Source organism: Herbaspirillum sp. SJZ099, from assembly GCF_007828355.1.
Lineage (GTDB): Bacteria > Pseudomonadota > Gammaproteobacteria > Burkholderiales > Burkholderiaceae_D > Herbaspirillum.
This window is the reverse complement of sequence record NZ_VIUO01000004.1, coordinates 403,429-461,099: the sequence shown is the minus strand read 5'-3', so window position 1 is coordinate 461,099 and position 57,671 is coordinate 403,429. Positions and strand designations below refer to the sequence as shown.

The window sequence follows — 57,671 nt, the reverse complement described above, 5'->3', positions numbered from 1 at the left end:
GCGACTCCGACGGCACCCAGCACACCCTGGTGCTCGACAGCCTGAGCACGCCGTTCGGCGATGCCGCCGCGCTGCTGCACCTGAACGGCCGCGCGCCGTTCGCCATCAGCGGCGGGCTGGAGCTGTCCGGCCAGTACCAGAACGCCAGCTTGCAGGAGAAATACCAGCTGGCGGCGCAACTGTCGGGCTCGCTGCAGGATCTGGGCATCGCGCTCAAAGCCAGCGGCGACAGGCTCAACGGCACCGCCGATGTGCAAGCCACGCCGTTCGCCCCGGTGCCGCTCAAAAGCGCCAAGGTCGACCTGCAGCACATCAACCCGCAAGCCTTCAGCGCCGGCGCCCCGCAGGCCGACCTGCGCGTGCGCGCCGACCTGGCGCCGGTGGCCGGCACCAACGGCGATGCCTTGCGCGTGGCCGGCAAGATCGCCATCGACAACGCCAGGCCCGGCAGCCTCGACCAGCAATTGCTGCCGCTGCTCTCGGCCAGCGCCGATGTCGACCTCGACCTGCAGCGCCAGAAAATTGCCTCGCTCGAACTGCGCCTGCCCAGGAACGCGCGCATCGCCGGCGGCGGCGAATTCCGCCCCGGCAGCGATGCCGCCGGCCAGCAGCAAGAGATGGGCGGCAGCTTCAACTTCCGCATCAGCGCACTGGACCTGAACCAGATCCACCGCCAGCTCAAACCCACGCAACTGGCCGGTCCGCTGGACGTGACGCTGGCGCCGGGTGCCCAGCAGATCAAGCTGGCGCTGGACGACCGCGAGCTCAAACTGCGCGTGGACAGCACCATCCGCCCGGAAGAAGTGGAGCTGCACCAGGCCCAGCTGGCCGCCGGCAAGTCGCGCGTGGAAGCGGCCGGCACGCTCAAGACGGCAGGCGCGATGGATTACGCCATCAAAGGCAGGCTGGTGGATTTCGACCCGACCGCCTGGTTGCATGCGGTCGCCCCCGCACCGGCCGCCGGCGGCAAGAAAAAGCCCGGCGCCAGTGCCGCCTCCAAACCGGTGCAGGCCCGGATCAACATGGACTTCAACGCCAGCGGCGCCATCTCGCCGGAATTGAAGCTCAAGCTGGCCTTCGGCATCCGTGACAGCAGCTACGGCGACTTGCCCATGAGCGGCCAGGGCGACATCAGCGTGGCCGGCATGCGGCTGCTGCCGAGCAAGGCCAACCTGCTGGTGGCCGGCAATACGCTGGACCTCAACGGCAGCTTCGGCGCCGGCAAGGATGCCCTGACGCTCAAGGTCGACGCCCCGCACCTGGAGCGCCTGGGTTATGGCCTGTCCGGCCTGCTGCGCCTGGACGGCCAGCTCACCGGCACCCAGCAACGCCCCAACCTGCACGCTACCTATCAGGCCGAAAAACTGGCGTTCGGGCCGCACCACCTGGCACGGCTGGCCGGCGAAACCGACCTGCGCACCGATCTCGCCGCCGGCATCGCCTCGCCCAACAACAAACTGGCCTTGCGGGTGCAAGGCGAAGGCTATCGCGGCCCGCAGGCGGAATTGTCCAGGCTGGACCTGAACCTGGACGGCACCTGGGGCAACCATACGCTGACCCTGCATGGCGCCGGCAAGGTGCTGGACCAGCCCCTGGACCTGGACTTTGCCGCACACGGCAAGGTGACGGAAAAGACCCGCGGCAAATACGGCTGGGCCGGCAGCATCGACAAGCTGCAGAACAAGGGTTTCCCGCAAGTCGCCCTGGCCAGTCCGCTGGCGCTGGAAGCCTCGGCCGATGCGCTCGAGGCCGGTGCTACCCGGCTGGAAATCGACCGCATGGCGCTCGACCTCAAGCGGCTCTCATGGCGCCAGGGCCGCATCGCCTCGGCCGGCCAGGTACGCGCGCTGGATCTCGGCCGCCTGCTGCAGATCGTGCAGGAATTCACCGGCACGCCGCCGCCGGTCAAGACAGACCTTGTGCTCGACAGCGACTGGGACTTTGCGCTGGCCGAGAGCGCCAGCGGCTATTTCCAGCTGGCGCGCAAATCGGGCGACATGCGCGTGACCGCCAGCAACGGCAAAGCCGCGCTCGGCCTGTCGGAGCTGCGCCTGCGCGCCGACCTGCAGGGGCAACAAGTGCGCGTGGACGGCCGGGTGGACGCCGCGCGGGTGGGCACCATCGACCTGGGCGGCACGCTGGGCCTGCAGCGCATCGACGGCCTGCTGGCGCTGGCCGATGCCTCGCCGCTGAACCTCAAGGCGAAGTTGGAAGTGCCGGAACTCAAGCGCACGGGCGACCTGATCGGCCCGCAGGTAAGCCTCAACGGCAAGCTCGGCGCCGAGTTCAACGCCGGCGGCACACTCGGCCAGCCGAAACTGTCGGGCGCCATCAATGGCGACAACCTGGCGGTGACGCACTTCGACCAGGGCATACAGCTCAAGGACGGCATCGTGCGCATCGTCATGGACAACAACGTGATCGACCTGCGCCAGATCGAATTCCACGGCGGCAAGGGAACGCTGCGCGCCCAGGGCAAGGTGCAACTGGGCGCGGAGAATCCCGACCTGAACGCCACCATCACCGCCGACCGGCTGGAACTGTTCGCCAGCCCGGACCGCCAGCTCATGCTGTCGGGCCAGGGCAAGATCGCCAACATCAACGAGCAGTTGCACATCGACGGCAAGTTCATCGTCGACCGTGCCTTGTTCGACCTGCCCAAGAGCAACGCGCCCACGCTGGGCGATGATGTGGTGATCGTGCGCCGCGACGGCAAGACCAAGGCCGGCGCCAACGCCAGCTCGCAGCAGAAGCTGGAAGCCGCCACCGAGAAGCCGGCCGGCAAGTTCGCGCCGGTGATGAATATCGCGGTCGACCTCGGCCACGACTTCCGCTTCCGCGGCACCGGCGCCGACCTGCTGCTGCGCGGCGACATGAACGTGCGCAGCGAACCGCTCTCGCCGCTGCGCGCCACCGGCACCATCAACGTGGCCGAAGGCACCTATGAAGCCTTCGGCACCAAGCTCAACATCGAGCGCGGCATCATCAACTTCCAGGGGCCGATCAGCAATCCCAACATCAACATCCTTGCCATGCGCCGCAACCAGGATGTCGAAGCCGGCGTATCGGTGACCGGCACCGCCAACCGGCCGCGCGTGCAACTGGTGTCCGAACCCAATGTGCCCGACGATGAAAAGCTGTCGTGGATGATGTTCGGCCACGGCACCGACAGCTCCAGCATCGGCCAGCGCAGCGCCAGCAGCCAGGCGCTGGCGCTGGTGGGCAATCTCGGCGGCAAGCGTATAGCCAAGGACTTCGGCCTGGACCAGTTCTCCATCGGCGCCAGCGAATCGGGCCTCACCGACGACCAGGTGGTCAACCTGGGCAAGGCCATCACCGAGAAGATCACGCTGGGCTACGAGCAGAGCCTGCAAGGCGCGGCCAGCATCGCCAAAGCCACCTGGCAACTGTCGCGCCGCTGGTCGGTGGTGGTGCGGGCGGGGACGATCACTGGCTTGAACGTGCTGTTCAACCTGCGTTACGACTGAATCAGCCATTTATTTGTAACTACAAATAATGCTTGCATCGCATATTTTATGTAGCTGCAATTAATATGGAAATTGCATTCGATTCGGCCAAAAATGCCATTAACCTCGAAAAGCACGGCATCTCGCTCGCTGATGCCGCCCAAATCGAATGGGACTCGGCATTCGTCACACTGGACAATCGGCGCGATTACGGCGAACAGCGTGAAGTCGCTATCGCCTACCTCCGGATGCGGCTCTATGTCGTTGTTTATATAGACCGTGAAACACCCGGCGCATCATCAGCTTACGCAAGGCGAACAAAAGGGAGATTCAACACTATGCCAAAACTTAAACCCGGAACGATTCTGCCGGATCAAAAAGAAGATGCCGCCATTACGGCTGCTGCGCTGTCCGATCCCGATGCCCAGCCGTTGACCGACGAGCAGCTTGCCAACCTGAAGCCGGCGCGCGGTCGCGGCCGTCCCGCCGGAAGCGGTACCAAAGTACAAGTGACGATGCGCTTCGACGAAGATATCGTGGAAGCCTTCAAACGGGATGGCGATGGATGGCAAAGCCGTATGAATGGCGCATTACGCCAGTGGCTGGTCGAACATCCACAACGTTGAGGCGCCAAGCCGGCACTTAAAGCGCTCTTTTTTCATCCTTCAACTGCCGTTCTTCATATCAACGGTGTCAGCTACAGCTACAACCACCCCGCCCTGCGCAACCTGCGCCACAGCAACGAACAGCAGGTAACGATACCGGCCAGCACCAGTGGAAAGCTCCACTGCCAGCTCAGGCCCGGCATGTTGGCGAAATTCATGCCGTACAGGCTGAACACCATGGTCGGAATGGCCAGGATCGCGCCCCAGCCGGCCAGGGTCTGCACGATTTCGTTCTGGTGGATGGTGATCTGGGCCAGGTTGATCTGGACCGCGGACTCCACCATTTCGCGCAAGCGGTCGCCGGTGTCGATGAAGCGCACCACGTGGTCGTAGATGTCGCGGAAATAGGCCTTGCCGTCCTTGGTGATCAGGCCTTCATGGAACCGCAGCAACTGGGTGCACACGTCCAGCAGCGGCGAGGCCGCCGAGCGCAGGCGGATCAGCTGCCGCTTGAGCTGGTACAGCTCCTGCAGGTAAGCCTTGCCGGTCTTGGCCGAAGGATCGAACAACTGGGCCTCGTACTGGCTGAACCTGGCTTCCAGGTTATCCATGATGGGGCGATAGTTATCGACCACGAAGTCCATGATCGAATACAGCACGAAACTGGGGCCGCGCATCAGGCGCTCGGGCAGCATCTCGCAATGCTCGCGCACCTTGGCATAGCTGCGCGATGCCCCGTGGCGCACCGTGATCACGAAGCGCGGGCCGGTCATGATGTGGGTCTCGCCGAACTGCACCTCGTCGCCGGAGAGCTGGGCGGTATGCAGCACCACGAACAGCGTGTCGCCGTATTCCTCGATCTTGGGGCGCTGGTGCGCGGCGTAGGCGTCTTCCACCGCCAGCTCGTGCAGGCAGAACTCCTCCTTGATCTTGTTCATCAGCTCAACATTGGGTTCGAGCAATCCGAGCCAGACAAAGGTGCCCTCCTCTTCCAACACATCGCTGATGTCGTCGAGGGCGATCTCGCGCAGTTTCTTGCCCTTCTTGTAGACCGTGCAGTTGACGATCATGTCGGCGTCGATCATGTCCTGGCTCCTGTTTTCATCGTTATCGCCCCGCAGGGTGCCACGTATTCATCCTGATGCGCAATGCCTGCGGCAACCCCGGCCTCAGCCGGCCTTGGCGCGGCCCGGCAGGCGTTGCCGCAACATCTGCGCCATCAGCACGCCCGCCAGCGTGATGCCGCCGCCGATGGCATGGTAGCCGTGCAACTCCTCGCCCAATGCCAGCATCGCGATGGCGACGGTGAAAACGGGCATCAGGTTGACAAACACGGAGCAATGGCTGGCGCCCAGATGGTTCACGCCCTTCATCCACAGGAACTGCGAAACGATGGAAGCGGCGATGCCGGCATACAGCAGAAGCGGCAAGTTATCGGCAGTCACCGGCGAGTGGTGGCCGAAGACGAAACCGGGAAACAGCAGCAGCACCGCCATCAGCACCTGCATGTACAGCAATTGCCAGGTACGCAGCGGCAAGGCCCAGCGGCGCAGCATCACGCCGTACAAACCGTAAGAGATGGTGGCCAGCAGCATCAGCAGGTCGCCCATGACCACGCCCTGGTCGAACAGCGCCAGCGGATGGCCGCGGCCGATCAGCACCGCCAGGCCGAACAGCGACAAGACGCCGCCGCTCACCGTGCCCACAGTAGGCGGCTCCGACAGCAGCTGGATGCTCAGCAACAAGGTCAGCAGCGGCATCAGCGAAGCGATGATGCCCATGCTGGTGGCCGAGGAAGTGGCGGCGGCGAAATACGCCAGGCTCTGGAACAGCACCATCCCCAGCAGCGCCAGCACCAGGATCTTGCCCAAGTGCGGCTTGATCTGCGCGCGCGCATGCCAGGTCGACCTGGCCAGGAACGGCGACATCAGCGCGGCGGCCAGCACCCAGCGGTAAAAGGAAATGTCTTCCGGTGCGATCACGCCGGCCGACATCTTGCTGATGACGGTATTGCCCGCCCAGATCAAGACGGCTCCCAGCGGGAACCAGACATATTTAAGTTGCATGGACACTTTCTAAAACGAACGGCTCAAGCCGACTTGGTGTTTGCCCGGCCCGACATTTCCGATCCGGCATTGGGCGACAGGCGGCGCAGCATCAGGATCGACAGCGACGCCACCGCGCCCACCACCAGGAAGGCCGGCCAGAAATCGGCGGCCACCAGCGTGGCGTGGCCCTGTACGTCATTGGAAACCTGCAGCGCGAAACCGGCCAGCACCACGCCCATGCCGATCGACAGCTGTTGCGCCACGCTGGCCATGCTGGTGGCCTGGCTCAGGCGCGGGCTATCGACATCGGCATAAGAGATCGCATTCAGGCTGGTGAATTGCAGCGAGCGGAAGCAACCGCCGATGAGCAGCACCAGCATCATCACGACATAAGGCGTTTGCGGCGTGAACAAGGCAATCGCCCACAGGCTGAGGATGCCCAGCGAACCGTTCACCACCAGCACGGTGCGAAAGCCATAGCGCTGCAAGAAACGCGACGCGACGGTCTTCATGAACATGGCGCCGGCCGCCGCCGCGCAAGTCAGCAGCCCCGAATGGAAAGGCGTATAGCCGAAGCCGAGCTGCAACATCAGCGGCAGCAAGAAGGGAATCGCGCCGATGCCGATGCGGTAGAGCGAGCCGCCGAACACCCCCGCCTGCAGGGTCGGGATCTTCAGCAACGTCAGGTCGATCAGCGGCGCGGCGGCGCGGCGCGCGTGCCACACATAAGCGATCAGGAACAAGATGCCCAATACCACGCAGGCCAGCGAGACTTCACCCGAGACCAGATGGCGGCCGGCAGTAGACAGCCCCAGCATCAGCAACGAGCAGCCCAGCGCCGACAGCACGAAGCCGGGCCAGTCCAGCGGCGGCACCTGCTCGGCCTTGAGGTCGGGGATGAAGCGCGCGGCCAGGTACAGGCCGAGGATGCTGATGGGGATGTTGATGAAGAAAATCCAGCGCCAGTGGAAGTATGTCGTGATGAAGCCGCCCAGGGGCGGCCCCAGCACCGGCCCGAACAGCGCCGGAATGGTCAGGTAGGACAAGGCCTTGACCAGGTTGGCCTTTTCCACGCTGCGCAGGATCACGAGGCGCCCCACCGGCACCATCATGGCGCCGCCGATACCCTGGAAAAAGCGCGCCGCGACGAACTGCGGCAATGTGGACGACACGCCGCACAGGATGGAACCCAGCATGAAGACGCAAATCGCCGAGCGAAAAATGGTGCGCGAACCGAAACGGTCGGCCATCCAGCCGGAGATCGGGATGAACACCGCCAGGCTCACCAGGTAGGAAGTCAGGGCCAGCTTCAGCGAGATCGGATCGACCGCCATGTCCAGCGCCAGCGCGGGCAGCGATGTGGAGATCACGGTGGAATCCATCTGCTCCATGAACAGCGCGCAGGCGACGATCAGGGGCACAACGAAAGTACGAGGGATGGCCATCGGCGATATTGGCAATTTGACATGAAGTGGCCCGGCAGCGGCTCGCCGGGCAAGTTGGCAAGTATACCTTTTACGCTATGATGCTGCCGGACGCCGCCTCCATGCGCGGCGTGCCTGCCTGCTCCATCCGATTGCGCCTATGACCGCCTGCCCCGCCTGTTTCGCCCTGCTCGACGACCACCTGGCCACCCCGGCCGAGCCGCGCTCGCGCCTGTACACCGGCCACCTGCGTACGCTGGCCTGCGCCGACGCCGCCGGCTTCCCGGCGCTGCTGGCGCAGATGGAACAAGCGCTGGCCGCCGGGCAACATGCGCTGGCCCTGTGGGATTACGAACTGGGCGCCGCCATGCAGGGGCTGCCGCACAAGCATGCCGGCGGCCCTCTGGCCAAAGTGATGCTGTTCCAACGCTGCGATCGCCTCAGCGCCGCCGAAACCGACCAATGGCTGGCGCAACAAGAGCAAATTGCACCGGCCGGCATCGCCAACGTGGCCGCCAGCGTCAGCGAAACCGAATTCAGCGCCGCCATCGCCCGCATCCACGACTACATCGCCGCCGGCCACACCTACCAGGTCAACTACACCTATCGCCTGCGCTTCGATGCCTACGGCGACCCGCTGGCACTCTACCGCAAGCTGCGCGCACGCCAGCCGGTGCCGTATGGCGCGCTGGTATGTTGCGAAGACGGCAGCGCCGTGCTGTCGTTCTCGCCGGAACTGTTCGTCGCCCATGCCGGCGGCATGCTCAAGGCCAAACCGATGAAAGGCACGGCGCCGGCCGCGCCCGCCGCCGATGCGGATGCCGACGCCATCAATGCGCGCCGCGCGCTGGCGCTGGCCGGCGACGAAAAGAACCGCGCCGAAAACCTGATGATCGTCGACCTGCTGCGCAACGACCTGGGCCGCATCGCCGCGCCCGGCTCGGTGCAGGTGCCGCACCTGTTCGACGTGCGGCGCTACGGCCAAGTGCTGCAGATGACCTCGACCATCCGCGCCCGCCTGCGCACGGACATCACGCTGGCCGGCGCCATCGCCGCGCTCTATCCTTGCGGCTCGATCACCGGCGCGCCCAAGCGCCGCACCATGGAAATCATCGACGAACTGGAAAGCACGCCGCGCGGGCTCTATACCGGCGCCATCGGCTGGTTCGACGCGCCGCGCGCCGGCGGGCATGCGGTCGGCGACTTTTGCCTGTCGGTGCCGATCCGCACGCTGCAACTGCAAGCGCCGAAAGGCGGCCTGCGCCGCGGCGTGCTGGGTGTGGGCGCCGGCATCGTCCATGACAGCGATGCCGCCTCCGAATACGCCGAATGCCAGTTGAAGGCCCGCTTTTTGACCGGCCTCGGCCATGCATTCAGCCTGTTCGAAACCATGCACGCCACGCGCGAGGGATGCCGGCATCTCGACCTGCACCTGCAACGCCTACGCACCTCCGCGGCAGCCTTCGGCTTCAACTTCGACGAAGCGGCAATCCATGCCGCGCTGGCAAAGGCCTGCGCCTGGTTCGACAGCGCGGCGGCATACCGCCTGCGGCTGGCGCTAGACGCGCAAGGCGGCATCACCATCCAGCACGCGGCGCTGGCGCCGCTGGACGAATGCGTGAAAATTTTCCTTGCCCCGCATGCCACCGATAGCAGCGATTTCTTCCTGCGCCACAAGAACACCCACCGCGCCACCTACGATGCGGCGTGGAAAGACGCCGAACAACGCGGCGGCTTCGACATGCTGTTCTTCAATGAAAAGGACGATCTGACGGAGGGCGGCCGCAGCAACGTGTTCGTCAAACTGGATGGGCGCTGGGTGACGCCGCCGCTGGAAGCGGGCTTGCTGCCGGGGGTGATGCGTTCGGTGCTGCTGGCCGATCCGGCGTGGGATGCCGTCGAACGCCCGGTCAGCCGCGGGGAGTTGATGCGGGCCGAGGCAATCGTGGTGTGCAATGCGCTGCGCGGGGCGGTCAAGGCAACGCTTGAGCTTTAGCCTCAACGCAGCGCCGCGTTCTCCTTCAATCCCTTCGCCTTGGCCTCGCTCTGCTCCGCCAGCGGCGCCAGATCGGCCAGGCTGTTTTCATCCCAGCCTCCGCCCAGGGCGGTGGCGAGCAATACGCTGGCCGCCATGCGGCGGTTCAGGATATCCAGCGCGGAGCGCTCGGCCGACAATGCCGTGGCCTGTGCGGTGATCACGTTCACATAGCTGACGGTGCCGGCCTTGTACTGGTTGAGGACCAGCGTCACCGCCTGGCGGGCCGATTGTACGGCTTCGTCCTGCACCGCCGCCTCTTGCTCAAGAATGCGCAGCGCGGCCAGGTTGTCTTCGACGGCCTGGAAGGCGGTCAGCACGGTCTGCTTGTATTGCGCCACCGTGCCGTCATACGCAGCGATGGCCTGGTCGGTGGCGGAGCGGCGCGCACCGCCGTCGAAGATGCTCTGCGCCAGTTGCGGGCCGAGCGACCATACGCGCCCCGGCAGCGAGAACCAGTCGGCGAAGCTGGAGCTTTGGTAACCGCCCGAAGCCGACAGCGTCAGGCTGGGGAAATACGCCGCCTTGGCCACGCCGATATTGGCATTGGCCGCGGCCACGCGCCGCTCGGCGGCCGCCACGTCGGGGCGGCGCTCCAGCAGCATCGACGGCACGCCCTGCGGGATCGGCGGCGCCACCGCCGTCAGCGGCGCCTTGGGCAACGAGAAGGTCGATGGCGTCTTGCCGACCAGCAGTGCAATGGCGTGCTCCAGCTGGGCGCGCGACACGCCGTTGTCCAGCGCCTGCGCCTGGGCCGACTTCAACTGGCTCTGCGCCTGGATCACGTCCGACTTGGCGGCCACGCCGGCGGCATACTGGTTGAGCGTGAGCTGGTAAGAGCGCTGGTAAGCCTCGACGGTATCGTCCAACAGTTTTTGCTGGGCATCCAGCACGCGCAATTGCAGGTAATTCTGCGCCAATGCCGCCTGGGCCGACAGGCGCGCCGCGGCCAGATCGGCCGCGCTGGCCTGGGCGCTGGCCTGGCTGGCTTCGACATCGCGCCGCAGCTTGCCCCAGATATCGGCCTCCCACGAGGCATTGAGCGCGAAGGCATACGAATTGCGCACACCGGCGCTGCCGGACGAAGAGGAGGACGAGGACGAACTGCCGGAACGCGAACGCGTGGCCGAGGCCGACGCGTCCAGCGTGGGCGAATAGGCGGCGCGCGAACTCTGCACCAATGCCAGGGCGCTGCGGAAATTGGCCTCGGCCAGCGCCAGATTCTGGTTGGAGATATCGACCTGCGCCACCAGCGCGTTGAGTTGCGCATCGCCGAACATTTCCCACCACTTGCCGTCGGCCGTCAGCTCGCGCGGCTGGGCCGGCTTCCAGTTCTGGCCTTCCTTGAAGACGGCCGGCGCCTCGTCCATTTGCGGACGCACATAGTCGGGGCCGACCGAGCAGGCAGCCAGCGAGAAGGAAGCGGCCAGCGCCAGCAGCAGCGGCTTGATGGCCGGAGGCAGTTGGCGGGCGGCGTTGCGTTGTTGCGGTTTCATGCGTTTCTCCATGGCGGCAGCGTTCATGCCGCCGAGGTTTCGGTCTGGTTCTTGTTGCGGCCGAAGCGGCGCTGGCCCCAGGCGCGCAGGCGTTCCATGTACAGGTAGACCACCGGCGTGGTGTAGAGCGTGAGCAACTGGCTCACCACCAGGCCGCCGACGATGGATATGCCCAGAGGCTGGCGCAGCTCGGCGCCGTCGCCATGGCCGATGGCCAATGGGATCGCGCCCAGGAGCGCGGCCATGGTGGTCATCATGATCGGCCGGAAGCGCAGCTTGCAGGCCTCGAAGATGGCATCGCGCGGGGACATGCCGCGGTTGCGTTCGGCATCCAGCGCGAAGTCGATCATCATGATGGCGTTCTTCTTGACGATGCCGATCAACAGGATCACGCCGATCAGCGCGATCAGGCTGAAATCTGTGCCGGTAAACATCAACGCCAGCAAGGCGCCCACGCCGGCCGACGGCAAGGTGGAGAGAATGGTGATCGGGTGGATCAGGCTTTCATACAGGATGCCCAGCACGATATACACCGCCAGCAAGGCCGTCAGGATCAGGATGGGCTGGCTCGACATCGAGGACTGGAAGGCATTGGCGGTGCCGGAGAAAGCCCCATGCACATCGGTCGGCACGCCCAGCGTGGCCATGGCGCGCTCGATGGCCTCGGTGGCCTGCGACAGCGAGACGCCCTCGGCCAGGTTGAACGACAGCGTGGAAGCGACGAACTGCCCTTCATGGTTGACCGCCAGCGCCGTGTTGGTCGGCGCGAAACTGGCGAACGCCGCCAGCGGGATCTGGGTGGACGCCGCGGTCGAGATGGTCTGCGCCAGGCCGGTATTGGCGTTGAGCTTGCCCGAAGCCGACAGCGCCGGCGGCGTCGACAGGATCGAGGTGGTCGGCGACAGGTTGCTCGATCCGGCCAGGCTGACGTAGGTGTTCTTCAGGATTTCTGGGCTTTGCCAGTATTGCGGCGCCGCCTCCATCACCACGTGGTACTGGTTCATGCCGCTGTAGATGGTCGAGATCTGGCGCTGGCCGAACAGGTCCGACAGCGTCGAGTCGATCAGTTGCGGCGTCACGCCGGCGCGCATGGCGGTTTCGCGGTCGATGGTCAGCGTGGTCTGCAATCCCTTGTCCTGCTGGTCGGTGCTGACGTCCTCCAGCTCCTTCAGGTTGGAAAAGGCCAGACGGATCTTGGGCTCCCAGATGCGCAGCAGGTTGAGGTCGTCGGACTTCAGGGTGTATTCGTACTGCGAATCGCTCTGGCGCGCGCCGACGCGGATATCCTGCACCGGCACCAGGAACAGGCTGGCGCCGGCCACGTGGGCCAGCTTCATGCGCAGCCGCCCGATCACGCGGTCGGCCGAGATCTTGCGCTCGGACAGCGGTTTCAGGGTCACGAACATATTGCCGCCGTTGCGCCGCTGGCCGCCGGTGAAGGCCACCACGTCGGCCACGGCCGGGTCTTCCTTGACGATCTCGATGAACTCGTTCAGCTTGACCTTCATCGCCTGGAAGGAAATCGCCTGGTCGCCGCGGATGCCGCCCACCAGGCGGCCGGTATCTTGCTGCGGGAAAAAGCCTTTGGGAATGGCCTTGTAGAGATAGACGTTCAGGGCGATGGTGGCCAGCAAAATCAGCATCATCAGGGGCGCCGCGCGCAGCGCCCAGGCCAGCGAGCGCTCATAGCCCAGCAGCATGTCGTTGAAGATATGCTCGGTCTGGCTGGCGATCTTCTGCAGCAGCGGATGGCGCCGCCGGCGCCGTTCTTCGTCCTGCCGCGGGTCGTGACGCAACAGCGCCGCGCACATCATCGGCGTGGTGGTCAGCGACACCACCAGCGACACCAGGATGGCCACCGACAGCGTGATGGCGAACTCGCGGAACAGGCGGCCGACGATGCCCTCCATCAGCAGGATGGGAATGAACACGGCGATCAGCGAGATGCTCATCGACAGCACCGTGAAGCCGACTTCCCTCGCCCCCAGCATGGCGGCCCTGACCGGCTTCATGCCGGCCTCGATGTGGCGCGAAATGTTTTCCAGCACCACGATGGCGTCGTCCACCACGAAGCCGGTGGCAATCGTCAGCGCCATCAGCGACAGGTTGTCCAGGCTGAAACCGGCCAGGTACATGATGCCGAAGGTGCCGATCAGCGACACCGGAACGGCGACGGCCGGGATCAGCGTGGCGCGCACATTGCGCAGGAACAGGAACACCACCATGATCACCAGCGCCACCGACAGCATCAGGGTGAACTCGGTCTCCTTGAGCGAGGCGCGGATGGTGGGCGTGCGGTCCATCACCACCTTCATGTCGATGGCGGCGGGAATCGATGCCTGCAATTGCGGCAGCAGTTCCTTGACGCTGTCGACGGTGTCGATGATGTTGGCGCCGGGCTGGCGGTTGACGATCACCAGCACCGACGGCTTGCCGTTGGCGGAGCCGGCGTTGCGCACGTCAGCCACCGAGTCGCGCACCTCGGCCACGTCGCGCACGCGCACCGGCGTGCCGTTGCGGTAGGACACGATCAGCGGCGCATATTCGGCGGCGGTCTTGGCCTGGTCGTTGGCGTAGATCTGCCAGTTGCGTGCGCCATCTTCCAGGATGCCCTTGGGCCGGTTGGCATTGGTGGCGGCCACCGCGGTGCGCACGTCGGCGCTGCCGATGCCGTACTTGTTCAACGCCGTCGGGTTCAGCTCGATACGCACCGCCGGCTGCGAGCTGCCGCCCACGCTGACCTGCCCCACTCCGCGCACCTGCGACAATTTCTGCGCCACGATGCTGTCGGCGGCGTCGTACATCTGGCCCTGGGTCAGGGTGTCCGAGGTCAGCGCCAGGATCATGATCGGGGCGTCGGCCGGATTCACCTTGCGGTAGGTCGGATTGCTCGGCATGCCGGTGGGCAACAGGTTGCGCGCCGCGTTGAGCGCCGCCTGCACGTCGCGCGCGGCGCCGTCGATGTCGCGGCTGAGGTCGAACTGCAGCGTGATGCGGGTCGAGTTCTGCGAACTGGTCGAGGTCATCTCGGTCACGCCCGCGATCGAGCCCATGGCCCGTTCCAGCGGCGTGGCCACGGTGGCGGCCATGGTTTCCGGGCTGGCGCCGGGCATCGAGGCCGAGATCGAGATGGTCGGGTAATCCACCTGCGGCAGCGGCGACACCGGCAGCAGGCGGAACGCCACCATGCCCGACAGCGCGACGCCGATCGTCAGCAAGGTAGTGGCGATGGGCCGCCGGATGAAAGGGAGCGAGATGTTCATGGTGCCCCGGATCTACACGGCCGGCGGCAGCGATGGCGCCTTGCCGTCATGGTCGTCGTCATGGCCCGGCTCCTGCTGGCCGAAGCGCTTGCGCAGGCGGCGCGCCAGGCGGTCGAACGCGAGGTAGATCACCGGTGTGGTGAACAGCGTGAGCACCTGCGACACCAGCAAGCCGCCGACCATGGTGATGCCCAGCGGCTGGCGCAGCTCGGAGCCGACGCCGGTGCCCAGCATCAGCGGCAGCGCGCCCAGCAAGGCCGCCATGGTGGTCATCAGGATCGGCCGGAAACGCAGCAGGCAGGCCTGGTAGATCGCCTCGCGCGGGCTCTTGCCTTCATGCCGCTCGGCCTCCAGCGCGAAGTCGATCATCATGATGGCGTTTTTCTTGACGATGCCGATCAGCAGGATGATGCCGATGATGCCGATGATGCCCAGGTCGGTGCGGGAAATCATCAGCGACAGCAGCGCGCCCACCCCGGCCGACGGCAGCGTCGAGAGGATGGTGATCGGGTGGATGTAGCTTTCATACAGCACGCCCAGCACGATGTACATGGTCACCACCGCCGCCAGGATCAGCCACAGCGTATTGGACAATGAGGCCTGGAACGCCAGCGCCGCGCCCTGGAAATTGGTCACGGTGGAATCCGGCATGCCGATTTCGGCCTCGGCCGCCTTGATGGCCTTGACCGCCTCGCCCAGCGAGGCGCCCGGCGCCAGGTTGAACGAAATGGTCGCGGCCGGGAACTGGCCGATATGGTTGACCACCAGCGGCGCGGTGCGCTCCGTGACGGTGGCGATCGACGACAGCGGCACCTGGTTGCCGCTGGAGGTCACCAGGTAGATGCTGCCCAGCGCCGACGGGCCGAGCTGGAACTCCGGCTTGACCTCCATCACCACGCGGTACTGGTTCGATTGCGTGTAGATGGTGGAAATGAGACGCTGGCCGAACGCGTTGTACAGGGCATTGTCGATGGCGGCGGTGGTGATGCCCAGCCGCGACGCCGCGTCGCGGTCGATCTCGACATAGGCTTGCAAACCCTTGTCCTGCAAGTTGGTGGCGACGTCGGCCAGTTCGGGCGCCTGTTGCAGGCGTCCGATCAGCTTGGGCACCCAGGCGCTGAGCGTGTCCGGGTCGGCGTCTTCCAGCGTGAACTGGTATTGCGTGCGCGAGACGCTGTCTTCAATGGTCAGGTCCTGCACCGGCTGCATGTAGAGCGTCACGCCCGGCACCTGCCTGGCCAGCGTGGGCTGCAGGCGGCGGATCACGTCGGCGGCGGAAACATCGCGCTCCCCGTGCGGCTTCAGGTTGATCAGCATGCGGCCGCTGTTCAGGGTGGCATTGGTACCATCCACGCCGATGAAGGACGACAGGCTTTCCACCGCCGGGTCTTCCAGCACCACCTTGGCCAGGGCTTGCTGCTTTTCGCCCATGGCGCCGAACGACACCGATTGCGAGGCTTCGGAAATGCCCTGGATCACCCCGGTGTCCTGCTGCGGGAAAAAGCCCTTGGGGATGAACACATACAGCAGCACCGTCAGCGCCAGCGTGCCGAGGGCGACCAGCAGCGTCAGGCGCTGGCGGTTCAGCACCCACTCCAGCATCACGCCATAGCGCGCAATCACGCGGTCGAAGAACAGCTGGCTCTTGTGGTAGAACCAGCCCTGCTCTTCTTCCGGCTGGTGGCGCAACAGGCGCGCGCACATCATGGGCGTGAGCGTGAGCGACACCACCGCCGAGATCAGGATGGACACCGCCAGCGTGACGGCGAATTCATGGAACAGCCGCCCCACCACGTCGCCCATGAACAGCAGCGGGATCAGCACCGCGATCAGCGAGAAGGTCAGGGAGATGATGGTGAAGCCGATCTGCTCGGCGCCCTTCAGGGCCGCCTGCATGGGCTTCATGCCCTCTTCGATGTAGCGCGAGATGTTCTCGATCATCACGATGGCGTCGTCGACCACGAAGCCGGTGGCAATCGTCAGCGCCATCAGCGTCAGGTTGTTGATCGAGAAGCCGGCGATATACATCACCGCAAAGGTGCCCACCAGCGACAGCGGCACCGCCACGCTGGGAATGATGGTGGCCGGGACATTGCGCAGGAACACGAAGATCACCATCACCACCAGCATCACCGACAGCATCAGCTCGAACTTCACGTCCGCCACCGAGGCGCGGATGGTGGTGGTGCGGTCGGTCAGGATGTGCACGTCGATCGCGCCGGGCAGGCTGGCTTGCAGCTGCGGCAGGATCTTCTTGATGCTGTCGACCACCGAGATCACGTTGGCGCCGGGCTGGCGCTGGATGTTGACGATCACCGCCGGCTGGGCGTTGGCCCAGGCGCCCAGGCGCACGTTCTCGGCGCCGTCGACCACGTCGGCCACGTCGGAGACGCGGATCGGCGCGCCGTTCTTGTAGGCGATGATCAGGTTGCGGTACTCGTCGGCCGAACGCAACTGGTCGTTGGCGTCGATGGTGGAGGCGCGCGCGGGGCCGTCGAAGCTGCCCTTGGCCTGGTTGACGTTGGCGTTGCCGATGGCGGTGCGCATGTCGTCCAGGTTCAGGCCCAGCGCGGCGATGGCGCGCGGGTTCAGTTGCAGGCGCACCGCCGGGCGCTGGCCGCCCGAGAGGCTGACCAGGCCGACCCCGGAGAGCTGCGAGATCTTTTGCGCCAGGCGGGTATCGATCAGGTCCTGCACCTTGGGCAGCGGCATGGTCTTGGAGGTGACCGCCAGCGTGATGATGGGCGTGTCGGCCGGATTGACCTTGCTGTAGACCGGCGGCATCGGCAGGTCGGACGGCAGCAGGTTGCCGCCGGCATTGATCGCCGCCTGCACTTCCTGCTCGGCGATGTCGAGGCTGAGGTCGAGGTTGAACTGCAGCGTGATGACCGACGCCCCGCCCGAGCTGGTGGACGACATCTGCTTCAAGCCGGGCATCTGGCCGAACTGGCGTTCCAGCGGCGCGGTGACCGAAGACGTCATCACGTCCGGGCTGGCGCCGGGATAGAGCGTGGTGACCTGGATGGTCGGGTAATCGACTTCCGGCAAGGCCGACACCGGCAATTGCCGGTAGGCGACGATGCCCACCAGCAGGATCGCCAGCATCAACAGCGATGTGGCGACCGGCCGCAGGATGAACTGGCGGGATGGATTCATGCGGGCGCCTTATTTGCTGCCGTTATTGCCGTTGCCGCCAGCGGCTTCGCGCTGGCGGCGCAACTCCATCATCTTCTGGCGGCGCTGGTCTTCGGGCAGCTTCTTGATCTCTTCGCCGAACTCGCCGGCGTCGATGCGCTTGTTGAGTTCGGCCCAGCGCTTCTGGCGCTCTTCTACCGACATGTCGCCTGGCCCGCCCGGCTGACCGCCCTGGCCCTGGTTACTCTTGCCGTGGCGGCGCGCATTCGGGTTTTCGGCGGTCAGCTTGTTGGTCGGATCGTCGGCGCTGCCGCGCATCACGGCTTCCACCTTGGCGCCTTCGCGCAGGCGGTCGATGCCGTCGATCACCACGGTCTCGCCGGCGGCCACGCCATCGGTGACCGCGGTCACGTCGCCCTGCACCGCGCCGGTCTTGATGTTGCGCACGGTGACGGTATTGTCGTCCTTGACCACATACACGAACAGGCCCTTGGAACCGCGCTGGATCGCCGCGCTGGGGATCACGGTGGCGCCCTCTTCGGTGCTGAGCAGCAAGCGGATATTGACGAACTGGTTGGGGAACAGCGCGTAGTCGGTGTTGGGGAACTGCGCCTTCAACTTGACCGTGCCGGTGGTGGCGTCGACCTGGTTATCGATGGTCAGCAGCATGCCGTCGGCGAGCTTTTTCTTTTGCTCGCGGTCCCAGGCCTCGGTGGGCAGCTTGCGCCCGCTTTGCAGCTGGCGCAGCACGCTGGGAATATTGTCTTCCGGGATGCTGAAGATGGCGGTGATCGGCTGCAGCTGGGTGATGATCACCAGGCCGTTGGTATCGCCGGTGGTGATGTTGTTGCCGACGTCGGCCTGCCTCAGGCCGAGGCGGCCGCTGATGGGCGCCGTCACGCGCGCGAACGACAATTGCAGCCGGGCGCTGGCCAGCGCGCCCTCATCGGTCTTGACCGCGCCTTCGTATTGCTTGACCAGCGAGGCTTGCGTGTCGACCTGCTGGCTGGCGATGGAATCCTGCGCCAGCAGGGTCTGGTAGCGCTTCAGGTCGAGCCGGGCCGAATTGAGCAAGGCGCGGTCGCGCGCCAGTTGGCCTTCGGCCTGGGTCACCGCCACCTGGAACGTGCGCGGGTCGATCTCGGCCAGCAGGTCGCCGGCCTTGACCAGTTGGCCTTCCTTGTAATGCAGCTTCAGCAGTTGGCCATCCACGCGGGCGCGCACGGTCGCGGTGGCCATCGGCGTCACCGAACCCAGGCCATTGAGGTAGATATCGACGTTCTGCACCCTGGCCTTGGCCACCCCTACCGGCATGGTCTGGGCCCCGGGGCCGCCGCCGCGCGGCCCGCCCGGGCCCGGACGGGCGCCGGGGCTCATCCCCATGGCGGCCATCTGCGCCGTATCGGCCTTTTTCTTGGTCCAGTACTTGTAACCGGCGCCAGCGACGATCGCCAGCACGATGACCCAGAACCACCAGCGCCGCAGGATGCTGCCCCCGGATGGCGGCCGGCTGCCTTGTGGCGGGGTGGGATTGGAAGGGGATGGCTGCCCGGAATTTGCTGTGTTTGTCATGTGATGAAAACCAACCTACTGATCGCGGAGGAAAGTCCCGGCCAGAGCGCCCGTGCGGACGCCCTGGCCTGAAAGTCGCAAAGGACACGGGATGAGGGCCTGGCCATGGCCGGCCAGGCCCTCATCCGGTGTACTCCGCCACGGCGCATGCGGCGCCATGAACCGGGCAAGAATATTGCATTGCAGGCAATGCGCCGGCATACCGCCCACCTGCCGTGCACAGCCGTTGCGGGTGGCTCGCAGTGTACCCAGCAAACGGCCGGCGCGCCACGAATAACAGACGCCCAAATACCCGCCAAATGCGCGGCTGGGGGCCGACATGCAAAAGCCTTGCGGTGGGCGCCGCAAGGCTTTTGCCGGGGTCACCTGCCCGGAAAACCTTCCGGGCGCGGCGACCAGGCTTCACGCGGCCCTGCCGCACGGCACGGCGCGCCTCACTTCACACCTCACTTCACACCTCACTTCACACCTCACTTGGCTGCCGGTGCGGTTGCGTCGGGCGCCGGCTTGCCGCCGTGGTCGCCGCGATGCAAGGAGCCCTTGCGCTCATGCTGCATGCGCTCGAAGTGATGACGTTCCATCTTGGCGAACTCGGTATCGAAGGTCTTTTGCTGTTCCGGCGACAAGGCGGCGTAGAACTCCTTGGTGGCCGCGATGCGCTGCTCGGCGAAGGCTTCGCGCTTGCGCATGAACTCCAGCTTCTTGTCCAGGCGCTCAGGCGTGGTCAGCTTGGCGAACTCTTCCTTGCTCGGACGCGCGGCCGGGTCGAACGGGGCCGGCTGGGTCTTGTCCAGGAACAGCTTCCAGGCGGCTTCCTGGGAAGCGGTGATCTTCAGCTTGTCGTGCAGCTCGGCCTGGCGCTTGGCGCGCATCTGCTCGAACCTGGCGATTTGCTCGGCGCTGGGAGCGCGGCCGTGCTGGCCTTCCGGCGGCGGGACCTGGGCGAATGCCGCCACGGTCACTGCGCTGATGCTCGCTGCGGCGATGCCGGCCAGGATGCGGGTCTTGAAATTCGACATGATTTACTCCTTTGTGATGTCGTGCTGTCTTTGCACGGTTCCCATTAAACCGGCCGCGTGTATCGCCAATTTTTCCCCTGTGGCGTCATTTGTATCGTTTTGTATATCGGCAAGCCGCCGAAGTATCGTTTTATGTCGGCGCCTACCCTTGTTAAGAGGCGATACAAATCGCCGCTCCACGGCCTGGCAAGTTCGGCATAATCCCATTCATGGATACAAATACTCACATTCTCATCGTCGACGACGACCGCGACATCCGCACCTTGCTGGCCGAATACCTGGACAGCAACGGCCTGCGCACGCTGACCGCCACTAATGGCGCCGAGATGCGCAAGACGCTGGAAGAGTCCCGGATCGACCTGATCGTGCTCGACCTGACCCTGCCGGGCGAGGACGGGCTGACCCTGTGCCGCAACCTGCGCGCCACGTCGAACGTGCCGGTGATCATGCTGACCGCGCGCGGCGAGCCGCTGGACCGCATCCTGGGACTGGAGATGGGCGCCGACGATTACCTGGCCAAGCCCTTCGAGCCGCGCGAACTGTTCGCCCGCATCCGCAGCGTGCTGCGCCGCACGCAGGCGCTGCCGCCCAACATGGCGCAGCCGGACGCGGCGGCCATGCGCTTTGCCCACTGGACGCTGGACCTGACCGCGCGCCACCTGGTAAACCGGGATGGCGTGGTGGTGGCGCTGTCGGGCGCCGAGTTCCGCCTGCTCAAGGTATTCCTCGACCATCCCAACCGCGTGCTCAACCGCGACCAGTTGCTGGAGCTGACCCAGGGCCGCGAGTCCGACCCGTTCGACCGCTCGGTGGATATCCAGATCAGCCGCCTGCGCCAGAAACTGGGCGACGACGCCCGCACGCCGGCGATCATCAAGACCGTGCGCAACGAAGGCTACGTGCTGGCCACAGCCGTGACGGCGGAAGGCGCGGGCCGCGCGCCATGAAGGGATTGAAGGATTTCGCCGGCTCCATCGGCAACCGCATCTTCGTGCTGCTGCTGGCCGGGATCGTGGTGGCCATCGCCGCCACCACCTGGCTGGCGTCCAACGAGCGCAAGAGTTCGCTGCGCGAACTGCGCTTCCAGCATCTGGCCGAGCGCATCGAGCAGCTGGTGCAGGCGGTCGACGATATTCCGGCCGAGCAGCGCCCCATCGTTCTGCAAGCCGCCGCCAACTTCGGCTTCGAAGCGAATATCGTGGGCGACATGAACGACGCGGCTGGCGCCAATGCCAGCACCGGCCCGGTGATCGACATCCTGCAGGCGCGGCTGGGCAGCGAGCGCAAGATCGCGGTGCAGCGCGAGACCGAATGCGCTTCGCCCTACCGGGCCGAAGCCCCGCACCGTGAAATCTGCCGCGTAGTCTACGTGAGCCTGCACGACCACAGCCTGCTGCGGCTGCGCCTGCACCAGCCGGGCGAACCGCCGGTCATGCGCGGCCGCAGCGGCCCGTATGGGCTGCAATACATCGCGCTGTTCCTGATCCTCATCGCCATCCTGGCCTACCTGGTGGCGCGCATGGCGACCCGCCCGATCCGCAAGCTGGCGCAGGCGGCGGCCGAACTGGGGCGCGACATCGACCATCCGCCGCTGCCGGAAACCGGCCCCAGCGAGATCCGCCAGGCGGCGCATGCCTTCAATGCGATGCAGGCGCGCATCCGGCGCCAGATCCAGCACCGCACCCACATGCTGGCCGCCATCACGCACGACCTGCAAACGCCGCTGACGCGCCTGCGCCTGCGGCTGGAAAAGGTCGCCGATCCCGAACTGCAGCAACGGCTGATCGACGATCTTGCGGTCATGCACGGCATGGTGCGCGAGGGCCTGGACCTGGCGCGCAGCATGGACTCGTCGGAAAAGATACAGGCGCTGGATATCGACTCGCTGCTCGACAGCGTCTGCGCCGACGCCGCCGATGCCGGGCAGGACGTGACGCTGCAAGGCAGCACCCGCGCCTTCGTCATGGCGCAACCGGGCGCCCTGCGCCGCTGCCTGACCAACCTGCTCGACAATGCCTGCAAATACGGCCAGTTGGCGCGGGTATCGGTCTCGCTGGAACAGCAGAAGATCGCCATCCGCATCCGCGACCAGGGTCCCGGCATTCCGGAAGCGGAACTGGAATCGGTGTTCGAACCCTTCTACCGCCTGGAGGCGTCGCGCTCGCGCGACACCGGCGGTACCGGACTGGGGCTGACGATTGCGCTCAACATCGCCGAGAACCATCATGGTTCGCTCAAGCTGCGCAATCTGGCCGAAGGCGGGCTGGAGGCGCTGCTGGAACTGCCGGTGATGCCCGCCGGGAAACCCCGCGCAAGCTGACGCCGCCGGCAGAAAAAGGGAAAGGACAAACGCAAAAGGCGCATCCCCTTGCAAGGGATGCGCCTTTTTCAATGGCAGCGGACAATCCGGCCGATATCAGCCGAAGTAGTTCAAGCCCAGCGCCGCATTGACTTCCGACATGGTCTGCGCCGCCACCGCGCTGGCGCGCTCGGTGCCGCGCTTCAACATGGCCAGCACTTCGCCGCGGTCCCTGGCGAAATGTTCGCGGCGGGTGCGGATCGGCTCCAGCATTTCTTGCAGGATGCCTTCCAGGCGGCGCTTGACCACGCTGTCGCCGAGGCCGCCGCGGGTGTAGTGCGCCTTCAGTTCTTCCACCGCAGCGCGGTCGGGATCGAAGGCGTCGAGGAACATGAACACCACGTTGCCCTCGACCTGGCCCGGATCGTCCACCCGCAGATGGTTGGGGTCGGTGTACATGCGATGCACGGCCTGCTTGATCTCGGCCGGGGTGGCGCCCAGCGCGATGGCGTTGCCCAGCGACTTGCTCATCTTGGCCTTGCCGTCGATGCCCGGCAGGCGCGCCGTTTCCGACAGCACTTCCTTGCACTCCACCAGCACTTCACGGCCGACGGTGGCGTTGAATTTGCGCACCAGCTCGTTGGTCTGCTCGATCATGGGCAACTGGTCGCCGCCCACCGGCACCAATTGGCCCTTGAAGGCGGTGATGTCGGCGGCCTGGCTGACCGGATAGGTCAGGAAGCCGGCCGGGATGTCGCGCTCGAAGCCGCGCAGGCGGATCTCTTCCTTGATGGTGGGGTTGCGCTCCAGGCGCGACACCGTCACCAGGTTCAGCAGCACCATCGACAGTTCGTACAGTTCGCGCACCTGCGACTGGATGAAGATGGTCGACTTTTCCGGGTCGATGCCCACGGCGAGGTAATCCAGCGCCACTTCCAGCACGTTGTCGGTGACCTTCTGGTGGCGGCCGACGTTGTCGGTCATGGCCTGGGTGTCGGCCAGCAGCAGGAACTGGTTGGCGGTTTCCTGCAGCGCCACGCGCGACTTGAGCGAGCCGATGTAATGGCCGAGGTGCAGCGGGCCGGTGGGACGGTCGCCGGTGAGGACGGTGGGACGTGCGGCTGGAGCGTTGGATGCGGGGGCGTTCGAAGACATGGACATTCCTGGTCAAATCGATTATCTGGAATGCCGCCGGTCCGAAGCGTAAAAACAATGCCGCCGGAACCGGCGGCATCACATTGTCAAACTGTGTGAAAACGGGCCGCCTGGGTCAGGCGCGCCACCAATGCTGGATTTTCGCAAGCTGGATTCGGGAAAACATGGCAGCGAGTATAGCATTGCCGGCGCCCCATGTTGCGCCGCACCGGCTGCCCGTACCGAAAAAAACGGCCGCCCAGGATGCCGCCGCCGGATATTCCGGCAATAAAAAACCGCATCCGGGGATGCGGTTTTCAGAATGGCCGGGATGGTTCAGTATGCGCCCGGCGGCGGCCCGTAGTACACCGGCGCGGGCCCGTAATACCCCGGAGGGGGCGGCGGCGCGTAATAGTAATAGCGGCGCGGATGATAGACATAGGCGGTAGCCTGGCGCTGGCTCTCGACCTGGTTGCCCTTGCTGTACATGCATTGGGTATAGGTCATGTCGTAGCGCTGCTGCATCGAATAGTTGCCGCCGGCGGCCGCATTGCTGCCCGCGGCGCTGCCCACCAGCAAGCCGCCGCCGGCGCCGATGGCCGCACCGGCGCCGGCATTGCCCGACGCCGCGCCTACCAATGCGCCGGCCACGGCGCCGACGGCAGTGCCCACGGCGGCGCTGTTGACCGTATTGTTCTGGGTCTGCTGCGCCTGGCCGCCAATGGCTTCCTGCGCGTATTGCTGGCACTGCATCTGGTCGGCGCGGAACTGTTCATAACTCTTGCCCTTGCCCGGCATGGCCATGACCGACGGGCCGGCCGGCACGCTGACGCAACCGCCCAGCGCCAGCAAGGCGCCGATGGCGGTGGCCGTTGTGGCTGTCTTGTAGATGGGTTTCACGATATGTCCTCGATGTTTCCTGGATGTTTCCTGTTTCGCCGGCGGCGGCGTGGCACGGCAAGCTCCGCTCCGGATGCGCGCCGCGGTTATTGCGGCGGCGCGCCCGGGGTGCCTGGCGTGTTGGGCACCACTTTCATCCAGTTGCTGGGGCAGCTCTGGACGTAGGGGTAGTAAGCCTTCGATTCCGGGCAGTAGTACCAGTAATCCTGGCGCGGCTGCTCGATGTAGACCGGCGGCGGCGCGCGTTCGATATAGACCGGCGGGGGATAGTAGACCGGCGGCGGCACCCATATCGGCCCGCCGATCACTACCCCGCCATAAAAACGGGGATGCGCATAAGTCGCCGCGCTGGCCATCAGGCCGGCCACGGCAAGCGCGCCACACATTCCGATTGCCGCTAACTTTTTCATTGTTCGCCTCTGCGAATTACCACCCTCCGGCCGCGCCTGCGGCCGGTCTCCTGTCGCGCCTTGCCTGCATTTCCTGCCTGCAGCTTTTTCCTCAATCCCGGCAATCCCACGCCAGGCCTGCCTGCAAGCGCATCGGGCGCATGAAAGCAATATACGCCGCGCTCCGCCGGAAAACCTGAGTTGTTTCAATTCGTAACCCAAATAAATATTGCTATACATAAGGCTGCAAGGTCTTTGCAATCGGGGCCCTGGATGGTCGCTGCGAGGATGACAACGGGATGGCGGGAATTGGGGCACACGGGCTCCGGAAAAGGAAGCGAGGCATGGACGCCATCGCCCATGCCCCGCTCATGCCATGCTTGCCGGCCGGGAAAATCAGCCCGGCCGGGTCATCTCTTCCGGCTTGATCCACTCGGCGAATTGCTGCTCGGTCACATAGCCCAGCGCCAGGGCGGCTTGCTTGAGGGTGGTGCCGTCGTGGTGAGCCTGCTTGGCGATCTTGGCGGCCTTGTCGTAGCCGATGTGCGGCGCCAGCGCGGTCACCAGCATCAGCGAACGCTCCATCAGGTCGGCGATGCGTTCGCGGTTGGCTTCGATGCCGCGCGCGCAGTGCTCCTCGAAGCTGGCCATGCCGTCGGCCAGCAGGCGCACGCTTTGCAGGAAGTTATGGATGATCACCGGCTTGAAGACGTTGAGCTCGAAATTGCCGGATGCGCCGCCGATATTGAGCGCGACGTCGTTGCCGAACACCTGGGCGCACAGCATGGTCAGCGCTTCGCATTGGGTCGGGTTGACCTTGCCGGGCATGATGGAGCTGCCCGGCTCGTTTTCCGGAATGGTGATTTCGCCCAGGCCCGAGCGCGGGCCGGAAGCCAGCCAGCGTACGTCGTTGGCGATCTTCATCAACGCCGCCGCCAATGTTTTGAGGCCGCCGTGGGCCGCCACCAGCGCATCATGCCCGGCCAGCGCGGCGAACTTGTTGGGCGCGGTCTTGAAGGGGAAGCCGAAATGCCTGGCCAGCTCCGCTGCGACGCGCTCGCCGAATTCGGGATGGGCGTTCAGGCCGGTGCCCACCGCGGTGCCGCCGGCGGCCAGCTCGGACACGCCGTTGAGCGTGGCGATGATGGCCGCTTCGGCATGCGCCAGTTGGGCCACATAGCCGGAGAATTCCTGTCCCAGCGTCAACGGCGTGGCGTCCTGCAAGTGGGTGCGGCCGATCTTGACCACGTCGGCGAATTTGGCGGATTTTTCCTCCAGGGTGGCGCGCAGCTTGTGCAGCGAGGGGATCAGGTGCGCCGCCACCGCCATGCAGGCCGCCACATGCATGGCCGTCGGGAAGATGTCGTTGGACGACTGGGCGCGGTTGACGTCGTCGTTGGGGTGGATCAGGCGTTCTTCGCCGCGCACGCCGCCCAGGATTTCCGAGGCGCGGTTGGCCAGCACTTCGTTCATGTTCATGTTGCTCTGGGTGCCGGAACCGGTCTGCCAGACCGACAGCGGGAACTCCAGCGGATGCTTGCCGGCGATGACTTCGTCGGCGGCGGCGATGATGGCGTCCGCCTTCTTGCCATCGAGCTTGCCCAGGTCGCGGTTGACGCTGGCGCAGGCGCGCTTGACTGCCGCCAGCGCCACGATCAGCTCGGCCGGCATGCGTTCGGTGGAAATGCGGAAGTGATGCAGCGAGCGTTCGGTCTGTGCGCCCCACAGCCTGTCGTCCGGGACTTCGATCAGGCCAAAGGTATCGCGCTCCATGCGGTGTTTCATGATGCTTCTTCTCCGTAAGTATGGGAAGCCACCCGGACAGGCGGCGCAAGCGGGTGCGCGCCTCCTCCCGAAACAGCTTCCGAAGGCCGGGAACGGCCCGATAACCCCGTACGGCTCTGGCTAAGCACTGGCTGAGCAATATGAGATGCTGAAACCGACACCGCGCGGCATGGCCGGGCGGGATATTCAAACGTTCTTAGTTTAGCTGCTGGCGGGGCCGTCTGCAGGAAGCAGCGGCGGGAAGTGCTGGCGGTTCTGGTGCTGGCGATTCTGATGCTGTGGCGGCGCGCCCCGGCGCCGTTGCCATGCAAGCGGGCTTATGCGCCCGGCTTGCCGCCCGCGGGAGGATCCGGCAGGATACAGGCGTCGAGCACCTGCAGGTCATTGTCCTTGGCGAAGTTGACGACGAAGTGGTAGGCCAGCGGATCGAGATCGCGCAGCGCCTGGTTGACCGCCACGGAGCGGATGCCGTTGATCATCGTCGGCAACACGTAGGGAGAGTACTTCAGGTGGGCATTGCGCCCGCCCGAACCTTCAGGGCGGAAGCACGACATCACGCCGCATAGCCGTTCCGCCCAGTCGCTGGGACGAAACTGCCTGCCATCCGAGGTTTGCCCGAGAATGATGAATTCTTGCGCCGGCGCGTTGGAGGGTTTGATGGGATCAGCCATACGTGCAGTTCTTCTAAAGCGCTTGCAACCGAATGCCCTTGTCCTGTTGGGACCGGAGCCCTGAGTTCCGAGGTGCCTTCGCAATCGATGCGTGGGTGCCTGCGGCTGTATGTATTATATCTTATAGAAGACCTGGCTTCTACCGGTCTTCCGTCCCGCCCGGCCTCCCCGCCGCTGATTGCCGCCTGCCGCCGCTTGCGGCCCTTCATATTGCCGGGCCACAGCCTTTGTCCAGCCTGCATGCAATGCCAGGCGGCAAGTTTCCCCTCTCGTGCGAAAACGGAAGTATACCGGCATGCGCAGCCATGCGCCAAAAAACAAGCGGGCCTGAGCCCGCTTGCTTGTTCATCCCGAGGGGCGTCAGCCCATCCACACCGCCACCGACAGCAGCAGCAGCAGGAACATCCACAGCAGCAAAGCGCGCCAGACCAGGCCCACCGTACTTTGCAGCGTGCGCGGTGACGGCGTATCGCCGGGCAGGCCATCGGTTTCTTCCGGCAAGGTGTCGACCGTGGTGGCGTCGACCGGCAGGACGATGCCGGCCGCGGCTTCCTTGGCGGTGCCGAAGCGCACGCCCATCGCGCCGCCGCCTGCGGCCAGGATGATGCCGGCCGCCTCATCGTCCCAGCGGCTGGCGAAGTTGCGCCAGGCGTAGATCGCGTCCTCGAAGTTGCCCACCACGGCGAATGCGGCCGCGGTCAGGCGCGCCGGGATCCAGTCGATCCAATAGAAGGCGCGCGCGGCGAAACGGCCGAAGGCCTCGTATTTCATATGATCGGGCTCGTTCCAGGCGCGCGACAGGTATTCGGAGACGCGGTACATCACTGCCAGCGCGGGGCCGGCCGGCATCAGGAACCAGAAAAACACGCCGAACACATGGCGATGGGTGGTGATCAGCGCGCGTTCGGCGGCGATGCGGGAGATTTCGCTCACATCCATGCCGGCGGTGTCCTGCTTGGTCCATTCGGCCAGCAGCGCGCGCGCCGTCATTTCATCGCCGCCGTTCAATGCCAGCTGGATCGAGGTGAAGTAATGGCTGTAGTGGCGAAAACCCAGCGTCAGGTAGACGATCAGCACGTTCCATGCGAACGCCGCAATCGGGCTGATGTGCAGGCACAGCCAATAGATGAGCGCGGCGGGAACGGTCAATGCGCCGACCATTACCGCCCAGCCGAGCCGGCCGTGGTGCGCGTGGCCGGCATTGAACCACCCCTCTATGCTGCCGGCGAAGGACTTGATCGATGCATAAATCGGATTATCCGCACGCAGTGGTTTGAGTTGTTCGATTAACAGCGCAAAGAGAATGGAGAGGAATGTCATCAAGCGGCCTTAGGTGTCTCTATAGCCAGTACGATAGCGCAGTGCATGATGGGAATCAAACAATTGATTCGCCCGTAGGGTTTAATGCACGGCAAGCGCTGTCCGGCCTGTGCCTCAGCTACGCAGAAAATGGAAAAGATTGCGCAGCATGCCGGCCGTGGCGCCCCAGATGAAATAGCGCTGGTAAGGCATGGTATAGAAACTGCGGCGGCCTACCGGCAGCGGCAGGTCGACCGAGCGGCGCTGGTGGTTGAAGCCGTCCATCAGGAACGCCAGCGGCACCTCGAAGATCTCGGCCACTTCGCGCGGGTCGGCGACGGTGTCGAACGGCGGCTGGATCAGGCCGGCAACGGGGGTGACGCGATAGCCGGTGCCAGTCAGGTAATCCGGCAAGGAACCGATGACTTCGACATGGCTGCGCGGCAGCCCGATTTCCTCTTCGGTCTCGCGCAGCGCGGTATCGATGGCCGAACTGTCGTAGTCTTCACGCCGCCCGCCCGGGAAACTGATCTGGCCGGCGTGGTCTTTCAGGTCGGCGGTGCGCTGGGTAAACAACACGGTCAGGCCTTCGGGGCGCAGCACGATGGGAATCAACACCGAGGCCAGCCGGAACCGCCCCTTGGCATCGGCCAGGCGGGCCAACTGGTCGCCGCTGTGCTCCGGCTCCCAGCGCGGCGGATCGGCGAAGCGCCGGCGCAGCCAATCGGCATTCAGGCGCGCAGCCTCCAGCGCGCCCTCGCCGGCGACGGCATCCACTGGAAGAATGACAGGGTCGAAACTGGCCACGGTGATCGGCTTAGTGTTTGCAGCCCGGAACCGGGCGGAAATGAAAAAGGGGCGTCGCGAGACACCCCTTTTCCTGAAGCATAAGCATGCCGGGAATTACTCAGCAGCCTTTGCAGCGCGGCTGGGCAGCTTTTCCTTGATACGAGCCGACTTGCCCGAACGCTCACGCAGGTAGTACAGCTTGGCGCGACGGACATCGCCACGGCGCTTGACTTCGATCGAAGCGATCAGCGGCGAGTACAGCTGGAAAGTACGCTCCACGCCTTCACCGGAGGAAATCTTGCGGACGATGAAGTTGGAATTCAGGCCGCGGTTGCGACGTGCGATCACGACGCCTTCGTAGGCCTGGGCGCGCTTGCGGGTGCCTTCAACCACGTTGACGCTCACGATGACGGTGTCGCCGGGTGCGAAGTCGGGGATGTTCTTGGCGAGACGCGCGATCTCTTCTTGCTCGAGTTGCTGGATCAGATCCATTTTTTGCTCCTGTAACCATCTTGCTGGCGCCCGGCGCCTTGCGGCCTGCCTTGTTGCCCAGTAGAGGATGGGGTTTCAATCACAACGGCGAAAGGCCGTTGCACGTTGCTGCATGTGGCAACCCTTGGCAGCCAAAGCTGCCGGCGCCGCCACATCTACTACTTCTTTACGCGATGCATCGCATTTCTTTTGCGGCATCGACGCGGCCTGCATTGTCAGCAGAGCTTACTGCAAACCGCTCAAAAACTTTTCATCGGCACTGCTCAGCAGGCCGTTTTCGCGCGCCCTGGCGATCAGGTCGGGGCGCTTGGCCTGGGTCGCCTCCAGCGCCCGCTGGCGACGCCATTTCTGGATCTCGGCATGGTGGCCGCCAAGCAGAATGGCCGGCACCGCCTCGCCTTCGTACTCTTCCGGCCGCGTATAGTGCGGACAATCGAGCAGGCCGTTGACGAAACTGTCTTCCACCGCCGACGCGCCATCGTTGAGGGCGCCCGGCAACAGGCGGATCACTGCATCCATCAGCGCCATCGCCGGCAACTCGCCGCCGGAGAGGACAAAATCGCCGATGCTGATCTCTTCATCCACATGCTTGTCGAGCAGGCGCTGGTCGATCGCTTCATAGCGCCCGCACAGCAGCACCACACCCGCATCCTGCGACAGCCTGACCACACGCTCATGGGTGAGCGGCGCGCCTTGCGGCGACAGGTACACCACGCGCGGCGCGGCCAGGCCCAAATCCTGCTGGCGCTGTTTGGCAGCGCCAATGGCTGCCTGCAACGGCTTGGCCAGCATCACCATCCCGGGGCCGCCGCCGTATGGGCGGTCATCCACGGTGCGGTGGTTGTCGGTGGTGAAATCGCGCGGATTCCACAGCGACAACTCCCAGCGTTTCTGCTCCAGCGCCCGGCGGGTAATGCCCGACTGCGTCAGCGCCGCGAACATCTCGGGAAACAGAGTGACGACATCGAACTGCATCACGCCTCCATTTCCATGAAACCTTGTTTGATATCGGCGCTATGGCAACGACCGGAAATGAAAAAACTGACCGTAGTCAGTAGTCCAGTCCCCAGTCGACGATGATCTTCTTTTCTTCTTGCTGCACCGTCTTGACGAACTGGCCGACAAACGGGATCAGCAACTCGGGTTGGCTGGCCGGTTTCCCTTCGGCGCCCTGTCCGGCTTCCTGCACCGGCATGGCCACGCGCAGGATGGGATGGGCGCCGTTGTCCATCATGTCGGCCACCACGCCCAGCTGTTCGCCCTGCAGGTTTTCCACGGAGGCGCCGATCAGGTCGACCCAGTAGAACTCGTCGTCGTCCAGCGCCGGGAAGTGCTTGCGGGAGATATAGACCACATTGCCCTTGAGCGCTTCGGCGGCATTGCGATCGGCCACGCCGGTCAGGCGGGCGACGACATCGCCGCTATGCCCCTTGGACTGCATGACTTCGGCATCCTGCTTGGGCAGGCCGGATTTCTCCAGCCACCAGGTTTTCGCATTCAGCAAGGCATCGGCTTGCGCCGAATACGGACGCACGCGAATCCAGCCCTGAATGCCGTAGGCTCCCGTCACATGGCCGACGATCACGAGATCGCCGGGTGCTTCGATGCCTGCCTGGACTGGATTATTCACTGATACGCCACATCTGGCCCGCTTCCATGCGCCACAATGGGCAGGAAAACAGACCGGACAAACTTAATTAAGCAGCAGCCTTCTTGCCAGCGTCGGCAACCAGACGGGCAACGGTCGGCGACAATTGCGCACCAACGCCTTGCCAGTGGGCCAGACGGTCGGCAGCGATGCGCACGACTTCTTCCTTGCCCGATGCAACCGGGTTGTAGAAGCCGATACGCTCGATGAAACGGCCGTCGCGGCGATTGCGCGAGTCGGTTGCAACGATGTTGTAGAAGGGGCGCTTCTTGGCGCCGCCACGAGCTAAACGAATAACGACCATAATGGTTCCAGTAAGAATACGGACACGGAAAAGCCGCAAATTATAACGGACTTCCACACCCTACGGCAACCTGATTACCGCTTTTGTGTGCCTAACCAACGCAGAAAGGTCGCAAAAACCGCCGATTCCGATGCCAAATTACATCAAGGCAAGGGCTGCACAAGCCTCTCGCGCGCGTATCGATGACAAAATAACAAAGACGCCCTGCCCTTTCCCGCAAGTAAGATGTCTGCGGCGATCAGCTATACTTGGCCGATATCCATACGACAACATCGCTGCCGGCCGCAACGCCGCGCGCACACAATGAGACCAGGCATGAGCAATCCAAGTACGCACAAGAACAAGACCCTGGCCACCCTGATCGCCGCCGTGCTGGGCGGCATCGGCCTCCACCGTTTTTACCTCCACGGCATGCGCGACCGCTTCGGCTGGCTGCACGTCTTCTCGGTTCCGCTCTCGCTGGCGCTGATGGCCGCCTACCCGCAGGCGCCGCAATTGTTTACCGCCCTGCCCTTTGTGCTGTCCATCCTGTGCGGTTGCCTGGAAGCGCTGGTGCTCGGCCTCACGCCCGATAACAAATGGGACCTCAAACATAACCCCGCCAGCGGCCGGCAATCGGAATCGCACTGGATCCTGGCCGTGATCATCGTCTTGACGGTCGGCGTAGGCGCAATGGGCCTGATCGCCCTGCTGGCGCGCAGCTTCGACCTGCTGTTTACCGGCGGCGCATTCGGCTGAGACCGGCCGTCGCCAAGACAAAGCCCGGAAGGCCTGCTACGGCCTTCCGGGCTTTTTCATCGCTTCCCGATCAGGAATCGGGCCCAGGGCCCCGTTCAGAACTGCTCTTCGCTCAACGCCAGCACCGATTGCGCGCCATCGACGATGGCAGTACGGTAAGCCAGCGCTTGCGGCAGGATCTGGTCGGCAAAGAAGCGCGCGGTGGCCAGCTTGGCCTCATGAAACCCGGCATCGCCTTCGCCCGCCTTCAGCCTGGCCGCAGAGATAGCCGCGGCACGCGCCATCTGCCAGCCGCCCAGCACCACGCCGGCCATCTTCAGATAGGTCACGCTGCCGGCGAACACCGACTTGATGTCGCCCTTGATGTTGGCCACCACGTAGTCGACCACCTCTTCCAGCGCGCCGGCCGCCTCGTTCAGGCGCAGGCCGATAGGCGTCAACCCGGCATCGCCCTCCAGCCCGGCAGCGGTCTTGCGCACCTGGGCGATGATGCCCTTGGCAACGGCGCCGCCATCGCGCGCGGTCTTGCGGCCGACCAGGTCGTTGGCCTGGATCGCGGTAGTGCCTTCGTAGATCGACAGGATGCGCGCGTCGCGGTAGTACTGCGCGGCGCCGGTCTCTTCGATGAAGCCCATGCCGCCATGCACCTGCACGCCGGTTGAGGTGACATCGATGGCCAGCTCGGTCGACCAGCCCTTGACGATGGGCACCAGGTATTCATAGAAGGCCTGGTTGGCCTTGCGCGTGGCCTCGTCCGGATGGAAGTGCGCGACGTCCGAGGTAGCGGCAGCGACATAGGCCAGCGCGCGCGCGCCCTCGATCTGGGCGCGCATCGACATCAGCATGCGGCGCACGTCCGGCTGGTGAATGATGGTGACGGCGCCGGCGGAACCGGCCAGGTCGCGCGACTGCACGCGTTCCCTGGCGTAAGCGACGGCCTTCTGGTAAGCGCGCTCGGACACCGCCAGGCCCTGGATGCCGACCGCGAAACGCGCCGCGTTCATCATGATGAACATATATTCCAGGCCACGGTTTTCCTCGCCCACCAGCGTGCCGATGGCGCCGCCGTGGTCGCCGAACTGCAGCACCGCGGTCGGGCTGGCCTTGATGCCCAGCTTGTGCTCGATCGAGACGCAATGCACGTCGTTGCGCTCGCCCAGCGAGCCGTCGGCGTTGACCAGGAACTTGGGCACGACAAACAGCGAGATGCCCTTGACGCCCTCCGGCGCATTCGGCGTGCGCGCCAGCACCAGGTGCACGATGTTCTCGGCCATGTCGTGCTCGCCGTAGGTGATGAAGATCTTGGTGCCGGACAGCTTGTAGGTGCCGTCGCCCTGCGGCACCGCGCGCGTGCGCACCAGCGCCAGGTCGGAGCCGGCCTGCGGCTCGGTCAGGTTCATCGTGCCGGTCCATTTGCCGGAGATGAAGTTGGCAATGTAGGTTTCCTGCTGCTCCTTGGTGCCGGCGGTCATCAGCGCCTCGATGGTGCCGTCGGTCAGCAGCGGGCACAGCGCGAAGGACAGGTTGGCCGAGTTCAGCATCTCGATGCAGGGCGTGGCCAGCAGCTTGGGCAAACCCTGGCCGCCGAATTCGACCGGATGCTGCACGCCTTGCCAGCCGGCTTCGCCGAACTGCTTGAAGGCTTCCTTGAAGCCGGCGCTGGTGGTGACTTTACCGTCAGTCCAGTAGCTGGGCTGCTGGTCGCCGGAATGGTTCAGCGGCGCCACCACTTCGCTGCAGAACTTGGCATTCTCTTCCAGGATGGCCTCGGCCGTCTCCGGCGTGGCATCCTCGCAGCCCGGCATGGCGTTGACCTCGGCCAACCCTGCCAGCTCGTTCATGACGAACAACATATCCTTCAATGGCGCGGTGTAACTCATCTCCAACCTCCTGAGTGAAACGCTCTGCGTCGTTTCCTGCTTGCGAAAAAATGCCTCCGGCGGCAAAAACAAAGCGGCGCCGGATGAAAATACCCCGGCGTAAGCCGGGGCAAAAACTACCGTGGAACCTGCCTGGGTCAGCCCAGTTGCTTGACCAGTTCGGGCACGACCTCGAACAGGTCGCCGACGATGCCGTAGTCGGCCACCGAGAAGATCGGCGCTTCCTCATCCTTGTTGATCGCCACGATCACCTTGGAATCCTTCATGCCCGCCAAATGCTGGATCGCGCCCGAGATGCCGACCGCGATGTAGAGCTGCGGCGCCACGATCTTGCCGGTCTGGCCAACTTGCCAGTCGTTGGGCACGTAACCGGCGTCCACTGCCGCGCGCGAAGCGCCCATGGCGGCATTCAGCTTGTCGGCCAGCGGCTCCAGGATCTTGAAGCTTTCCGACGAGCCCATGCCGCGCCCGCCCGAGACGATGATCTTGGCCGCGGTCAGTTCCGGACGGTCCGACTTGGCCACCTCGCGGCCGACGAAGCTGGACTTGCCCGAATCGGCCACGGCCGGAATGCTTTCCACCGCTGCCGAACCGCCTTGCGCGGCCTGGTCGAAACCGGTGGTGCGCACGGTGATGACCTTGATCGGGTCGATCGATTGCACGGTGGCAATCGCATTGCCGGCATAGATCGGGCGCTCGAAGGTATCGGGCGAATCGACCTTGGTGATGTCGGAAATCTGCGCCACATCCAGCCTGGCGGCCACGCGCGGCAGGATGTTCTTGCCGTAGGCGGTGGCCGGCGCCAGGATGTGGCTGTAGTCGCGGGCGATGGCCAGGACTTGTTCCGCCACGTTCTCGGCCAGGCCGTCGGCGAATTGCGCGCCGTCGGCCAGCAGCACCTTGGCCACGCCCGCCACTTGTGCGGCGGCGTCGGCTGCAGCCTTGGCGTTGGCGCCGGCGACCAGGACGTGGACATCGCCGCCGGCCTGCACGGCGGCGGTGATGGTGTTGAGGGTGCTGCCTTTCAGGCTGGCGTTGTCGTGTTCGGCAATAACGAGTGCGGTCATGATCAGATCACCTTTGCTTCATTTTTCAGTTTGGCCACCAGCGTCGCGACGTCCGGCACCTTCACGCCGGCGCTGCGCTTGGGCGGCTCGGCGACCTTCAGCGTCTTCACGCGCGGCGCCACATCCACGCCCAGTTCGTCGGGCTTGACGATATCCAGCTGTTTCTTCTTGGCCTTCATGATGTTGGGCAGCGTCACGTAACGCGGCTCGTTCAGGCGCAGGTCGGTGGTGATGATGGCCGGCAGGCTCAGGGCCAGGGTTTCCAGGCCGCCGTCCACTTCGCGGGTCACGGTGACCTTGCCGTCTTCCAGCACCACCTTGGAGGCGAAGGTGGCTTGCGGCCAGCCCAGCAAGGCAGCCAGCATCTGGCCGGTCTGGTTGCAGTCGTCGTCGATGGCCTGCTTGCCCAGGATGATCAGCTGCGGCTGTTCCTTCTCGGCCAGCGCCTTGAGGATCTTGGCCACGGCCAGCGGCTGCAGTTCCACGTCCGCGCCGACTTCGGCCAGGATGCCGCGGTCGGCGCCGATGGCCATCGCGGTGCGCAGGGTTTCCTGGCATTGCGCCACGCCGGCGGAAACGGCGATGACCTCGGTCACCTTGCCGCCTTCCTTCAGACGCACGGCTTCTTCCACCGCGATTTCGTCAAACGGGTTCATCGACATCTTGACGTTCGCAATATCCACGCCCGTGCCGTCGCTCTTGACCCGCACCTTCACGTTGTAATCCACTACGCGCTTGACTGGTACTAATACTTTCATCGCATGGCCCTTGAAAAATCGAATTGACGTAAACGTAAAATTTTGCGGAATTATAAAAGCAAAACGAAGCGCTCACCAAAATTTAGCACGATCGTTCTTTTTGATATCCGAAGCATACACATTAATTTCCTGGAGCGGAAGAGCAATTGCCGCCGCGAACAAAAAACTTCAAGAGGATGCGGCTACCGGGATTCAACGGCGGGGATGTATCGATACTGCAATGCAATATGGAAATTCCGCCAAATGGAACGCCTGTGCGACCGGCCAATGACATTAGCCGGGAATTTCCGCCCGTCGCAGGATAAACCACGAAAGCCCGCCAGGCGTTCCGCGGCGCGGATCGGAATCAGGTCACCAGATGCGGCACCTTCTCGCCACGCAAACCGGCAACCAGGTTGGCCACGGCCAACTCGGCCATCGCCATGCGCGTTTCGTGCGTGGCCGAACCGATATGCGGCAAGGCCACCACGTTGGAAAGCGCCAACAACGGCGAATCGGCCGGCAACGGCTCGACTTCGAACACGTCGAGGCCGGCGGCATGGATGGTCCTGTCCTGCAAGGCCTGGATCAGCGCGGCCTCATCGACGATGCGCCCGCGCGAGGCGTTGATGAAAATGGCGCTGCGCTTCATCAGTCCGAACTCGCGCGCGCCGAACATCTTTTCTGTCTCCGGCGTCAGCGGCAGCATCAGGCAGACGAAGTCGGATTGCGCCAGCAAGGCCTCCTTGCTGACGAAAGTAGCGTCCAGCTCGCGCTCGGCCTCGGGATTGGCCCGCGTGTTGTTGTACAGGATCTTCATGCCAAAACCGTGATGGGCGCGCCGCGCCACCGCGCTGCCGATGCGGCCCATGCCGATCAGGCCCAATGTCTTGCCGTGCACGTTGACGCCGTATTGCGCTTCGCCGATGCTGCCCTTCCAGTTGCCGGCCTTGACGAACTCGGCCAGCTCCACCACGCGGCGCGCGCTGGCCAGGATCAGGGAAAAGATGGTGTCGGCGGTGGCTTCGGTGAGTACGCCTGGGGTATGCGCCAGCATCAGGCCGCGCTGCTTGAAATAGTCCAGGTCGAAATTGTCGACGCCGACCGAGACGGTCGAGGCGATCTTCAATGCCGGCGCGCCCTCCAGCATCTCGTTGGTGATCGGCAGGCTGGCGCCGATCATGCCGTGGGCGGTCTTGAGCGCTTCCAGGAACGCGGCGCGGTTGCCGTCGTTGATGCGGTCGAACAGGGTCACATCGAATTCAGCTTGCAGTTGCTCCGTCAGATGCTCCGGCAATTTCTTGTACACCACCACACGCTGTTTCATCGGTCTTCCTGTCCTGTTGTCCTGTTGAATTGCATTGCTTGGGCCGGATTAGCCCGCGGCCTCCAGCTCCGCACGGGTCGGCAGGCCTTCCATGTCGCCCACCACCTGGATGGCGAAGGCGCCGATGCGGTTGCCGCGCATCACCGCCTGTTCGACCGGCAAGCCTTCCAGCATGCCGCTGATGACGCCGACCGCGAAACCGTCGCCGGCGCCTACCGTATCGACCACTTCCTTGACCTTGACGCCGGCAACCGTGCCTTCACCGTCGGCATTGCGCCAGTACGCGCCCTCGGCGCCGAGCTTGATGACCACCATCGATACGCCGCGCTCCAGGTAGAAGGCGGCAATATCGCGGGCCTGGGTGTAGCCCGTCAGGATTTTTCCTTCGGACAGCCCCGGCAAGACCCAGTCGGCCTTGAAGGCCAGCTCGTTGAGCTTCTGCGCCATTGCCTCCTGCGATGGCCACAGCATGGGACGCAGGTTGGGATCGAAGGAAATCGTCTTGCCGCGCGCGCGCATGAAGTCCAGCGCATGATGGGCGAATTGCATGGTGGTCGCCGACAGCGCCGGCGCAATGCCGGTCGCATGCAGGTGGCGCGCATTGCCGAAATACCGCTCGTCGAAGTCGGCCACCGACAAATGGCTGGCGGCCGAACCCTTGCGGTAATACTCGATCGCCGGATCGGCCCCATCCACCGCCTTGGCCTTCAGCTGGATCGCCGTGCGAAATTCCATGTCGGTGATCACGCGGCTGACATCGACGTTTTCCTGCGCCACGCGCTTCCTGATGAAGCGCCCGAACGAGTCGTTGCCCACGCGGCTGGCCCAGCCCACCTTCAATCCCAGCCGCGCCAGGCCGATGGCCACGTTGGTCTCGGCGCCGGCCAGGCGCCGCGTGTATTTCTCCACATCCTCGAAGGCCCCGACCTCATCGGCCACCAGCAAGGCCAGCGCCTCGCCATAGGTCACCACATCCAGCTGCACTGCATCCGTAGTCATCGTTCTCTTTCCGTCAAACCGAAGCCAGCAGCGCCACGTAGCGCCGCGTGACTTCCTCCAGGTCGCTGCCCACCAGCGGGAACTCGATGGCCCGCTGTATTCCCTTGGGGAAGTGCGACAGCAATTGCGGCCAATGCGCATCCTGCGCTTCCAGCGGCACCGCCTTGAGCTTGCCCTGGTCTTCGCGCACGCCCTTGCAATGCACGTAGCGCACATACGGCGCCAGCGTGCGCGCCGCCAGGTCGGGGTCGATGCCGTGCCAGCGCCAGTTGCCCATATCGAAAGTCATGCCGAAGACATGACCGTTGCCGGTGCACAGGGAAAGGAAGCTGACGATAGGCTCCAGCCTGCCGCCCTGCGCGGTCTGGTCGTTTTCCAGCAACACCTCGACCGGCGCCTTTGACAGGTAACGCAACAATGCCTGCAAGTCGCTGGCCGCCGAGAAATGGCCGAGCGAAACCTTCAGGTAACGCGCGCCCACCTCTTCCGCCTCGGCCATGGCGAGCTCGATCGTCGCCCGGTCGAACTTGCCGTCCGCGCCGAACAGCTCGAACGGCGCCGAGTAGACCGAAAACAGCTTGCGCTGCGCAATGAGCGCGCGCAAGGCCGGCAGGTCCTGCGGGCCGTCGAACAGCTCGCGCCGGATCTCCAGCCCGGCCGCGCCGGCGCCGGCCACTATATGCACCAGGTCGGCATGGCCCACGCGGCGCACCAGATCGGCCCCGTAAGCGGAGGCCGCCACCAGGACGGGAGTCATTTGACCGAACCCGCGCCGATGAACTGCCTGGCTTCCGGCGTCTGCGGATCGGCGAAGAACTCTTTCGACGGCCGCGCCTCCCACACCCGGCCCTGATGCATGAAAACGGTCAGGTCGGCCACGCGGCGGGCGAATTCCATTTCGTGCGTGACCAGCAGCATGGTCATGCCGCCGCGCGCCAGCTCTTCCATCACCTTCAGCACTTCGACCGTCAACTCAGGATCCAGCGCCGAGGTCACCTCGTCGAACAGCATCACCTGCGGCTCCATCGCCAGCGAACGCGCAATCGCCACGCGCTGCTGCTGGCCGCCGGAAAGCTGCTCGGGATAGGCGTCGCGCTTGTGCTCCAGCCCGACCTGCTTGAGCACCTTGATGGCGGTCTCGCGGCTGGCCTCGGTGGCGACCTTCTTGACGATGCGCGGCGAGAGCATGATGTTTTCCTCCACCGTCAGGTGCGGAAACAGGTTGTAGTGCTGGAACACCATGCCCACGTCCTTGCGCAACTCGATCAGGTGCTCATGCTTGTTGGTCAGCTTGTGCCCGGCCACGGTGATGCTGCCGCCGTCGATGGTTTCCAGGCCGTTGATGCAGCGGAGCATGGTGCTCTTGCCGGAGCCGCTGCGGCCGATGATCGCCACCACCTGGCCGCGTTCGACCGACAGCGAGATGCCGTTGAGGACCTGGTTGCTGCCGAAGCTCTTGGTGATGTTGTCAATCTCAACGATGGGCATGTAATTTCCTCTCTAAGGCGAAGCTGAAGCGCGACAGCGGATAGCAGAATACGAAATAAATGGCGGCCACGACCGGGAACACCAGGAACGGCTGGAAGGTCGCGTTGCTGACCAGCTTGCCGGCCTGGGCCAGTTCCACCAGGCCGATGATGGACGCGATCGAGGTGTTCTTGACGATCTGCACCAGGAAGCCCACGGTGGGCGGCAGCGAGATGCGCATGGCCTGCGGCAGGATCACGTAGCGCAGTTGTTGCCAGCGCGTCATGGCCAGCGCGGTCGAGGCTTCCCACTGCGGCACCGGCACGGCCTCGATGCAACCGCGCCAGATCTCGCCCAGGTAGGCGCTGGCATAGATCGTCATGGCGATGGTCGCCGCCACCATCGGCGGCAGCTTGTAGCCGAAGATCGCCAGCCCGTAGAACGACAGGAACAGGATGATCAGCACCGGCGTGCCCTGGATGATCTGGATGTAGACCGCCGAAATGAAACGCAGCGCCTGGATGTGCGAGGTGCGCATCAGGGCCACGATGAAGCCGGCGATGCCGCCGCCGACGAAGGCCAGCGCGGACAGCAGCAGGGTCCACTGCGCCGCTTCCAGCAGGAACAGGAACTGGTCGAAGGAAAATTCTGAAAGCATTACATCCTCCTCGGACGGGGAACGCCCAGACGGCGGCGACGTTTGAACACAACCAGGCCGATCAGCCAGAAGGCCAGTCGGAACAGCAGCGCCAGCGCGATGTAGAGGAACATCACCACCAGGTAGATCTCGAAGCTGCGGAAGGTCTCTGCATCAAGCAGGTTGGCGGTGGCGGTCAGCTCCTCGGCCGAGATCGCCGACACGATGCTGGAGGCCAGCATCATCAGCGTGAACTGGCTCGCCAGCGCCGGATAGACCTTCTCCAGCGCCGGCGTCAACACCACATGCCGGATCACCTGGGCGCGCGTCATGGCCAGCGCCTGCGCCGCCTCGATCTGCGAAGGATGGATCGCCATCATGCCGGCGCGCACGATCTCGGTGGAATAGGCGCCGAGGTTGACCGTCATCGCCACCAGCGCGGCGAGATTGGCATCGACCTGCACCCCGATCGAAGGCAAGCCGAAGAAAATGATGAACAGCTGGACCAGGAACGGCGTGCTGCGGATCAGCTCCACATAGGACGTCACCGCGAAGCGGGCCGGGGCCGAACCGTGAATGCTCACGATCGCTCCGAAGATCCCCACCGCCAAACCGCAAATCATCGACAGCGCGCTCAGCCGTATGGTGAGCAGCGCGCCCATCAGCAACTGGTCCAGATGCTGAAAGATGAACGCGAACTGAAAGTCGTAATGCATTGTGTACTCCTTGCGCTTTCCGCCATCGGGGATAGCGCGACTTCAACTGCACTCTTTGCCTGTTTCCTCCCGCTCGAACCGAACAGGCCCTTCAGGGCCGCATCGCAGGCGCGCCGTCTGTGCGCCTGCGATACGCGGCTACGCCGCTATCCAGTCCGAACGATGATCCAGTCAATCCGAAATAACCGCTCAGAACACCGGCAGGTTCGGCAACGGGCCTGACCACTTGCGCGAGATCGCATCCAGTTCGCCGTTCAGCTTGACGTAGTAGATGAAGTTGTTGAGCCACTGCTGCAGTTCATAGGAGCCCTTGCGCACGGTCATCGAGTTCGGCTGCACCGAGTACGGGAACTTGACTTCGATCTTGCCCTGGCCGCGGGTCTTCACGATTTCGGTCGCCATGGTATTGGGGATCGAGATCGCATCGACCTGGTTGGACAGCAACGCCTGGGTCACGGTGGAGTCGTCCTCGAAGCGAACCAGCACGGTGCCCGGAGGCGCCAGGCGGGTCAGCGCGGTGTCGTTGGTGCTGCCGCGCGAGACACCGACCTTCTTCTTCACCAGGTCATCCAGCTTCTTGTAGTTGGAACCGACCGGACCGACGATGGACAGCTCGAAGCCGCTGTAGGGAATGGTGAACAAGACCGCCTTGGCGCGCTCCGGCGTCGGCGCCAGGGTCGCGGCCAGCATGTCGACCTTGCCCGACTCCAGCGCCGGGATGCGGGCCGGCGGCACCAGCGGGACGATTTCCACCGGCAGGCCGAGGTACTTGCCGATCAGGTTGGCCACATCGACGTCGTAGCCGATCGGCGTGCCCTTGGCATCGACGCTGCCGAACGGCGGGGTGCCGCTGACCACGCCGATGGTGATCTTGCCCTTCTTGGTCAGCTCGGCGATGCTCTGCGCGCTGGCGCTGGCTGCGCCAGCGACCGCGCAGGTCGCGGCCAAGGTCAGCGCGATGAATTTGGTGCTGAAAAGCTTCTTGATGCTCATCCTAGTCTCCTGAAAATGCGCCGTGGGTCACGGCAGTCCGTAAGGCTTGCGCCCCTCTTTATTGCCTGCCTGATATCTCTCAGGTCTGTTGCCCGGCCATCAAGGCCGGTGGTCCTGCAATCCAGTTTTTCGCGCCGATGACGTCATGCCATCTGTCATGCTTTAAGGTCTTACCAGCCGAGTTCAATCTGCCCGGCGTCAACTATCCGGTCTATCCAGTACATCCGGTCAACATCCTTGGTACCGGTTCCAGAATGAATCGCATTGGGCGCCTCATGCGGCAACCGCTCCTTGCGTCATCGCGCCGGCATGCGCGATCTTTTGCGCCGCCCTGCTGCTCAAGGCCATCTCGTCATTGCCGGCCACGCTGCGACTGGAACCGCGACTGATCAGCCGGCCGTCCAGCAGAATCTCCATGCGCACCGAGCGCTCGCCATTGATGCGCACCAGCAGGCGTTCAATGGCCGTAAAGCCGATCTCGTAGGTAGGCTGCTCGATGGTGCTGATGCCGGCGCCCACCAATGGCGACCATGCGAGTTCGTCGAAACTCAGCAGGCCGACATCGTCCGGAAAACGCAGCTTCATGCTCTGCAGCGCCAGCGCGATCTGCAGCGCCACCATGCCGTTGCCGGCCAGGATGGCGATGCGGCCGCCGCTGTCGCTCCGGCGCAGGAAGAATTCGCGCAGCACCGTGGCCGTATGGCCGGGCTGGTCGATGTGCACCTCCAGCGTTTCGCCATGGCAATGCGCATACTGCTCCATCGCCTGCAGAAATCCCGCCTGGCGCCCCTGGCGCGAACTCACGCCGTGCAATGGCTGCACTACCAGGGCGATATCGGTATAACCCTGCTCCAGCAAATGGCGCGTAGCCAGTTGCGCCGCGCCGACGTTATCCAGGCCGACCAGGTCGAAATCGCAACCTTCGACACGACGGTCCAGCAGCACCACCGGAAACGCGGCCTGCCCCAGTTCCTTGAGCGGCGTCACATTGCGTCCCTGCGTATTGAACAGCAGGCCCTCCACGCTGTAGGAATGCAGCGCCGCCAGCGACTGCTTCTCGCGCTGCTCGTCGTTGCCGGTATTGCACAGCATGAGCGTGTAGCCATATTTCTGGCACGCGGCTTCGGCGCCGTGCAGCACCGCCACCGAATACGGATTGAGGATGTCGGCCACCAGCATGCCGATCAGCCGGGTACGCCCGCCCTTGAGGCCGCGCGCCATCTGGCTGGGCTGGTAGCCGAGACGGGCGATGGTCTTGCCGATCTGGTCGCGCAGGCGCGCCGACAGCGCGTCGAACTCGCCGCCGAGAAATCTGGATACGCTGGTTTTCGACACGCCGGCCTCACGCGCAACCTGCGCGATGGTGACCCGGTCGGTGCCGGTCTTCATGCTTTGTCTCACTATTGCCCGCCAAATCAGAGGATCGTTATCGGTCGATTTGTACTTCCCGGGTTCCGGGCTGCTCATTTATTTGAATCTTTTGGAACCGGTTCCAAAAGTAACAGCGAAAAAATCGTTTGGCAAACTAATTTGAGATGAAAAATTTGATGCGGAATGATGAAGCGCCATCACTTCGGATATGGATGGGACAGGCGCTCCCGGGACATTCACCCGAAAGGCGACGGCTTCCGGGCAAGGATGCTGCGACGCATCTCCGGCCGACTGGCTGCATCAGGTTCGGCCGATGCCAGAAATTTGTAAATATTTGTTGCGTCGCACATTAATGAGATAACATAAATAATAACAATTCCTATTCACTAAAATATGCTCTCCTCGCTTTCCCGCGGCTCCGTGGCCATTTTGCTCACATTCCCGCCTTTGCTCGCCGCCACCCAAACAACCGATACGCAATTGCCCACCGTCAACGTGAGCGCCGACGGCGACAACCCCAGCGGCTTCAAGGCCAAGCGCGCCCAGGTCAACAAGTCCGACACGCCGCTGGCGCAAACGCCGCAATCGATCACGGTCGTCACCCGCGCGCTGCTGGACAGCCAGCAGGCGGTGACCATCGCCGACGCCCTCAAGAACGTGCCCGGCGTGGTATCGGGCCAATACGGCCGGCGCGGCTGGGACGACTTCATCATCCGCGGCCAGGTCGCATCCGATTCGCTCTATCTCGACGGTTTGCGCACCACCACATCCAGCCGCGTCGCCGAGCAACTGTCCGGCCTGGAGCAACTGGAAGTGCTCAAGGGGCCGGGATCGCTGCTGTATGGGCAAGTCCTGCCGGGCGGGTTGGTCAACATGGTCAGCAAACGGCCCCAGGGCGAAGATTTCGCCAATGCCGACGTGACCGTGGGCAGCCATGATTTCCGCCAGGCCACGGTGGACCTGAACAAATCGCTGTCCGAGAATGGCAAGCAGGCCTTCCGCCTCAACGGCCTCATCGCCAACAGCAACGATGCGACCGACCATGTCTGGTCCAAAAGCCGTTACATCGCGCCATCGCTGTCGCTGGACCTGGGCCCGCGTACCGACTTCACCATCCTGACCAGCTTCCAGGAGCGCAGCTACGTGCGCCAGCAAGGCTTGCCGCTGTACGGTTCGATCTACAGCAACAGGAACGGCAGCCTGCCGCGTTCGCTGTTTACCGGCGAACCCTCGGCCCGTCCCTACAACGCCACCGAAACCCGCCTCGGCTATACCCTGACCCACCGCTTCGACGATGGCTGGAGCCTGCACCACAACCTGCGCTGGCAGCAGTTCAGCATGAGCGGCCAGTTCGTGGTCAACAACGTCTCCACCGCCACCGGCGCCACCGAAACCCGCACCGCCACCGACCAGACCTTCGAAGGCCAGACCTTCGTCATGGACACCAACCTGCAGAAAAGCGTCAGCACCGGCTTCGGCAAGCATGCGCTGACCTTCGGCACCGACTACATGAACTCGCGCGAAGACGCCACCTCCTACAACTGCTCGGTGCCCGCGCTGAACCTGTACAACCCGGTGTACACCCGCGTCACCTGCCCCGCCACGCCCAACACCAAGACCTCGACCTCGGTGCGCGACACCGGCCTCTACCTGCGCGACACGATCACCTTCGGCCAGCGCTGGCAATTGCTGGCCGGCCTGCGCCACGACATCATCTCGACCTATTCCGACAACCGGCTCACCCGCGTCCACACCGACACCCCGGCGTCGGCCACCACCGGCTCGGCGGCGCTGATGGTCGAAGTGCTGCCCGGCGTGCGGCCGTACCTGAGCTATACCACCTCGTTCAACCCCAACACCGGCACCTCGTCGGCCGGCGCCACCTTCCAGCCTGAAAGCGGCAAGCAATGGGAAGCCGGCGTCAAGTTCGACCTCGACCAGGGACGCACCAGCCTCAACGTCGCCGTCTTCGACCTGCGCCGCAACAACGTGCTCAGCAACGATCCCGCCAATACCAATTTCAAGATCGCCAGCAACCAGCGCTCGCAAGGCGGCGAAATCAGCCTCGCCAGCGATTTGAGCAACGGATTGAGTGTCATGGCCGGCTACTCCTACACCGCCGCGATCACCGCCGACAATCTGGGCAACGCCTCCATCGCCACCGGGCAATGGCTCGACAACGTGCCGCGCCACACCGTCAACGCCAGCGGCCGCTACCGCTTCAGGGGCGCGCTCAACGGCTGGGAGCTCAACGGCGGCGTGCGCGGCCAGAGCATGGTGCGCACCAACGGCTACACCCTGCCCGGCTACGTGCTGGCCGACATCGGCGCGGCCTACAACGCCGAACGCTGGCGCGCGGCGCTGAACGTGAAGAACCTGTTCAATACCGCGTACTACACCGGCGGCCTGGCGCGCGCGGTAGCGCTGGGAGATGACCGTACCGTCATGCTGACGCTGGGATATCGTTATTGAGGCTGCGGCCCGTCCGCCAGGCCCAGCTGGCCGAGCAGCCACCCCCTGAACGTCTCGAAGCCCTCGTGGTGATGCTGGCGGCGCGGATAGGCCAGATAGTGGCCGATGTATTTCACTTCCCGCGTGCCCGACAGCGGCCTGACCAGCTTGCCGGCGGCAAGTTCGCGTTCGGCCATCAAGGTCGACTCCAGCACCACGCCAAGCCCGTCCACCGCGGCGGCGATGGCCATCGAACTGCGATCGAATCGCAAGCCGTAGTGGGCCGGCGCCGCCAGCTCATTGGCCTCGAACCACCCTTTCCATTGAAACCGCTGCACCGCGCACTGGATCAGCGGAAGGCGGTACAAGTCTTGCGGCGACCGGATCTGCCGCGCCAGCTCCGGCGAACACAGCGGCGCCAGGCCTTCGACCGCCAGCGGGATCGACTCGTGCGGCGACGAGCGCGGATCGCCGTAGACGATATCCAGGTCGAAGTCGTCATCGAAACGCGCATATTCGGTGCTGGCCGACACCTGCAGGTCAATATCGGGATATTCGCGGACAAAGCTGGCCAGCCGGGGCAATAGCCATTGCGTGGCAAAACTGGGAGCCGAATGCAGGCGCAAGGGACTGCGCGCCTCATTGGTCACGATGGCGAAGCCGCGCTGCATTTCATCGATGCCGCGCTGCACATGCTCCAGCAACTGCATGCCTTCCCGCGTCAGCCTGACTTCCCTCGTGCTGCGCTGGAACAGCTTGACCGCGATCATCTCCTCCAGCTTGCGAATGGAATGGCTGACGGCGCTGGGCGTGAGGTTCAGTTCCTGGGCCGCCGCCGCGAACGAGAGCGAACGCCCGGCCGCCTCGAAGATCCGCACAAACGGCAAAGGTACTTTACGAAAAGTATTCATTAGTGAACTTGATTCATTAAATACTGAGTTTTTTTCTTTTGTCTCAGCAAAAATCCCTCGCTAGAGTAGCACCGATTCCCACGGGCTCAACGATTGGTGAATTGAGAACATAAGAACGTAATAACGTTGGCCCGGCAACAACCTGATTCCCTTCCTACAGGAGACAGTCATGATGACTTCGGCAACCGCCGGGCCGGCGCACGCCCCGGCGCTGGCAACACTCGCGCACCGCGCTTATCGCATCCGCCGCTTCGCCCTGCGCATGGGCGAAGTCCAGGGCCAGGGCTACATCGGCCAGGCGCTGGGCTGGTCCGACGTGCTCGCCACCGCTTTTTGCCATGCGATGACCTACCGTCCGGACGAACCGGAATGGGAAGGCCGCGACCGTTTTCTCCTTTCCCACGGCCACTATGCGATCGCCTGCTACGCCGCGCTGATCGAAGCCGGCATCATCCCTGAAGAAGAACTGGAAACCTACGGTTCCGATGACAGCCGGCTGCCCATGTCCGGCATGGCGACCTACACCCCCGGCATGGAAATTTCCGGCGGCTCGCTGGGCCAGGGACTGACCATCGCGGTCGGCATGGCGCTGGGCCTGCAGTTGAAGAACAACCCCGCCTTCGTCTACAACTCGATGTCCGACGGTGAGCTGGATGAAGGCGCGGTATGGGAAGCCGCGCTGTCGGCCTCGCACCACGGCCTGTCCAACCTGATCAACCTGGTGGACATCAACCGCCAGCAGGCCGACGGCAACTCCAACGAAATCCTCGGTTTCGAGCCGTTGGCCGACAAGTGGCAGTCGTTTGGCTGGCACGTGGAGCGCGTCAACGGCAATGACCTGCAGGCCGTGGTCGCCGCCTTCGACCGCTGCCGCGCTCTGGCCGAAGCCAAGCCGCGCGTGATCCTGTGCGACACGCTGATGGGCAAAGGCGTGCCTTTCCTTGAGACGCGCGAGAAAAACCACTTTATCCGGGTGGATCCGCAGGAATGGCAACAGGCCATTGCGGTGCTCGATGAAAACCATGCGAAGGGAGAACGTTGATGAACGCCGTTACTGAAAAGAAGCCGCGCCTGACGACCTCGGCGATGATCGCCTCGATCGCCGGCGACGACCAGCCGACCCGTCCGGCCCCGTTTGGCCATGCCCTCGTGGCGGAAGCCGAACGCCGCCAGAATATCGTGGGCATGACCGCCGACCTGTCCAAGTACACCGACCTGCACATCTTCGCGCAGGCCTTCCCCAAGCGCTATTTCCAGATGGGCATGGCCGAGCAACTGCTCATGGGCGCCGCCGGCGGCATGGCCAAGGAAGGCTTCATCCCGTTCGCGACCACCTATGCGGTGTTCGCCACGCGCCGCGCTTACGACTTCATCCACCAGGTGATCGCCGAAGAAAACCTGAACGTGAAGATTTGCGCCGCGCTGCCCGGCCTGACCACCGGCTACGGCCCCAGCCACCAGGCCACCGAAGACCTGGCGATGATGCGCGCCATTCCCAACATGACCGTGATCGATCCCTGCGACGCGCTGGACATCGAGCAGGCAGTGCCCGCCATCGCCGCCCACAACGGCCCGGTCTACATGCGCCTGCTGCGCGGCAAGGTGCCGGCCGTGCTGGACGAATACGACTACAAGTTCGAGCTGGGCAAGGCCAAGATGCTGCGCGACGGCAAGGATGTGCTGATCATTTCCTCCGGCCTGATGACCATGCGCGCGCTGGAAGCGGCCAAGGCACTGGACGACGGTTCGGCCAGCGTGGGCGTGCTGCACGTGCCGACCATCAAGCCGCTGGACGAAGCCGCCATCATTGAACAATGCCGCCGTCCGGGCCGCCTGGTGATCGTCGCCGAGAACCATAGCGTCATCGGCGGCCTGGGCGAGGCCGTCACGCGCGCGCTGGTGATGGCGCGCGTGATGCCGGAGTTCCGCCATGTCGCCTTGCCCGACCAGTTCCTGGATGCGGGCGCGCTGCCCACGCTGCACGACCGCTACGGCATCTCGACCTCGGTACTGGTCGGGAACATCAAGACCTGGCTGAAATAAGGACAAGGAAAACACATCATGGACGTTACCTTCATCGGCGTAGGCGCCATCGGCCTGCCCATGGCGTTGCAGATCAAACAGGCCGGGCACGACGTGACCGGCGTCGAGGTAGTTGAATCCAACCGCGCGCGCGCCGCCGAAAACGGCATCAACGCGGTCGCCGCCTTCGCTGACGCCCCCAGGGCGCAGGCGGTGGTGGTGATGGTCGCCACCCCGCAGCAGTTGGCCGCGGTCGTCGACAACGCCAAGGACGTGGCCGGGCAAATCTGGATCGTCATGTCCACCGTCGGCCCGGCCAGCGTGCGCGAACAAGGCGAACGCCTGCGCGCGGCCGGGGCAAAGGTGGTGGATGCGCCGGTGACCGGCGGCGTCGCCCGCGCCAAGACCGGCAAGCTGGTGATCTTCGCTTCCGGCGCGCAACCGGATATCGATGCCGTGCGCCCGGTGCTCGACGCCATGGGCAGCGTACGCGTGACCGGCCCCAACCTGGGCGACGGCCAGGCCATCAAGGTGGTCAACCAGCACCTGTGTTCGGTGCATATCGTCGCCGCCGCCGAAGCCCTGAACCTGGCGCGTTCGCTGGGCCTGGACCCGGCGGCCGTGCTGGAACTGGTCGAGAACGGCGCCGGCGGTTCCTGGATGCTGTCGGACCGCGGCCCGCGCATGCTGGCCGGCACCGACGTCGAAGTCACCAGCTCGATCAACATCTTCGTCAAGGACAGCGACCTGGTCGCCGCCGCGGCGCAGGAGTGCGGCGCGCAGGTGCCGCTGCTGTCGATCGCCAATGCCAAATACCGCCAGGCGGCCGAGAACGGCCTGGGCCAGCGCGACGACAGCCGGGTCATCGAGACCTGGAAGTAGGCAGCAATTCCGGGGCCATCATGCGTCCCCTTCCCTTGCAACAGAACAATCAACCAGAGAGACAAGACAATGAGCAATCCCCAGGCACGCGGGGGCAAGGCGAACAAGGTCGCCTTTGCCTCCATGATCGGCTCGGCCGTAGAGAGCTACGACTTCTTCATCTACGGCACGGCCGCCGCCGCTTATTTCGGCAAGGTGTTCTTCCACACCAAGGAACCGCTGATCGGCATCCTGGCCTCCTTCGCCACGCTGGCCATCGGCTTCCTGATGCGTCCGCTGGGCGGCTATCTGGCCGGGCACTATGGCGATCGCGTCGGCCGCAAGGCGGTGCTGCTGTGGTCGCTGGTGGCGATGGGCATGGCCACAGTCCTGATCGGGGCGCTGCCGACGTATGAACAGGCCGGCGTGATTGCGCCGATCCTGCTGATTATCCTGCGCATGGTGCAAGGCATCGGCTTCGGCGCGGAATGGGGCGGCGCGGTACTGATGGCGTGCGAACATGCGCCGCCGGAACGGCGCGGCTACTTCGGCGCGGTGCCGCAGATCGGCATCCCGATGGGGCTGCTGCTGGCCAATGGCGCGTTCCTGCTGTCGGGCGAGTTGTTCGAGGGCGACTGGGTGTGGCGCGCGCCGTTCCTGGTGTCCTTCGTGATGGTGGCGGTCGGCATGTTCATCCGCATGAACGTGGAAGAGTCGCCCGAGTTCGAAGCGGCCAAGGCCGAGCAGAAACTGGTCAGGCAACCGGCGCTGGAGGTGATCCGCAACGACTGGCGTTCTATTCTGAAGATCATCGGCGCGCGCCTGGCCGAAACCGGCGGCTACTACATCACCACCAGCTTCATGCTGTCGTACGTGGTGCTGGCTCAAGTGGCCACCACCAAACAGGTGCTCTGGGGCACGCTGATCGGCTCGGCCCTGGGCCTGGTGAGCCACCTGATCTATGGCGCCCTGAGCGACCGGATCGGCCGCCGCCCGGTGTTCATGCTGGGCGCGCTGTTCACCATCGCCTTTGGCATCCCGATGTTCATGCTGATCAACACCGGCTCGGTCATCATGGTCATCACCGCGATCGCGCTGTCGCTGCTGTTGAGCCACGACCCGATCTTCGCGGTGGAATCGAGCTGGTTCTCCGAGCAGTTCCCCGCCAACGTGCGCTCTTCCGGCATTTCGCTGGGCTACAACGGCGCCTCGCTGGTCGCCGGCCTGCTGCCGATGATTGCCACGGCACTGTATGGCGTGACCGGCTGGATCGGCCCCGCCTTGATGTTTTCGGCACTTGGCGTCATTTCCGTCTGTTGCGCCCTTTCCATGCGCGAAACCGCGCCTGCGGTGACCGGCATGGCGAGGTCCGCCAGACGTCCTGAAGTGCGCGTGTAACGTCAGCTGACGTAAAAAAATCCTCGCCAAGGCGAGGATTTTTTTTGAGCCCGGCGCCAGGCAACGCTAATGCCGCCCGCTGATGTTGCCCGCTTATGCCGCCAATTGCTGCATATGCTTGTTCACCGCCTCCAGCACGATCGGATCGAGCCCCTGCCCCTGCGTCTGCTCGATGTGTTCAAGAAACGCCTTGCGCATGCGCGGCTCCCAGAACCGCTTCAGGTGCGCGGCCAGATCCGCCACCGCCTGCTCATGATCGGGCATGGTCGAAAAAAAGGCGCCGATCTGGTTGGCCATCCTGGTCAGGTGCTCGGTATTCATGTCGTCCTCCTGCGGTCTTTGTCTTTTATCCGGAAAAGCATCGAATCATCCACTCAGCGCAGCCGGTGCGGCCTTGCGTACACCACGTGCCCCTGCTTGCGCACGAAACCGAGCAAGGTGACATCGGTTTCTTCCGCCAGCCGGATCGCCAGCGCGGTCGGGGCCGAAATGGCGGCGATGAAGCCGATGCCGACCGTCGCCGCCTTCTGCACCATCTCGTAACTGGCGCGGCTGGTGATGATGGCCGCGCCCGTGGAGAAGTCGGCCCCATCTTCGGCCAGCGCGCCGATCAGCTTGTCCAGCGCATTGTGGCGGCCCACGTCTTCGCGCACCAGGGCGATCTTGCCCTCCGCGTCCAGCCAGGCGGCGGCGTGGGTGGCGCCGGTGATTTGCTGCAATTGCTGGCCGCCCTGCATCTGTTCCAGCGCGGCATGGATCTGGTCTATCGTGAAGCGCGCCCCTTCATGCACCACCGCCTTCGGATGGCGCACCGCCTGCTCCAGCGTCTCGGCGCCGCACAGGCCGCAGCCAGTGCGGCCGGTCAGGTTGCGGCGCTTTTCCTTCAACGCGACGAAGCGCTCGGTGGCGATGCGCATCTGCACCTGTACCCCTTCGCAGCCGGGCACGATCTCGCATTCATACAATTCGCCCGGATCGGCCAGGATGCCTTCGGTCAGCGAAAAGCCGAGCGCGAAGTCTTCCAGGTCGGCCGGCGTGGCCATCATCACGGCATGCGAAATGCCGTTGTATTCCAGCGCGATCGGCACTTCCTCGGCGACGACATCCTCCACCGTCTCGCGCCGGCCGTCGCGCCAGCGCTCGACCGTCACGCGAGCGGAGGTTGCGTATTCGCCGGTGGCTGCGTCGATGTTGGGGGATGGAGGAATGCGTACGTTCATGCTTTCTTGCAATTCAGTTCAGTAATCCGTCATCCCGGCGAAGGCCGGGATCCAGTGGCGTTCGTTATGCATCGACCACCGTTGAACGACACTGGGTCCTGACTTTCGTCAGGACGATGGGGTTGGTTCATTTGGTCACCAATGGTTCGACGCCGGCCGTCTCGCCCTTCAGCAAACCAAGCTGCTCGCGGTTGAAGCGCTGGTAATGCTGCTGCCATTCGGACGGCTGCGACACCGGCAGCACCTGCACCGCCGTCACCTTGTACTCCGGGCAATTGGTGGCCCAGTCGGAGTTGTCGGTGGTGATCACGTTCGCGCCCGATTCCGGGAAGTGGAAAGTGGTGTACACCACGCCCGGCTGCACCTTCCCGGTCACGGTCGCGCGCAGCACGGTCTGGCCGGCGCGCGACTCGATGCCGACCCAGTCGCCTTCGCGGATGCCGCGGTCCTCGGCATCGTGCGGGTGGATCTCCAGGCGGTCTTCGCTATGCCACTGCGAGTTCTCGGTGCGGCGAGTCTGGGCGCCGACGTTGTACTGCGACAGGATGCGGCCGGTAGTCAGGATCAGCGGATAACGCTGCGTCACCTTCTCGTCGGTAGCGAAATACTGCGTATTGAGGAACTTGCCCTTGCCGCGGATGAAGCTGCCGATGTGCATGATCGGCGTGCCTTCCGGCGCGGCGTCGTTGCACGGCCACTGGATGCTGCCCAGCTGGTCCAGCCTGGCGTAGCTGACGCCATGGAAACTCGGCGTCAGCGCGGCGATTTCATCCATGATTTCCGATGGATGATTGTACGGCATCGGGTAGCCCAGCGCTTCGGCCAGCGCCACCGTGACTTCCCAGTCGGACTTGCCGGCCTTGGGCGGCATCACCTTGCGCACGCGCGAGATACGGCGCTCGGCATTGGTGAAGGTGCCGTCCTTCTCCAGGAACGAGGAGCCCGGCAGGAACACATGCGCGTACTTGGCGGTTTCGTTCAGGAACAGGTCCTGCACCACGATGCACTCCATCGACTGCAGCGCGGCGGCCACGTGCTGGGTGTTGGGGTCGGACTGCACAATGTCCTCGCCTTCGCAGTACAGCCCCTTGAAGCTGCCGTCCAGCGCGGCGTCGAACATGTTGGGGATGCGCAAACCCGGCTCGGGATTGAGCGTGACGCCCCATGCCTGCTCGAACTGGCCGCGCACGGTGGAGTCCGAAATGTGGCGGTAGCCCGGCAGCTCGTGCGGGAAGGAACCCATGTCGCACGAGCCCTGCACGTTGTTCTGGCCGCGCAGCGGATTGACGCCCACGCCTTCGCGGCCGACGTTGCCGGTGCACATGGCCAGGTTGGCGATGCCGATCACGGTGGTCGAACCCTGCGCATGCTCGGTCACGCCCAAACCGTAGTAGATCGCCGCGTTGCCGCCGGTTGCGAACAGCCGCGCGGCGCCGCGGATGGTTTCGGCCGGCACGCCGGTGACCTCGGCCATGGCTTCGGGCGAATTGTCCGGGCGCAGCACGAAGGCTTTCCAGTCTTCGTACGATTTCACGTCGCAGCGCTCCTGGATGTAATTCTCCTTCTGCAGCCCTTCGGACAGGATCACATGCGCCAGCGCGGTGATGATGGCGACGTTGGTGCCGGGCTTCAATTTAAGGTGGTAATCGGCCTGCACGTGCGGCGACTTGACCATCTCGGTGGTGCGCGGATCGATCACGATCAGCTTGGCGCCCTGGCGCAAGCGGCGCTTGATCTGCGAGGCGAACACTGGGTGGCCGGAGGCCGGATTGGCGCCCATGATCATGATCACGTCCGACTTCATCACCGAATCGAAGGTCTGGGTTCCGGCCGACTCGCCCAGCGTCTGCTTCAAACCGTAGCCGGTCGGCGAATGGCATACGCGCGCGCAGGTGTCGACGTTGTTGTTGCCGAAGGCGGCGCGCACCAGCTTCTGCACCAGGTAGGTTTCTTCGTTGGTGCAGCGCGAGGAGGTGATGCCGCCGATGGAATCCTTGCCATGCCGGGCCTGGATGCGGCGGAACTCGCTGGCCGCGTACGAAAGCGCCTCCTCCCACGACACTTCGCGCCACGGGTCGCTGATGCTCTTGCGGATCATCGGATTGAGGATGCGGTCCTTGTGCGTCGCATAGCCCCAGGCGAAGCGCCCCTTCACGCACGAGTGGCCGTGGTTGGCCTGGCCGTCCTTGTACGGCACCATGCGCACCACCTCGTTGCCCTTCATCTCGGCCTTGAACGAGCAGCCCACGCCGCAATAGGCGCAGGTGGTGACCGTGCTGTGCTCGGCCTGGCCCAGCATGATCACGCTCTTCTCGGTCAGGGTCGCGGTCGGGCAGGCTTGCACGCAGGCGCCGCAGGAGACGCATTCGGATTCCATGAAGCTGTCCAACTGCCCGGCCGACACGCGCGAGGCGAAGCCGCGGCCGTCGATGGTCAGCGCGAAGGTGCCTTGCGTCTCTTCGCAGGCGCGCACGCAGCGGTTGCAGACGATGCACTTGGACGGGTCGTAGGTGAAATAGGGATTGGACTCGTCCTTCTTCATCTGCAGGTGGTTCTCGCCTTCGTAACCGTAGCGCACCTCGCGCAGGCCGACCGCGCCGGCCATGTCCTGCAGTTCGCAGTTGCCGTTGGTGGGGCAGGTCAGGCAGTCCAGCGGGTGGTCGGAGATGTAGAGCTCCATCACGCCGCGCCGGATCTCGGCCAGCTTGGGCGTCTGCGTCTGCACCTTCATGCCGGGCTCGCAGGGCGTGGTGCAGGAAGCCGGATAGCCCTTCATCTTGCGGCCATCCTTTTCGATCTCCACCAGGCACAGGCGGCAGGAGCCGAACGGCTCCAGGCTGTCGGTGGCGCACAGCTTGGGCACGTTGACGCCGGCCTCGACCGCCGCGCGCATGACCGAGGTGCCGGCCGGCACGGTGATGGCGACGCCGTCGATCTCCAGCGTGACTTCCTGTTCCGAGGCACGCGCCGGCGTGCCGTAATCCGTTTCATTGAGCTGGTTCATGGTGCAACTCCTTACGTATTCTTACGTCTTCGATACAGAGGTCAGGCCGCCTTCTCACTGGGCGTGCCGAAGTCTTCCGGGAAATGGTTCAGCGCAGAGAGCACCGGGAACGGCGTCATGCCGCCCATGGCGCACAGCGAGCCGTTGAGCATGGTGTCGCACAGGCTGCGCAGCAGATGCACCTGCTGCGGCCGGTCCGCATTGTTCTGGCCTGCGACAATCTTGTCGATCACTTCCACGCCGCGGGTGGAGCCGATACGGCACGGGGTGCACTTGCCGCAGGACTCGATGGCGCAGAACTCCATCGCATAGCGCGCCTGCCTGGCCATGTCGACCGTATCGTCGAAGACCACCAGGCCGCCGTGGCCGATCATGGCGCCGATGGCGGCGAAGGCTTCGTAGTCCAGCGGCGTATCGAACTGGCTGGGCGGCATATAAGCGCCCAGCGGGCCGCCCACCTGCACCGCGCGGATCGGCCGGCCGCTTTCGCTGCCGCCGCCGAAGTCTTCCAGCAACTGGCGCAGGGTCAGGCCGAAAGCCTTCTCCACCAGTCCGCCATGCTTGATGTTGCCGGCCAGTTGGAACGGCAGCGTGCCCATCGAACGGCCGACGCCGTAGTTCTTGTAGAAGTCGGCGCCGCGCGCCAGGATGACCGGCACCGAGGCCAGCGAGATCAGGTTGTTGATCACCGTCGGCTTGCCGAACAAGCCCTCCAGCGCCGGCAACGGCGGCTTGGCGCGCACCACGCCGCGCTTGCCTTCGATGCTCTCCAGCATGGCGGTCTCTTCGCCGCAGATGTAGGCGCCGGCGCCCTTGCGCACTTCCAGCCGGAAGGCTTTTCCGGAGCCCAGGATGTTGTCGCCCAAATAGCCCTTCTCCGTGGCTATGGCGATGGCCTGGTTCAATGTGGCGATGGCATGCGGATATTCCGAGCGCACGTAGATGTAGCCCTCGGTCGCGCCGACCGCGATGGCGGCGATGGTCATGCCTTCGATCAGCATGAACGGGTCACCCTCCATCACCATGCGGTCGGAGAAGGTGCCAGAGTCGCCCTCGTCGGCATTGCACACCACATACTTCTGCGCCGCCCGGGCGCCGGCCACGGTCTGCCACTTGATGCCGGTCGGGAACGCCGCGCCGCCGCGTCCGCGCAAGCCGGAATCGAGCACCTGCCGCACCACCGACTCGGGCGCCATGGCCAGCGCATTCTTCAGGCCGACATAACCTTCATGGGCGAGATAGTCGTCCAGCGACAGCGGATCGGTGATGCCCACGCGCGCGAAGGTCAGGCGTTCCTGGTTCTTCAGGTACGGGATTTCCTCGGTCGGCCCCTGCCGCAACGAATGCGCGCCGCCGGCCAGGAAGCCGGCGTCGAACATCCCGGCCACGTCGTCCATGCCAACCGGGCCGTACGCCACGCGGCCGGCAGCGGTCGCCACTTCCACCAGCGGCTCCAGCCAGAACATACCGCGCGAACCGTTGCGCACCAGCTTGATCTTGACGCCGCGCTTGCCGGCTTCAGCGGCGATGGCGGCAGCCACGTCATTGGCGCCCAGGGCGAGCGCGGTGGAGTCGCGCGGCACATAGACGGTGATGGTGTCCAGAGTCTGGGTCTGCATCATGCCTCCCGCTTGGCCTGCACCAGGCGCTGGAATTTGTCGGCGCCCACGCGCGCGTGCAGGTCATCGTCGATCATGATGTTGGGGCCGCAGGCGCATTGCCCCAGGCAATACACCGGCTCCAGCGTGAACTGGCCATCGGCCGTGGTTTCATGGAAAGCGCAACCGAGCATCTCCTGCGCATGCCCGGCCAGCGCGTCGGCGCCGCGCGCCTGGCAAGCCTCCGCGCGGCACACCTGCACCACGTGCCTGCCCGGCGGCTGCTGGCGGAAAAAATGATAGAACGAAACCACGCCGTGCACTTCGGCGCGCGAAACGTTGAGCCCGTCGGCGACCATCGGCACCACGTCCGATGGGATGTAGCCGAGCTTCTCCTGGATGCCGTGCAGGATGGGCAGCATGGCGCCCGCCATCCCCTTGCGTTCGGCGATGATGGCGCGCACCGCCGCCACATCGAAGTCTTGTTGCCTGTTCATTGA

Annotated in this window: 47 protein-coding genes (1 of these 47 running past the window's edge); 11 read left to right on the top strand and 36 right to left on the bottom strand. The window is 64.5% G+C overall.

What is annotated here, in order from left to right; all coding sequences use genetic code 11:
* Positions 1–3,488: the 3' portion of a translocation/assembly module TamB domain-containing protein gene (locus FB597_RS12230; RefSeq protein WP_144769670.1), read on the top strand. 535 nt of this gene lie to the left of the window's left edge; 3,488 of the gene's 4,023 nt are visible here — the last part of the coding sequence; the start codon falls outside the window, past its left edge; its stop codon occupies positions 3,486–3,488.
* Positions 3,489–3,553: 65 nt separating this feature from the next.
* Positions 3,554–4,093, top strand: coding sequence for a BrnA antitoxin family protein (locus FB597_RS20580; RefSeq protein WP_370454686.1), 540 nt, complete (start codon positions 3,554–3,556; stop codon positions 4,091–4,093).
* Between the two features lie 77 nt (positions 4,094–4,170).
* On the opposite strand, the gene FB597_RS12215 is transcribed toward FB597_RS20580, so the two are convergent.
* From FB597_RS12215 to FB597_RS12205, 3 genes are all read right to left on the bottom strand, one after another.
* Entirely contained in the window at positions 4,171–5,157 is a 987-nt protein-coding gene (locus FB597_RS12215) for a magnesium and cobalt transport protein CorA (protein WP_141912619.1), read from the bottom strand.
* A gap of 84 nt (positions 5,158–5,241) precedes the next feature.
* Positions 5,242–6,138 (bottom strand): DMT family transporter, encoded by an 897-nt coding sequence (locus FB597_RS12210; protein WP_144769669.1) that lies wholly within the window; start codon positions 6,136–6,138, stop codon positions 5,242–5,244.
* Between the two features lie 23 nt (positions 6,139–6,161).
* Positions 6,162–7,565: a DHA2 family efflux MFS transporter permease subunit gene (locus tag FB597_RS12205; protein WP_141912615.1), complete on the bottom strand. Its 1,404-nt coding sequence runs from the start codon at positions 7,563–7,565 to the stop codon at positions 6,162–6,164.
* A gap of 139 nt (positions 7,566–7,704) precedes the next feature.
* On the opposite strand from FB597_RS12205, the gene pabB reads away from it, so the two are divergent.
* On the top strand, positions 7,705–9,540 hold the full coding sequence (gene pabB, locus FB597_RS12200) for an aminodeoxychorismate synthase component I (protein ID WP_144769668.1): 1,836 nt from the start codon (positions 7,705–7,707) through the stop codon (positions 9,538–9,540).
* 2 nt (positions 9,541–9,542) lie between these two features.
* Here pabB and FB597_RS12195 read toward each other — a convergent pair whose 3' ends face one another.
* The 5 genes from FB597_RS12195 to FB597_RS12175 form a co-directional block, all read right to left on the bottom strand.
* Positions 9,543–11,075 (bottom strand): efflux transporter outer membrane subunit, encoded by a 1,533-nt coding sequence (locus tag FB597_RS12195; RefSeq protein ID WP_144769667.1) that lies wholly within the window; start codon positions 11,073–11,075, stop codon positions 9,543–9,545.
* A gap of 23 nt (positions 11,076–11,098) precedes the next feature.
* Positions 11,099–14,338, bottom strand: a complete 3,240-nt coding sequence (locus FB597_RS12190) for an efflux RND transporter permease subunit (RefSeq protein ID WP_144769666.1) — start codon at positions 14,336–14,338, stop codon at positions 11,099–11,101.
* A gap of 12 nt (positions 14,339–14,350) precedes the next feature.
* Positions 14,351–17,494, bottom strand: a complete 3,144-nt coding sequence (locus FB597_RS12185; RefSeq protein ID WP_141912607.1) for an MdtB/MuxB family multidrug efflux RND transporter permease subunit — start codon at positions 17,492–17,494, stop codon at positions 14,351–14,353.
* A 9-nt stretch (positions 17,495–17,503) separates the two neighbouring features.
* Positions 17,504–19,045, bottom strand: a complete 1,542-nt coding sequence (locus tag FB597_RS12180) for an MdtA/MuxA family multidrug efflux RND transporter periplasmic adaptor subunit (RefSeq protein ID WP_144769665.1) — start codon at positions 19,043–19,045, stop codon at positions 17,504–17,506.
* Between the two features lie 470 nt (positions 19,046–19,515).
* Positions 19,516–20,064 (bottom strand): Spy/CpxP family protein refolding chaperone, encoded by a 549-nt coding sequence (locus tag FB597_RS12175; protein WP_141912604.1) that lies wholly within the window; start codon positions 20,062–20,064, stop codon positions 19,516–19,518.
* A gap of 209 nt (positions 20,065–20,273) precedes the next feature.
* On the opposite strand from FB597_RS12175, the gene FB597_RS12170 reads away from it, so the two are divergent.
* Together FB597_RS12170 and FB597_RS12165 are read left to right on the top strand one after the other, a co-directional pair.
* Positions 20,274–21,011, top strand: a complete 738-nt coding sequence (locus FB597_RS12170) for a response regulator (protein WP_183405758.1) — start codon at positions 20,274–20,276, stop codon at positions 21,009–21,011.
* Between the two features lie 5 nt (positions 21,012–21,016).
* Positions 21,017–22,384, top strand: a complete 1,368-nt coding sequence (locus FB597_RS12165) for an ATP-binding protein (RefSeq protein WP_186442778.1) — start codon at positions 21,017–21,019, stop codon at positions 22,382–22,384.
* Between the two features lie 96 nt (positions 22,385–22,480).
* Here FB597_RS12165 and trpS read toward each other — a convergent pair whose 3' ends face one another.
* The 11 genes from trpS to rpsP form a co-directional block, all read right to left on the bottom strand.
* Entirely contained in the window at positions 22,481–23,518 is a 1,038-nt protein-coding gene (gene trpS, locus FB597_RS12160; protein ID WP_144769663.1) for a tryptophan--tRNA ligase, read from the bottom strand.
* A 315-nt stretch (positions 23,519–23,833) separates the two neighbouring features.
* A complete protein-coding gene (locus FB597_RS12155) occupies positions 23,834–24,397 on the bottom strand; it encodes a glycine zipper family protein (RefSeq protein WP_144769662.1) in 564 nt (187 codons plus the stop codon).
* An 86-nt stretch (positions 24,398–24,483) separates the two neighbouring features.
* Positions 24,484–24,807, bottom strand: a complete 324-nt coding sequence (locus FB597_RS12150) for a hypothetical protein (RefSeq protein WP_141912594.1) — start codon at positions 24,805–24,807, stop codon at positions 24,484–24,486.
* Positions 24,808–25,182: 375 nt separating this feature from the next.
* Positions 25,183–26,571: a class II fumarate hydratase gene (fumC, locus tag FB597_RS12145; protein WP_141912593.1), complete on the bottom strand. Its 1,389-nt coding sequence runs from the start codon at positions 26,569–26,571 to the stop codon at positions 25,183–25,185.
* Between the two features lie 317 nt (positions 26,572–26,888).
* Positions 26,889–27,242 carry a DUF3579 domain-containing protein gene (locus tag FB597_RS12140; RefSeq protein WP_144769661.1) on the bottom strand — a complete coding sequence of 118 codons (354 nt, stop codon included), beginning with the start codon at positions 27,240–27,242 and terminating at the stop codon, positions 26,889–26,891.
* A gap of 360 nt (positions 27,243–27,602) precedes the next feature.
* The gene (locus FB597_RS12135; protein WP_141912589.1) at positions 27,603–28,562 is read right to left on the bottom strand and encodes a CobD/CbiB family protein; all 960 of its coding nucleotides are present in this window, start codon (positions 28,560–28,562) and stop codon (positions 27,603–27,605) included.
* Positions 28,563–28,676: 114 nt separating this feature from the next.
* Positions 28,677–29,348, bottom strand: a complete 672-nt coding sequence (locus FB597_RS12130) for a CoA pyrophosphatase (RefSeq protein ID WP_144769660.1) — start codon at positions 29,346–29,348, stop codon at positions 28,677–28,679.
* Between the two features lie 96 nt (positions 29,349–29,444).
* Positions 29,445–29,822: a 50S ribosomal protein L19 gene (gene rplS, locus FB597_RS12125; protein WP_141912584.1), complete on the bottom strand. Its 378-nt coding sequence runs from the start codon at positions 29,820–29,822 to the stop codon at positions 29,445–29,447.
* Between the two features lie 225 nt (positions 29,823–30,047).
* Positions 30,048–30,797: a tRNA (guanosine(37)-N1)-methyltransferase TrmD gene (trmD, locus tag FB597_RS12120; RefSeq protein ID WP_141912582.1), complete on the bottom strand. Its 750-nt coding sequence runs from the start codon at positions 30,795–30,797 to the stop codon at positions 30,048–30,050.
* 76 nt (positions 30,798–30,873) lie between these two features.
* Positions 30,874–31,452, bottom strand: coding sequence for a ribosome maturation factor RimM (rimM, locus tag FB597_RS12115; protein WP_144769659.1), 579 nt, complete (start codon positions 31,450–31,452; stop codon positions 30,874–30,876).
* Positions 31,453–31,519: 67 nt separating this feature from the next.
* Entirely contained in the window at positions 31,520–31,774 is a 255-nt protein-coding gene (gene rpsP, locus FB597_RS12110; protein WP_141913335.1) for a 30S ribosomal protein S16, read from the bottom strand.
* 315 nt (positions 31,775–32,089) lie between these two features.
* Here rpsP and FB597_RS12105 point away from each other — a divergent pair, with 315 nt between their 5' ends.
* Positions 32,090–32,512 (top strand): NINE protein, encoded by a 423-nt coding sequence (locus FB597_RS12105; RefSeq protein WP_144769658.1) that lies wholly within the window; start codon positions 32,090–32,092, stop codon positions 32,510–32,512.
* Between the two features lie 95 nt (positions 32,513–32,607).
* On the opposite strand, the gene FB597_RS12100 is transcribed toward FB597_RS12105, so the two are convergent.
* The 11 genes from FB597_RS12100 to FB597_RS12050 form a co-directional block, all read right to left on the bottom strand.
* A complete protein-coding gene (locus FB597_RS12100) occupies positions 32,608–34,392 on the bottom strand; it encodes an acyl-CoA dehydrogenase (protein WP_144769657.1) in 1,785 nt (594 codons plus the stop codon).
* 137 nt (positions 34,393–34,529) lie between these two features.
* Entirely contained in the window at positions 34,530–35,459 is a 930-nt protein-coding gene (locus tag FB597_RS12095; protein ID WP_144769656.1) for an electron transfer flavoprotein subunit alpha/FixB family protein, read from the bottom strand.
* A gap of 2 nt (positions 35,460–35,461) precedes the next feature.
* The gene (locus tag FB597_RS12090; RefSeq protein WP_144769655.1) at positions 35,462–36,217 is read right to left on the bottom strand and encodes an electron transfer flavoprotein subunit beta/FixA family protein; all 756 of its coding nucleotides are present in this window, start codon (positions 36,215–36,217) and stop codon (positions 35,462–35,464) included.
* A 346-nt stretch (positions 36,218–36,563) separates the two neighbouring features.
* Positions 36,564–37,523 (bottom strand): D-glycerate dehydrogenase, encoded by a 960-nt coding sequence (locus tag FB597_RS12085; protein WP_144769654.1) that lies wholly within the window; start codon positions 37,521–37,523, stop codon positions 36,564–36,566.
* Positions 37,524–37,571: 48 nt separating this feature from the next.
* A complete protein-coding gene (locus FB597_RS12080) occupies positions 37,572–38,522 on the bottom strand; it encodes a sugar kinase (protein ID WP_141912564.1) in 951 nt (316 codons plus the stop codon).
* 13 nt (positions 38,523–38,535) lie between these two features.
* The gene (locus tag FB597_RS12075; RefSeq protein ID WP_144769653.1) at positions 38,536–39,279 is read right to left on the bottom strand and encodes a sugar phosphate isomerase/epimerase; all 744 of its coding nucleotides are present in this window, start codon (positions 39,277–39,279) and stop codon (positions 38,536–38,538) included.
* Entirely contained in the window at positions 39,276–40,010 is a 735-nt protein-coding gene (locus FB597_RS12070) for an amino acid ABC transporter ATP-binding protein (RefSeq protein WP_141912558.1), read from the bottom strand. The genes FB597_RS12075 and FB597_RS12070 overlap by 4 nt, the downstream gene beginning before the upstream one ends.
* The gene (locus FB597_RS12065; RefSeq protein WP_141912555.1) at positions 39,997–40,647 is read right to left on the bottom strand and encodes an amino acid ABC transporter permease; all 651 of its coding nucleotides are present in this window, start codon (positions 40,645–40,647) and stop codon (positions 39,997–39,999) included. The genes FB597_RS12070 and FB597_RS12065 overlap by 14 nt, the downstream gene beginning before the upstream one ends.
* Positions 40,647–41,342, bottom strand: a complete 696-nt coding sequence (locus tag FB597_RS12060) for an amino acid ABC transporter permease (protein WP_141912552.1) — start codon at positions 41,340–41,342, stop codon at positions 40,647–40,649. Before FB597_RS12060 ends, FB597_RS12065 begins: the two co-directional genes overlap by 1 nt.
* 189 nt (positions 41,343–41,531) lie before the next feature.
* On the bottom strand, positions 41,532–42,335 hold the full coding sequence (locus tag FB597_RS12055) for a transporter substrate-binding domain-containing protein (RefSeq protein WP_141912550.1): 804 nt from the start codon (positions 42,333–42,335) through the stop codon (positions 41,532–41,534).
* Positions 42,336–42,608: 273 nt separating this feature from the next.
* Positions 42,609–43,724, bottom strand: a complete 1,116-nt coding sequence (locus FB597_RS12050) for a LacI family DNA-binding transcriptional regulator (protein ID WP_186442775.1) — start codon at positions 43,722–43,724, stop codon at positions 42,609–42,611.
* A 462-nt stretch (positions 43,725–44,186) separates the two neighbouring features.
* On the opposite strand from FB597_RS12050, the gene FB597_RS12045 reads away from it, so the two are divergent.
* Positions 44,187–46,178, top strand: a complete 1,992-nt coding sequence (locus FB597_RS12045; RefSeq protein WP_370454684.1) for a TonB-dependent siderophore receptor — start codon at positions 44,187–44,189, stop codon at positions 46,176–46,178.
* On the opposite strand, the gene FB597_RS12040 is transcribed toward FB597_RS12045, so the two are convergent.
* Positions 46,172–47,068, bottom strand: a complete 897-nt coding sequence (locus tag FB597_RS12040; protein WP_144769650.1) for a LysR substrate-binding domain-containing protein — start codon at positions 47,066–47,068, stop codon at positions 46,172–46,174. The two genes, FB597_RS12045 and FB597_RS12040, sit on opposite strands and share 7 nt — an antisense overlap.
* 172 nt (positions 47,069–47,240) lie before the next feature.
* Here FB597_RS12040 and FB597_RS12035 point away from each other — a divergent pair, with 172 nt between their 5' ends.
* The 4 genes from FB597_RS12035 (at position 47,241) to FB597_RS12020 (ending at position 51,349) form a co-directional block, all read left to right on the top strand.
* Positions 47,241–48,110 (top strand): transketolase, encoded by an 870-nt coding sequence (locus FB597_RS12035; protein WP_141913334.1) that lies wholly within the window; start codon positions 47,241–47,243, stop codon positions 48,108–48,110.
* The gene (locus tag FB597_RS12030) at positions 48,110–49,111 is read left to right on the top strand and encodes a transketolase family protein (protein ID WP_141912540.1); all 1,002 of its coding nucleotides are present in this window, start codon (positions 48,110–48,112) and stop codon (positions 49,109–49,111) included. Before FB597_RS12035 ends, FB597_RS12030 begins: the two co-directional genes overlap by 1 nt.
* A gap of 18 nt (positions 49,112–49,129) precedes the next feature.
* Positions 49,130–49,972, top strand: coding sequence for an NAD(P)-dependent oxidoreductase (locus FB597_RS12025; protein WP_144769649.1), 843 nt, complete (start codon positions 49,130–49,132; stop codon positions 49,970–49,972).
* A 69-nt stretch (positions 49,973–50,041) separates the two neighbouring features.
* Positions 50,042–51,349 carry an MFS transporter gene (locus FB597_RS12020; protein WP_144769648.1) on the top strand — a complete coding sequence of 436 codons (1,308 nt, stop codon included), beginning with the start codon at positions 50,042–50,044 and terminating at the stop codon, positions 51,347–51,349.
* 93 nt (positions 51,350–51,442) lie between these two features.
* Here the strand turns inward: FB597_RS12020 and FB597_RS12015 are convergent, their stop codons facing one another.
* The 5 genes from FB597_RS12015 to FB597_RS11995 form a co-directional block, all read right to left on the bottom strand.
* On the bottom strand, positions 51,443–51,670 hold the full coding sequence (locus tag FB597_RS12015) for a formate dehydrogenase subunit delta (RefSeq protein WP_141912532.1): 228 nt from the start codon (positions 51,668–51,670) through the stop codon (positions 51,443–51,445).
* A 53-nt stretch (positions 51,671–51,723) separates the two neighbouring features.
* On the bottom strand, positions 51,724–52,569 hold the full coding sequence (gene fdhD, locus FB597_RS12010) for a formate dehydrogenase accessory sulfurtransferase FdhD (RefSeq protein WP_144769647.1): 846 nt from the start codon (positions 52,567–52,569) through the stop codon (positions 51,724–51,726).
* A gap of 127 nt (positions 52,570–52,696) precedes the next feature.
* Positions 52,697–55,573, bottom strand: coding sequence for a formate dehydrogenase subunit alpha (gene fdhF, locus FB597_RS12005; protein ID WP_144769646.1), 2,877 nt, complete (start codon positions 55,571–55,573; stop codon positions 52,697–52,699).
* Between the two features lie 41 nt (positions 55,574–55,614).
* Positions 55,615–57,192 (bottom strand): NADH-quinone oxidoreductase subunit NuoF, encoded by a 1,578-nt coding sequence (locus tag FB597_RS12000; protein WP_144769645.1) that lies wholly within the window; start codon positions 57,190–57,192, stop codon positions 55,615–55,617.
* Positions 57,192–57,668, bottom strand: a complete 477-nt coding sequence (locus tag FB597_RS11995) for a formate dehydrogenase subunit gamma (RefSeq protein WP_141912524.1) — start codon at positions 57,666–57,668, stop codon at positions 57,192–57,194. The genes FB597_RS12000 and FB597_RS11995 overlap by 1 nt, the downstream gene beginning before the upstream one ends.
* Between the last annotated feature and the right edge of the window lie 3 nt (positions 57,669–57,671).

Coding starts and splice junctions, on each gene's coding strand:
- FB597_RS20580 (WP_370454686.1), top strand. CDS start 3,554: ATGGAAATTGCATTCGATTCGGCCAAAAATGCCATTAACCTCGAAAAG.
- FB597_RS12215 (WP_141912619.1), bottom strand. CDS start 5,157: ATGATCGACGCCGACATGATCGTCAACTGCACGGTCTACAAGAAGGGC.
- FB597_RS12210 (WP_144769669.1), bottom strand. CDS start 6,138: ATGCAACTTAAATATGTCTGGTTCCCGCTGGGAGCCGTCTTGATCTGG.
- FB597_RS12205 (WP_141912615.1), bottom strand. CDS start 7,565: ATGGCCATCCCTCGTACTTTCGTTGTGCCCCTGATCGTCGCCTGCGCG.
- pabB (WP_144769668.1), top strand. CDS start 7,705: ATGACCGCCTGCCCCGCCTGTTTCGCCCTGCTCGACGACCACCTGGCC.
- FB597_RS12195 (WP_144769667.1), bottom strand. CDS start 11,075: ATGAAACCGCAACAACGCAACGCCGCCCGCCAACTGCCTCCGGCCATC.
- FB597_RS12190 (WP_144769666.1), bottom strand. CDS start 14,338: ATGAACATCTCGCTCCCTTTCATCCGGCGGCCCATCGCCACTACCTTG.
- FB597_RS12185 (WP_141912607.1), bottom strand. CDS start 17,494: ATGAATCCATCCCGCCAGTTCATCCTGCGGCCGGTCGCCACATCGCTG.
- FB597_RS12180 (WP_144769665.1), bottom strand. CDS start 19,045: ATGACAAACACAGCAAATTCCGGGCAGCCATCCCCTTCCAATCCCACC.
- FB597_RS12175 (WP_141912604.1), bottom strand. CDS start 20,064: ATGTCGAATTTCAAGACCCGCATCCTGGCCGGCATCGCCGCAGCGAGC.
- FB597_RS12170 (WP_183405758.1), top strand. CDS start 20,274: ATGGATACAAATACTCACATTCTCATCGTCGACGACGACCGCGACATC.
- trpS (WP_144769663.1), bottom strand. CDS start 23,518: ATGTCTTCGAACGCCCCCGCATCCAACGCTCCAGCCGCACGTCCCACC.
- FB597_RS12150 (WP_141912594.1), bottom strand. CDS start 24,807: ATGAAAAAGTTAGCGGCAATCGGAATGTGTGGCGCGCTTGCCGTGGCC.
- fumC (WP_141912593.1), bottom strand. CDS start 26,571: ATGAAACACCGCATGGAGCGCGATACCTTTGGCCTGATCGAAGTCCCG.
- FB597_RS12140 (WP_144769661.1), bottom strand. CDS start 27,242: ATGGCTGATCCCATCAAACCCTCCAACGCGCCGGCGCAAGAATTCATC.
- FB597_RS12135 (WP_141912589.1), bottom strand. CDS start 28,562: ATGACATTCCTCTCCATTCTCTTTGCGCTGTTAATCGAACAACTCAAA.
- rplS (WP_141912584.1), bottom strand. CDS start 29,822: ATGGATCTGATCCAGCAACTCGAGCAAGAAGAGATCGCGCGTCTCGCC.
- trmD (WP_141912582.1), bottom strand. CDS start 30,797: ATGCAGTTCGATGTCGTCACTCTGTTTCCCGAGATGTTCGCGGCGCTG.
- rpsP (WP_141913335.1), bottom strand. CDS start 31,774: ATGGTCGTTATTCGTTTAGCTCGTGGCGGCGCCAAGAAGCGCCCCTTC.
- FB597_RS12105 (WP_144769658.1), top strand. CDS start 32,090: ATGAGCAATCCAAGTACGCACAAGAACAAGACCCTGGCCACCCTGATC.
- FB597_RS12100 (WP_144769657.1), bottom strand. CDS start 34,392: ATGAGTTACACCGCGCCATTGAAGGATATGTTGTTCGTCATGAACGAG.
- FB597_RS12095 (WP_144769656.1), bottom strand. CDS start 35,459: ATGACCGCACTCGTTATTGCCGAACACGACAACGCCAGCCTGAAAGGC.
- FB597_RS12090 (WP_144769655.1), bottom strand. CDS start 36,217: ATGAAAGTATTAGTACCAGTCAAGCGCGTAGTGGATTACAACGTGAAG.
- FB597_RS12085 (WP_144769654.1), bottom strand. CDS start 37,523: ATGAAACAGCGTGTGGTGGTGTACAAGAAATTGCCGGAGCATCTGACG.
- FB597_RS12080 (WP_141912564.1), bottom strand. CDS start 38,522: ATGACTACGGATGCAGTGCAGCTGGATGTGGTGACCTATGGCGAGGCG.
- FB597_RS12075 (WP_144769653.1), bottom strand. CDS start 39,279: ATGACTCCCGTCCTGGTGGCGGCCTCCGCTTACGGGGCCGATCTGGTG.
- FB597_RS12070 (WP_141912558.1), bottom strand. CDS start 40,010: ATGCCCATCGTTGAGATTGACAACATCACCAAGAGCTTCGGCAGCAAC.
- FB597_RS12065 (WP_141912555.1), bottom strand. CDS start 40,647: ATGCTTTCAGAATTTTCCTTCGACCAGTTCCTGTTCCTGCTGGAAGCG.
- FB597_RS12060 (WP_141912552.1), bottom strand. CDS start 41,342: ATGCATTACGACTTTCAGTTCGCGTTCATCTTTCAGCATCTGGACCAG.
- FB597_RS12055 (WP_141912550.1), bottom strand. CDS start 42,335: ATGAGCATCAAGAAGCTTTTCAGCACCAAATTCATCGCGCTGACCTTG.
- FB597_RS12050 (WP_186442775.1), bottom strand. CDS start 43,724: ATGAAGACCGGCACCGACCGGGTCACCATCGCGCAGGTTGCGCGTGAG.
- FB597_RS12040 (WP_144769650.1), bottom strand. CDS start 47,068: ATGAATACTTTTCGTAAAGTACCTTTGCCGTTTGTGCGGATCTTCGAG.
- FB597_RS12035 (WP_141913334.1), top strand. CDS start 47,241: ATGACTTCGGCAACCGCCGGGCCGGCGCACGCCCCGGCGCTGGCAACA.
- FB597_RS12030 (WP_141912540.1), top strand. CDS start 48,110: ATGAACGCCGTTACTGAAAAGAAGCCGCGCCTGACGACCTCGGCGATG.
- FB597_RS12025 (WP_144769649.1), top strand. CDS start 49,130: ATGGACGTTACCTTCATCGGCGTAGGCGCCATCGGCCTGCCCATGGCG.
- FB597_RS12020 (WP_144769648.1), top strand. CDS start 50,042: ATGAGCAATCCCCAGGCACGCGGGGGCAAGGCGAACAAGGTCGCCTTT.
- FB597_RS12015 (WP_141912532.1), bottom strand. CDS start 51,670: ATGAATACCGAGCACCTGACCAGGATGGCCAACCAGATCGGCGCCTTT.
- fdhD (WP_144769647.1), bottom strand. CDS start 52,569: ATGAACGTACGCATTCCTCCATCCCCCAACATCGACGCAGCCACCGGC.
- fdhF (WP_144769646.1), bottom strand. CDS start 55,573: ATGAACCAGCTCAATGAAACGGATTACGGCACGCCGGCGCGTGCCTCG.
- FB597_RS12000 (WP_144769645.1), bottom strand. CDS start 57,192: ATGCAGACCCAGACTCTGGACACCATCACCGTCTATGTGCCGCGCGAC.
- FB597_RS11995 (WP_141912524.1), bottom strand. CDS start 57,668: ATGAACAGGCAACAAGACTTCGATGTGGCGGCGGTGCGCGCCATCATC.